The 47,418-nt window shown below is 71.6% G+C and carries 46 protein-coding genes and 1 tRNA gene (1 of these 47 only partly in view); 20 read left to right on the top strand and 27 right to left on the bottom strand.

Annotation, left to right across the window (positions count from 1 at the left end):
* The first annotated feature begins 65 nt into the window (after nt 1-65).
* Entirely contained in the window at nt 66-608 is a 543-nt protein-coding gene (locus tag ACLHRZ_RS27675; protein WP_490421258.1) for a methylated-DNA--[protein]-cysteine S-methyltransferase, read from the top strand.
* 57 nt (nt 609-665) lie between these two features.
* Complete coding sequence (locus tag ACLHRZ_RS27670) at nt 666-959, top strand: DUF6343 family protein (RefSeq protein WP_490421264.1); 294 nt, start codon at nt 666-668, stop codon at nt 957-959.
* A 22-nt stretch (nt 960-981) separates the two neighbouring features.
* On the opposite strand, the gene ACLHRZ_RS27665 is transcribed toward ACLHRZ_RS27670, so the two are convergent.
* The 4 genes from ACLHRZ_RS27665 to rpsA all read right to left on the bottom strand — a co-directional run bounded on the left by ACLHRZ_RS27665 (nt 982) and on the right by rpsA (nt 4,715).
* Nucleotides 982-1,347, bottom strand: coding sequence for a tetratricopeptide repeat protein (locus ACLHRZ_RS27665; RefSeq protein WP_490421257.1), 366 nt, complete (start codon nt 1,345-1,347; stop codon nt 982-984).
* A gap of 124 nt (nt 1,348-1,471) precedes the next feature.
* Nucleotides 1,472-2,095: a dephospho-CoA kinase gene (coaE, locus tag ACLHRZ_RS27660; RefSeq protein ID WP_490421256.1), complete on the bottom strand. Its 624-nt coding sequence runs from the start codon at nt 2,093-2,095 to the stop codon at nt 1,472-1,474.
* Nucleotides 2,096-2,120: 25 nt separating this feature from the next.
* Nucleotides 2,121-3,065, bottom strand: coding sequence for a PAC2 family protein (locus ACLHRZ_RS27655; protein ID WP_490421255.1), 945 nt, complete (start codon nt 3,063-3,065; stop codon nt 2,121-2,123).
* 159 nt (nt 3,066-3,224) lie between these two features.
* Nucleotides 3,225-4,715 carry a 30S ribosomal protein S1 gene (rpsA, locus tag ACLHRZ_RS27650; RefSeq protein ID WP_171080203.1) on the bottom strand — a complete coding sequence of 497 codons (1,491 nt, stop codon included), beginning with the start codon at nt 4,713-4,715 and terminating at the stop codon, nt 3,225-3,227.
* A 365-nt stretch (nt 4,716-5,080) separates the two neighbouring features.
* Here rpsA and ACLHRZ_RS27645 point away from each other — a divergent pair, with 365 nt between their 5' ends.
* Together ACLHRZ_RS27645 and hrpB are read left to right on the top strand one after the other, a co-directional pair.
* Nucleotides 5,081-5,968, top strand: a complete 888-nt coding sequence (locus ACLHRZ_RS27645) for a class I SAM-dependent methyltransferase (protein WP_490421254.1) — start codon at nt 5,081-5,083, stop codon at nt 5,966-5,968.
* Entirely contained in the window at nt 5,965-8,508 is a 2,544-nt protein-coding gene (gene hrpB / locus ACLHRZ_RS27640) for an ATP-dependent helicase HrpB (protein ID WP_490421253.1), read from the top strand. The genes ACLHRZ_RS27645 and hrpB overlap by 4 nt, the downstream gene beginning before the upstream one ends.
* A 37-nt stretch (nt 8,509-8,545) precedes the next feature.
* On the opposite strand, the gene ACLHRZ_RS27635 is transcribed toward hrpB, so the two are convergent.
* The 4 genes from ACLHRZ_RS27635 to polA all read right to left on the bottom strand — a co-directional run bounded on the left by ACLHRZ_RS27635 (nt 8,546) and on the right by polA (nt 12,761).
* Nucleotides 8,546-8,737, bottom strand: coding sequence for a hypothetical protein (locus ACLHRZ_RS27635; protein WP_490421252.1), 192 nt, complete (start codon nt 8,735-8,737; stop codon nt 8,546-8,548).
* 16 nt (nt 8,738-8,753) lie between these two features.
* The gene (pgfA, locus tag ACLHRZ_RS27630; protein WP_490421251.1) at nt 8,754-9,758 is read right to left on the bottom strand and encodes a cell envelope lipid trafficking protein PgfA; all 1,005 of its coding nucleotides are present in this window, start codon (nt 9,756-9,758) and stop codon (nt 8,754-8,756) included.
* A 6-nt stretch (nt 9,759-9,764) separates the two neighbouring features.
* Complete coding sequence (locus tag ACLHRZ_RS27625) at nt 9,765-9,899, bottom strand: SPW_0924 family protein (RefSeq protein ID WP_490421250.1); 135 nt, start codon at nt 9,897-9,899, stop codon at nt 9,765-9,767.
* 147 nt (nt 9,900-10,046) lie between these two features.
* Nucleotides 10,047-12,761, bottom strand: a complete 2,715-nt coding sequence (polA, locus tag ACLHRZ_RS27620) for a DNA polymerase I (protein ID WP_490421249.1) — start codon at nt 12,759-12,761, stop codon at nt 10,047-10,049.
* Between the two features lie 161 nt (nt 12,762-12,922).
* Here polA and ACLHRZ_RS27615 point away from each other — a divergent pair, with 161 nt between their 5' ends.
* The 7 genes from ACLHRZ_RS27615 to ACLHRZ_RS27585 all read left to right on the top strand — a co-directional run bounded on the left by ACLHRZ_RS27615 (nt 12,923) and on the right by ACLHRZ_RS27585 (nt 21,868).
* On the top strand, nt 12,923-15,235 hold the full coding sequence (locus ACLHRZ_RS27615; RefSeq protein WP_490421248.1) for an FdhF/YdeP family oxidoreductase: 2,313 nt from the start codon (nt 12,923-12,925) through the stop codon (nt 15,233-15,235).
* Nucleotides 15,236-15,307: 72 nt separating this feature from the next.
* Nucleotides 15,308-15,781, top strand: a complete 474-nt coding sequence (locus tag ACLHRZ_RS27610; RefSeq protein WP_490421247.1) for a PaaI family thioesterase — start codon at nt 15,308-15,310, stop codon at nt 15,779-15,781.
* Nucleotides 15,782-16,217: 436 nt separating this feature from the next.
* The gene (locus ACLHRZ_RS27605) at nt 16,218-17,453 is read left to right on the top strand and encodes a branched-chain amino acid ABC transporter substrate-binding protein (protein ID WP_490421246.1); all 1,236 of its coding nucleotides are present in this window, start codon (nt 16,218-16,220) and stop codon (nt 17,451-17,453) included.
* 119 nt (nt 17,454-17,572) lie between these two features.
* Complete coding sequence (locus tag ACLHRZ_RS27600; RefSeq protein WP_490421245.1) at nt 17,573-18,499, top strand: branched-chain amino acid ABC transporter permease; 927 nt, start codon at nt 17,573-17,575, stop codon at nt 18,497-18,499.
* 5 nt (nt 18,500-18,504) lie between these two features.
* Nucleotides 18,505-20,298 (top strand): branched-chain amino acid ABC transporter permease, encoded by a 1,794-nt coding sequence (locus ACLHRZ_RS27595; RefSeq protein WP_490421263.1) that lies wholly within the window; start codon nt 18,505-18,507, stop codon nt 20,296-20,298.
* On the top strand, nt 20,295-21,152 hold the full coding sequence (locus tag ACLHRZ_RS27590) for an ABC transporter ATP-binding protein (protein ID WP_490421244.1): 858 nt from the start codon (nt 20,295-20,297) through the stop codon (nt 21,150-21,152). Before ACLHRZ_RS27595 ends, ACLHRZ_RS27590 begins: the two co-directional genes overlap by 4 nt.
* Entirely contained in the window at nt 21,149-21,868 is a 720-nt protein-coding gene (locus ACLHRZ_RS27585) for an ABC transporter ATP-binding protein (RefSeq protein WP_490421243.1), read from the top strand. The genes ACLHRZ_RS27590 and ACLHRZ_RS27585 overlap by 4 nt, the downstream gene beginning before the upstream one ends.
* Nucleotides 21,869-21,955: 87 nt before the next feature.
* Here ACLHRZ_RS27585 and ACLHRZ_RS27580 read toward each other — a convergent pair whose 3' ends face one another.
* Entirely contained in the window at nt 21,956-22,606 is a 651-nt protein-coding gene (locus tag ACLHRZ_RS27580) for an ANTAR domain-containing response regulator (RefSeq protein WP_490421242.1), read from the bottom strand.
* A 90-nt stretch (nt 22,607-22,696) separates the two neighbouring features.
* On the opposite strand from ACLHRZ_RS27580, the gene ACLHRZ_RS27575 reads away from it, so the two are divergent.
* Both ACLHRZ_RS27575 and ACLHRZ_RS27570 read left to right on the top strand, forming a co-directional pair.
* A tRNA-Leu gene (locus tag ACLHRZ_RS27575) sits at nt 22,697-22,779 on the top strand.
* Between the two features lie 33 nt (nt 22,780-22,812).
* On the top strand, nt 22,813-23,154 hold the full coding sequence (locus tag ACLHRZ_RS27570) for a DUF190 domain-containing protein (RefSeq protein ID WP_490421241.1): 342 nt from the start codon (nt 22,813-22,815) through the stop codon (nt 23,152-23,154).
* A gap of 106 nt (nt 23,155-23,260) precedes the next feature.
* On the opposite strand, the gene ACLHRZ_RS27565 is transcribed toward ACLHRZ_RS27570, so the two are convergent.
* The gene (locus ACLHRZ_RS27565) at nt 23,261-23,740 is read right to left on the bottom strand and encodes a YbaK/EbsC family protein (RefSeq protein WP_490421262.1); all 480 of its coding nucleotides are present in this window, start codon (nt 23,738-23,740) and stop codon (nt 23,261-23,263) included.
* A gap of 187 nt (nt 23,741-23,927) precedes the next feature.
* On the bottom strand, nt 23,928-24,824 hold the full coding sequence (gene mtnP, locus ACLHRZ_RS27560) for an S-methyl-5'-thioadenosine phosphorylase (protein WP_490421240.1): 897 nt from the start codon (nt 24,822-24,824) through the stop codon (nt 23,928-23,930).
* Between the two features lie 201 nt (nt 24,825-25,025).
* Here mtnP and ACLHRZ_RS27555 point away from each other — a divergent pair, with 201 nt between their 5' ends.
* Nucleotides 25,026-25,925 carry an adenosyl-fluoride synthase gene (locus ACLHRZ_RS27555; protein ID WP_490421239.1) on the top strand — a complete coding sequence of 300 codons (900 nt, stop codon included), beginning with the start codon at nt 25,026-25,028 and terminating at the stop codon, nt 25,923-25,925.
* A gap of 6 nt (nt 25,926-25,931) precedes the next feature.
* Complete coding sequence (locus ACLHRZ_RS27550; protein WP_490421261.1) at nt 25,932-26,240, top strand: cupin domain-containing protein; 309 nt, start codon at nt 25,932-25,934, stop codon at nt 26,238-26,240.
* Here ACLHRZ_RS27550 and ACLHRZ_RS27545 read toward each other — a convergent pair.
* Together ACLHRZ_RS27545 and ACLHRZ_RS27540 are read right to left on the bottom strand one after the other, a co-directional pair.
* A complete protein-coding gene (locus ACLHRZ_RS27545) occupies nt 26,222-26,941 on the bottom strand; it encodes a LuxR C-terminal-related transcriptional regulator (protein WP_490421238.1) in 720 nt (239 codons plus the stop codon). The two genes, ACLHRZ_RS27550 and ACLHRZ_RS27545, sit on opposite strands and share 19 nt — an antisense overlap.
* Nucleotides 26,938-28,287 (bottom strand): cation:proton antiporter, encoded by a 1,350-nt coding sequence (locus tag ACLHRZ_RS27540; RefSeq protein ID WP_490421237.1) that lies wholly within the window; start codon nt 28,285-28,287, stop codon nt 26,938-26,940. Before ACLHRZ_RS27540 ends, ACLHRZ_RS27545 begins: the two co-directional genes overlap by 4 nt.
* Before the next feature lie 294 nt (nt 28,288-28,581).
* Here ACLHRZ_RS27540 and ahcY point away from each other — a divergent pair, with 294 nt between their 5' ends.
* Nucleotides 28,582-30,015, top strand: a complete 1,434-nt coding sequence (gene ahcY, locus ACLHRZ_RS27535) for an adenosylhomocysteinase (RefSeq protein ID WP_490421260.1) — start codon at nt 28,582-28,584, stop codon at nt 30,013-30,015.
* A 70-nt stretch (nt 30,016-30,085) separates the two neighbouring features.
* On the top strand, nt 30,086-30,385 hold the full coding sequence (locus ACLHRZ_RS27530; protein WP_490421236.1) for a DUF190 domain-containing protein: 300 nt from the start codon (nt 30,086-30,088) through the stop codon (nt 30,383-30,385).
* A gap of 11 nt (nt 30,386-30,396) precedes the next feature.
* Here ACLHRZ_RS27530 and ACLHRZ_RS27525 read toward each other — a convergent pair whose 3' ends face one another.
* The 3 genes from ACLHRZ_RS27525 to ACLHRZ_RS27515 form a co-directional block, all read right to left on the bottom strand.
* On the bottom strand, nt 30,397-31,071 hold the full coding sequence (locus ACLHRZ_RS27525; protein WP_490421235.1) for a LuxR C-terminal-related transcriptional regulator: 675 nt from the start codon (nt 31,069-31,071) through the stop codon (nt 30,397-30,399).
* 321 nt (nt 31,072-31,392) lie between these two features.
* Complete coding sequence (pyk, locus tag ACLHRZ_RS27520; protein WP_490421234.1) at nt 31,393-32,847, bottom strand: pyruvate kinase; 1,455 nt, start codon at nt 32,845-32,847, stop codon at nt 31,393-31,395.
* 133 nt (nt 32,848-32,980) lie between these two features.
* Entirely contained in the window at nt 32,981-33,700 is a 720-nt protein-coding gene (locus tag ACLHRZ_RS27515) for an SIMPL domain-containing protein (protein ID WP_490421233.1), read from the bottom strand.
* Nucleotides 33,701-33,824: 124 nt separating this feature from the next.
* Between ACLHRZ_RS27515 and ACLHRZ_RS27510 the strand changes: the two genes are divergently transcribed.
* Nucleotides 33,825-35,636, top strand: a complete 1,812-nt coding sequence (locus tag ACLHRZ_RS27510) for a bifunctional metallophosphatase/5'-nucleotidase (RefSeq protein ID WP_490421232.1) — start codon at nt 33,825-33,827, stop codon at nt 35,634-35,636.
* On the opposite strand, the gene ACLHRZ_RS27505 is transcribed toward ACLHRZ_RS27510, so the two are convergent.
* Complete coding sequence (locus ACLHRZ_RS27505) at nt 35,592-37,022, bottom strand: lysine N(6)-hydroxylase/L-ornithine N(5)-oxygenase family protein (RefSeq protein ID WP_490421231.1); 1,431 nt, start codon at nt 37,020-37,022, stop codon at nt 35,592-35,594. The two genes, ACLHRZ_RS27510 and ACLHRZ_RS27505, sit on opposite strands and share 45 nt — an antisense overlap.
* Nucleotides 37,019-38,434: a pyridoxal phosphate-dependent decarboxylase family protein gene (locus ACLHRZ_RS27500; RefSeq protein ID WP_490421230.1), complete on the bottom strand. Its 1,416-nt coding sequence runs from the start codon at nt 38,432-38,434 to the stop codon at nt 37,019-37,021. The genes ACLHRZ_RS27505 and ACLHRZ_RS27500 overlap by 4 nt, the downstream gene beginning before the upstream one ends.
* A 186-nt stretch (nt 38,435-38,620) precedes the next feature.
* On the opposite strand from ACLHRZ_RS27500, the gene ACLHRZ_RS27495 reads away from it, so the two are divergent.
* On the top strand, nt 38,621-39,166 hold the full coding sequence (locus tag ACLHRZ_RS27495) for a F0F1 ATP synthase subunit B (protein WP_490421229.1): 546 nt from the start codon (nt 38,621-38,623) through the stop codon (nt 39,164-39,166).
* Between the two features lie 161 nt (nt 39,167-39,327).
* On the opposite strand, the gene pepN is transcribed toward ACLHRZ_RS27495, so the two are convergent.
* From pepN to ACLHRZ_RS27465, 6 genes are all read right to left on the bottom strand, one after another.
* Nucleotides 39,328-41,802, bottom strand: coding sequence for an aminopeptidase N (gene pepN / locus ACLHRZ_RS27490; protein ID WP_490421228.1), 2,475 nt, complete (start codon nt 41,800-41,802; stop codon nt 39,328-39,330).
* Between the two features lie 166 nt (nt 41,803-41,968).
* Complete coding sequence (locus ACLHRZ_RS27485) at nt 41,969-42,289, bottom strand: chorismate mutase (RefSeq protein WP_490421227.1); 321 nt, start codon at nt 42,287-42,289, stop codon at nt 41,969-41,971.
* An 11-nt stretch (nt 42,290-42,300) separates the two neighbouring features.
* On the bottom strand, nt 42,301-43,146 hold the full coding sequence (locus ACLHRZ_RS27480) for an AraC family transcriptional regulator (RefSeq protein ID WP_490421226.1): 846 nt from the start codon (nt 43,144-43,146) through the stop codon (nt 42,301-42,303).
* A gap of 192 nt (nt 43,147-43,338) precedes the next feature.
* Complete coding sequence (locus ACLHRZ_RS27475; RefSeq protein WP_490421225.1) at nt 43,339-44,265, bottom strand: sporulation-delaying protein SdpB family protein; 927 nt, start codon at nt 44,263-44,265, stop codon at nt 43,339-43,341.
* The gene (locus ACLHRZ_RS27470) at nt 44,265-44,843 is read right to left on the bottom strand and encodes an SdpA family antimicrobial peptide system protein (RefSeq protein ID WP_490421224.1); all 579 of its coding nucleotides are present in this window, start codon (nt 44,841-44,843) and stop codon (nt 44,265-44,267) included. Before ACLHRZ_RS27470 ends, ACLHRZ_RS27475 begins: the two co-directional genes overlap by 1 nt.
* Before the next feature lie 122 nt (nt 44,844-44,965).
* Nucleotides 44,966-45,535 carry a sporulation delaying protein family toxin gene (locus tag ACLHRZ_RS27465; protein WP_490421223.1) on the bottom strand — a complete coding sequence of 190 codons (570 nt, stop codon included), beginning with the start codon at nt 45,533-45,535 and terminating at the stop codon, nt 44,966-44,968.
* Between the two features lie 178 nt (nt 45,536-45,713).
* Here ACLHRZ_RS27465 and ACLHRZ_RS27460 point away from each other — a divergent pair, with 178 nt between their 5' ends.
* Nucleotides 45,714-46,142 carry a transposase gene (locus ACLHRZ_RS27460; protein WP_490421222.1) on the top strand — a complete coding sequence of 143 codons (429 nt, stop codon included), beginning with the start codon at nt 45,714-45,716 and terminating at the stop codon, nt 46,140-46,142.
* A gap of 106 nt (nt 46,143-46,248) precedes the next feature.
* Here the strand turns inward: ACLHRZ_RS27460 and ACLHRZ_RS27455 are convergent, their stop codons facing one another.
* The 3 genes in view from ACLHRZ_RS27455 to ACLHRZ_RS27445 are tightly spaced (at most 40 nt apart) and all read right to left on the bottom strand, a layout consistent with a single transcriptional unit that may run on beyond the window.
* Complete coding sequence (locus tag ACLHRZ_RS27455) at nt 46,249-46,446, bottom strand: hypothetical protein (RefSeq protein WP_490421221.1); 198 nt, start codon at nt 46,444-46,446, stop codon at nt 46,249-46,251.
* A 40-nt stretch (nt 46,447-46,486) separates the two neighbouring features.
* Nucleotides 46,487-47,281 carry a hypothetical protein gene (locus ACLHRZ_RS27450; protein ID WP_490421220.1) on the bottom strand — a complete coding sequence of 265 codons (795 nt, stop codon included), beginning with the start codon at nt 47,279-47,281 and terminating at the stop codon, nt 46,487-46,489.
* Nucleotides 47,278-47,418, bottom strand: the final stretch of a protein-coding gene (locus ACLHRZ_RS27445; protein WP_490421219.1) for an ABC transporter ATP-binding protein. 738 nt of this gene lie beyond the right edge of the window; 141 of the gene's 879 nt are visible here — the last part of the coding sequence; the start codon falls outside the window, past its right edge; its stop codon occupies nt 47,278-47,280. The genes ACLHRZ_RS27450 and ACLHRZ_RS27445 overlap by 4 nt, the downstream gene beginning before the upstream one ends.

Below are 47,418 nucleotides of genomic sequence, written 5' to 3'. Positions count from 1 at the left end.
GAGGTAGCTGGGGGAGCGTCGCGGGGCCCGCACTGACCCATCGGACACGCCCTAGGCTGGGCCCCGTGACGCATGCACCCGAACGGCCCTGGTCCTGGACGACGCTCGGCACGCCCATAGGCCGCCTCGGCCTCGCCGCAACGCCGGAGGGCCTGGTCAGTGTCGTCTTCGGCGCCGATGCGGAGGTCGCAGCGGGCGCCGTCGAGCGCCTCGCCGGCCGGCTGGGCTCCGCGCCCGAGGCCCCGGGTGCCCTGCTCGCCGAGGCCTCCGCCCAGTTGGAGGCCTACTTCGCGGGCCGGCTGCGGTCCTTCTCCCTTCCCCTGGACTGGTCCCTGACCTCGGGCTTCAACCGCCGCGCCCTGCGCGAGCTGCACTCCGGCGTCCCTTACGGCACGGTCGTCGCCTACCAGGACCTCGCCGACCGCCTCGGCGAGCCCGGCGCCGCCCGGGCCGTGGGCATGGCCATGGGCAGCAACCCGATCCCGGTCGTCGTGCCGTGCCACCGCGTGGTCGAGGCCGGCGGCGGGCTGGGCGGCTTCGGCGGCGGGACGGACACCAAGCGGGCGCTGCTGGCCCTGGAGGGGGTCCTGCCGGAACCGTTGTTCTGAGCCCTGTTCCCGAGCGCGCCGCGGAGGGATCCTGGCAGCAGGAGATGGTGCGCCATGATGCGTACGGGCAACGAACCCGTCACCGCCCGCAGTCCGCTGCGCCTCCGGTGCGGCCTCGCCGCCTGGGGAGCGCTCGTCACCGCGGCCGGCACCGCCGCCTTCGCCCTCGCGGGACGGCCCGGCTGGGCCGTGGCCTGCGGAGTGCTGATGCTGGTGACCCTGGTGGACCTCACCATGATCATCCGGCACATCCGGCAGGGGCCGCACTACCAGCCGGGACGGGACATACCTCCGTACGAACCCGTCGACGAACGCCGCACGGGCCCCCGGGACCCTCACCCGGGAGGATGAACCCCGAGAACGCCCCAGGCCCTCACTTCTCCCCGAAGCGCGCCGCCTCCACGAAGTCCGGACGCGGGTCGAGGGCCGCCGCGAGGCGGAAGTGCCGGAGGGCCTCGGTGTGCCGGGAAGCCCGCTGGAGCGTGCGGCCCAGGGCGAAGTGGGCGAACGCGTTGTCGGGCTCGCGCTCGATGACGAGCTGGAATTCGAGCTCGGCGGGCCGGAGTTGGGCGGCGTCGAAGAACGCGCGGGCCCGCAGCAGCCGGGCCGCGGTGTTCTCCGGATGGGCGGAGATGACCGAGTCGAGGAGCTTGATCGCACCCCTCGGGTCCTTCACGGCCAGCAGTTGCTCGGCCGCCCGGAAGTCGATCACGTGGGTCTCGGGCGCCTGCTCGGACACGTCCGCGTTCCTTCCCTCGGTACAACACGTACACGGCAGATGCGCACACACCCTGACATGCACAGACATGCACTGCGCATGCGCGTGCGTACGACACCGCCTCGGAACGTCGCAGGGCGACGTCCTATTCCTGCCCGTCCTCCCCCGCACCATGTGCGGCCCGGCGGCGCAGTTCCGCCCAGACCTCGCGCACCTGCGGCTCCAGCGCGTCGAGGGGGCCGTCGTTGTCGATGACCAGGTCGGCCACGGCCAGCCGTTCCTCGCGGGTCGCCTGGGCGGCCATCCGGGCGCGGGCCTCGTCGGCGGTCATGCCGCGCAGGCGGACGAGCCGGTCGAGCCGGGTCGCATCCGCCGCGTCCACGACGACGACCAGGTCGTACAGCGGGGCCAGGCCGTTCTCGGCCAGCAGGGGCACGTCGTTGACGACGACCGCCTCGGGGCCCGCGGCCGCCTCCAGTTCGGCGGAGCGGGCGCGGACGAGCGGGTGCACGATGGCGTTGAGGACGGCCAGGCGCTTCTCGTCGGCGAAGACGATCGCGCCGAGCCGCGGCCGGTCCAGGGCGCCGTCCGGGGCGAGGATCTCCGGCCCGAACTCCGCGACGACCGCGGCCAGTCCGGGAGTGCCGGGTTCGACCACTTCGCGCGCGATCCGGTCCGCGTCGACGATCACCGCCCCGTAGGAGGCGAGCAGCCGCGACACCTCGCTCTTGCCCGCGCCGATTCCGCCTGTGAGGCCCACTGTCAGCATGGGCCCCACGCTATCCGCCGGGCGGTCAGCGGCCTCCGTCGCCCTCCCGGTCGGCGAGGAACCGCTCGAATTCGGCGCCCAGCTCGTCGGCGGAGGGCAGGTCGACGGGCTCGGCGACCAGATTGCCGCGGGTCTCGGCGCCGGCCACCGCGTCGTACTGGTGCTCAAGGCCCCGTACGAGGGCGACGAGTTCCTCGTCGCCCTCGGCGACCTGGCGCTCGATCTGCTCCTGCGTGCGCAGCGCCGCGGTCCGCAGACCGTGCGCGGTGTCCGGCAGGACGAGCCCGGTGGCGGCGGTGACCGCCTCCAGGGCGATCAGCGCGGCGTCGGGGTAGGCGGAACGGGCCAGGTAGTGCGGGACGTGGGCGGCGACGCCCAGGACGTCGTGGCCCGCCTCGGCCAGCCGGAACTCGACGAGGGCCTCCGCGCTGCCGGGCACCTGGGCCTCGTCGAAGTAGCGGCGGTGACCGGGCATGAGGTCGACGCGGTTGCCGTGCGGCGTGATGCCGACGGGGCGGGTGTGGGGGACGCCCATGGGGATGCCGTGGAAGTTGACCGACAGCCGCACCCCGAGCCGCTCCACCAACTGCCGTACGGCCGCGGCGAAGAGCTCCCACTCCACGTCCGGCTCGGGGCCGGCGAGCAGCAGGAAGGGGGCGCCGGTGGCGTCCTGCACCACGTGCAGCTCGATCGCCGGGGGTTCGTAGCCGCTCCAGTGGTCGCGCCGGAAGGTCAGCAGGGGCCGGCGGGCCCGGTAGTCGACGAGCCGGTCGTGGTCGAAGCGGGCGACCACCTGGTGCGGCAGCCCGTCCAGGAGCCGCTCGACGACCTGCGCTCCGGTCTCGCCGGCGTCGATGTAGCCGTCGAAGTGGTAGAGCATGACCAGACCGGCCGTGTCCTGGGCGAGAGCCAGGTCGGCCACGGCGAGCCCCTGGGGCTCCCATTCGTACAAACCCTGCGGATCCAACACGGTGACCGTTCCTCCTCATGTTCCGTACAGGAGAACGCCCTTGACGGGCGCGGCCATTCCCGCGGAGGAGGGAAACAAGCAGAAGGGCCCGTTCCCCTTTCGGGGAACGGGCCCTTCCTCGGTCAGCTGTCAGCAGCTGCGGTCCCGAAGGACCACGGCTCACTGGCCGCCGGCGAGCTTCTCGCGCAGGGCGGCGAGAGCCTCGTCCGACGCCAGGGCGCCGGAGTTGTCGGCCGACTCCGAGGAGTACGAGCCACCGGAGACCGGGGCCTGCGCAGCGGCCTGGTCGCCGGCGGCGGCAGCCTCGGCGTCCGCCTCGCGGGACTTGATGACCTGCTGCTGGTGCTGCTCGAAGCGGGCCTGCGCCTCGGCGTACTGGCGCTCCCACTCCTCGCGCTGCTTCTCGTAGCCCGGCAGCCAGTCGTTGGCCTCGGGGTCGAAGCCCTCGGGGTAGATGTAGTTGCCCTGGTCGTCGTAGGACGCGGCCATGCCGTACAGGGTCGGGTCGAACTCGACCACGGACGGGTCGGCACCGAAGGACTCGTTGGCCTGCTTCAGCGAGAGGCTGATGCGGCGGCGCTCGAGGTCGATGTCGATGACCTTGACGAAGATCTCGTCGTTGACCTGGACGACCTGCTCCGGGATCTCCACGTGGCGCTCGGCCAGCTCGGAGATGTGGACCAGGCCCTCGATGCCCTCGTCGACGCGGACGAACGCACCGAACGGAACGAGCTTGGTGACCTTACCCGGGACGACCTGACCGATCTGGTGGGTCCGGGCGAACTGCTGCCACGGGTCTTCCTGCGTCGCCTTGAGCGACAGGGAGACGCGCTCGCGGTCCATGTCGACGTCCAGGACCTCGACCGTGACCTCCTGGCCGACCTCGACGACCTCGGACGGGTGGTCGATGTGCTTCCAGGACAGCTCGGAGACGTGGACGAGACCGTCGACGCCGCCCAGGTCCACGAAGGCACCGAAGTTGACGATGGAGGAGACGACGCCGGAGCGCACCTGACCCTTCTGCAGGGTGGTGAGGAAGGTCTGGCGGACCTCGCTCTGGGTCTGCTCCAGCCAGGCACGGCGGGACAGGACCACGTTGTTGCGGTTCTTGTCCAGCTCGATGATCTTGGCCTCGAGCTCCTTGCCCACGTAGGGCTGCAGGTCGCGGACGCGGCGCATCTCGACCAGGGAGGCCGGGAGGAAGCCACGGAGGCCGATGTCGAGGATGAGACCACCCTTGACGACCTCGATGACGGTACCGGTGACGATCCCGTCCTCTTCCTTGATCTTCTCGATGGTGCCCCAGGCGCGCTCGTACTGGGCACGCTTCTTCGAGAGGATCAGGCGGCCTTCCTTGTCCTCCTTCTGGAGAACCAGGGCCTCGATCTCGTCGCCGACCTTGACGACCTCGTTCGGGTCGACGTCGTGCTTGATCGAGAGCTCGCGGGAGGGGATGACACCCTCGGTCTTGTAACCGATGTCGAGCAGGACCTCGTCCCGGTCGACCTTCACGATGACGCCGTCGACGATGTCGCCGTCGTTGAAGTACTTGATCGTCTCGTCGATCGCGGCGAGGAAGGCTTCCTCGTTACCGATGTCGTTGACCGCAACCTGCGGGGTGGTGGCGGTGGTCTCGGTGCTGCTCGTCATGTGGGAAAGGGCTCCGGTACGGACATTGAAGTCGTAGGTACTGCTACGCCGAGAGCCCGTATCGCACCGCCGAAGCCGGACAGCCTTGGAAGCGCACTTTCCGGGAGCCGGGGGCCGCCGGGAGCGCCTCTAAACCGAGGGGACATACAACAAGTGCGAGCGCGGCCTGCTCCGTCTGAGGCGCGCAGGCCCGCAGCGCAACTTGTAGCATACGGGGGCAGCCGGAGACGGTCAATGCGCGAAGGCGCACACCCGGCATGAATCGCCACATATCCGGCACAACTCGGGTTGTGCGAGGCCACGGGGGCCACGGTGGCACACACCCGCGGGGCGCTCCGGGGGCGGACGCGAGCGAAGATTACGCCATGATCCATGAATTCGAGTCCGGTCCGGAGCCGGAGGCCACCCGGCGGGACAGCGGCGTCACCGAGAGCAGCCGGGCCAGCCGCGGCTGGTGGGACCGCAACGCCGACGAGTACCAGCGGGAGCACGGCGGCTTCCTGGGCGACGACCGCTTCGTCTGGGGTCCCGAGGGTCTCGACGAGGCCGAGGCCGGGCTGCTCGGCCCGGCGGCCGGGCTCGCGGGGCTGCGCGTCCTGGAGATCGGCGCCGGCGCGGCCCAGTGCTCGCGCTGGCTGGCGGCCCAGGGGGCGCGCCCGGTCGCCCTGGACCTCTCCCACCGGCAGCTGCAGCACGCGCTGCGGATCGGCGCGGACTTCCCGCTGGTGGAGGCCGACGCGGGCGCCCTGCCCTTCGCCGACGGCTCCTTCGACCTGGCCTGCTCGGCGTACGGGGCCATGCCCTTCGTCGCCGACCCCGTGCGGGTGATGCGCGAGGTGCACCGGGTGCTGCGGCCCGGCGGGCGCTGGGTCTTCTCGGTCACCCACCCGCTGCGCTGGGCGTTCCCCGACGAGCCGGGCCCCGAGGGCCTGTCCGTCGCCGCCTCCTACTTCGACCGCACGCCCTATGTGGAACAGGACGAGACGGGCCGGGCCGTCTACGTGGAGCACCACCGCACCGTCGGCGACCGGGTGCGCGACGTGGTGGCGGGCGGCTTCCGGCTGCTCGACCTGGTCGAGCCGGAGTGGCCCGACTGGAACCGGCAGGAGTGGGGCGGCTGGTCCCCGCTGCGGGGGCACCTGATCCCGGGGACGGCCGTCTTCGTGTGCGAGCGCCCCGAAGAGGCGCGGGGAACTGCGCGACCGGCCACAGACGGCCCGCAGCCGACGGACTCGGTGGGACCGGGGCGGTGATCCGCACCGAAGCCTTGCAGCAGCTGCCCGTCCGCACCGCGCTCCCCTCTCTCGGGGAGGCGCTGGACGAGCGCGGCGTGGCGGTGCTCAGCGCGCCGCCCGGCACGGGCAAGACGACCCTGGTGCCGCTCGCCCTCGCCGGGCTCGTCCCGGGGTGCGGCGACGGGGCCGCCCGGCGGGTGCTGGTGGCCGAGCCCCGGCGGATGGCCGCGCGGGCGGCGGCGCGGCGCATGGCGTGGCTGCTCGGCGAGGAGCCGGGCGGCCGGGTGGGCTTCACGGTGCGCGGCGAGCGGCGGGCGGGCGCGGGCACGCTCGTCGAGGTGGTGACCACGGGCGTCCTCCTGCAGCGGATCCAGCGGGACCCGGAGCTCACCGGCGTCGACGTGGTGCTGATGGACGAGTGCCACGAGCGGCACCTGGACGCCGACACCGCGCTGGCCTTCCTCGTGGACGTCCGCGCCACCCTGCGGCCGGACCTGCGGCTGATCGCGGCCTCCGCGACCTCGGACACCGCGGCGTGGTCGCAGCTGCTGACCGTGCTGGACGGTACGGGCCCGGCACCGGTGGTCCACGGCGGGGGCGGGGGGCACACGGTCCGCGTCCTCTACTCCGCACCGCCTCCGGGCATCCGGCCGCCGCACGGCACCCGGGTGGATCCGGCGCAGCTGGCCCACGTGGCGGCCACGGTGCGGCGCGCGCTGACCGTGCGGGACGGGGACGTGCTGTGCTTCCTGCCCGGCGTGGGCGAGATCGGCCGGGTGGCCGGGCTGCTCGCGGACGTGGACGCGGAGGTGCTCCAGCTGCACGGGCGGGCACCGGCCGCCGTGCAGGACGCGGTGCTGCGCGGTCCCGGCGGGCGGCGGCGGGTGATCCTCGCGACCTCCGTGGCGGAGTCCAGCCTGACGGTGCCCGGGGTGCGCATCGTCGTGGACTCGGGGCTGTCCCGCGAGCCGCGCATGGACCACGCCCGGGGGCTCGGTTCGCTGACGACCGTGCGGGTCTCCGAGGCGACCGCCACGCAACGGCTCGGCCGGGCGGGCCGCGAGGCCCCGGGGCTCGTCCTGCGCTGCTGGGCCGAGGCGGAGGACGGCGGGCGGCCGCGGTTCCCGGCGCCGGAGGTCGCCGTCGCGGACCTGGCGGCGTTCGCCCTGCAGGCCGCCTGCTGGGGCGATCCGGACGCGTCCGGGCTGGCCCTGCTCGACCCGCCGCCCGCGGGTGCCCTGGCGGCGGCCCGGGAGGTGCTGGCGGCGACGGGTGCCGTGGACGAGTCGGGGCGCCCGACGGAGCGCGGCCGGGCGATGGCGCGTCTGGGCGTGCATCCGCGCCTGGCGCGTGCCCTGCTGGACGGCGCGCGCGAGGTCGGTGCGCGCCGGGCGGCCGGGATCGTGGCCCTGCTGAGCGAGGAGCCGCCGCGCGAGTACGGCGACGACCTGGCGGCGGCCTGGCGTGCCGCCCGGCGCGGCAACGACGCGTACGGGGCACGGTGGCGTACGGAGGCGCGCAGGCTGGAGAACGCGCTGCAGGGCGAGGGCCACGGCGGCAACGGCTCCCGCGGACCGACCGATGATGCCGCGGCCGGCCTCGTCGCCGCCCTCGCCTTCCCCGAGCGGGTGGCGCGGGCGCGGGGCGAGGGCTCGTACCTGATGGTGTCGGGCACGCGGGCCGAGCTCGGGGCCGGCACACAGCTGCACGGCGCACCGTGGGTGGCCGTGGCCGTGGCGGACCGCCCCGTGGCGTCCGCGTCGGCGCGGGTGCGGCTCGGCGCCGTGATCGACGAGGACACCGCCCGCGCGGCCGCCGGGGCCCTGCTGGCGCAGGGCGAGGAGGTGCACTGGTCCGAGGAGCGGCGCGACGTGGTGGCCCGGCGCGTGGAGCGGCTGGGCGCGGTGGAGCTGGGCTCCGGCACCCTGGCCGCCCCGGCCCCGGACCTGGTGCGGGCCGCGCTGCTGGAGGGGCTGCGGCGCGAGGGGCTCGGGCTGCTGCGCTGGCCGGCGGAGGCCGCCGGACTGCGGCAGCGGATGGCGTTCCTGCACCGCGAGCTGGGCGGGCCGTGGCCGGACGTGTCGGACGCGGCGCTGCTGGACGGGGCGGAGGACTGGCTCGGCTGGGAGCTCGGGCAGGCCCGCAGGCGCGCCGACCTGGAGCGGCTGAACGCGGGCAGGGCGCTGGAGCGGCTGCTGCCGTGGGCGTCCGGGGACGCCGCGCGCCTGGACGAGCTGGCCCCCGAGCGGATCGAGGTCCCGAGCGGCTCGCGGATCCGTGTGGAGTACGGGGACGGGCAGCCCGTACTGGCCGTGAAACTGCAGGAGTTGTTCGGGTTGCGGGAGACGCCCCGGGTGGCGGGGGGCCGGGTGGCGGTGCTCGTCCACCTGCTGTCGCCGGCCGGGCGGCCGGCTGCCGTGACGGCCGACCTGGAGTCCTTCTGGCGGGACGGGTACCGGGCGGTCCGGGCCGAACTGCGGGGGCGGTATCCGCGGCATCCGTGGCCGGAGGATCCGGCTGCCGCCGTTGCCACGCGGCGGACCAACACCAGGCGGTAGGAGCCTCCGCACCCCTGCCCACAACGGGGCGGTGGCCCTACGGCAGGTACCGCTCCAGTGCCGCCGCGCCCTTTTCCTCGATGTGTCGCCTGGCCAGTTCGACCCTTTCCGGGGTCACGTCATGGCCCGATGCCATGACCAGGTCCTCCGGGTCGAACGGGCGCTCGCTGCCGGTGTAGAGCCGGCTCGGCCCGGACGCGGCGGTCTTGTCCTCCGGTGTCTCCTTCACGGCGCGCCTCCTCTGCTCAGCGGCCCTCCGGGGCCGGCCGTGCGGATGTCCCTCCATCGTGTGACAGGTCACCCGGAATTGCACCCCGGTCCCGGCCGCGGATCTCCAGCACCAGGGCGAGGGCGAGCAGCGCGGCGCCGAGGGCCGGCAGACCCCACGGGAGGTAGCTCGTGAGCAGCAGGACGAGCTGCCGCTGCGACTTCACGAGAGCGACGGTGGAGTCGACGTAGTCCGGCCGCATCGCCACGTGCCCGGCGAAGGCGGTGATCGGCTGTTTCTCCGGGTGCCCGGTCCAGCGCAGCTCCTCGCGGTGGTCCTCCTCGCCGTTGACGGGGGCCCCGGTGACGGGGTCGACCCAGAACATGCGGGTGGTGGTGTACCAGCGCTCCAGGCCCAGCTGCCGGACGGTGTCGGGGGTGACGCCCAGCGGCAGCGTCCTGGGGACGGGGACCTCGGTCCAGGGGATCGTCTGCTCGAAGTAGTAGACACCCAGGCCGTGGAAGGTGCGGGTGCCCCGGTAGTGGATGGGGGCGGAGGTGCGGGTCTGCATGTCGAAGTAGCGGTAGTCGTGCTTGCGGACCAGGAAGGGCCACTTGTACTCGATGCCGTCGCGGCGCACGGGCGTGCCGTCGACGCTCTCGCCGCCCGCGTGCAGGGGCTGCTGGGTGTGGGCGTCGAAGACGTAGCGCTCGGGGATGCGGGAGACCATGGCGCCGTCGGGTCCGGCGACGTAGGTGAGGGTGTCCCAGACGACGGCGTCCCGCCCGGTCTCGGCGCTGACCCTTGCGGCCTGTTCGGTGTTGCCCTTGAGGGTCTCGATCATGGTGAGTCTGGGCACCCGCCGGGGCTGCAGGGTGCCGTAGTCGACGAGGGTGGCGTCCTTGGCCTCCAGCACGACCGTCTGGTAGCGCCCGGCGGGGACCTCCGCCAGCCGGGGGAAGGCGTACCAGCGCAGCAGCGGCGACAGGGCGGTGCAGAACACGGCGAGGGCGAGGAGGACCAGGCTGGCTCGGCGGCGCACGGCGGCCTACGGGTGTGCGGGCGGCGAGGTCAGCAGGGGTTGGGGCGAGGTGTGGCCGCGGGGTGGGCCGATGGCGGTGACGGTGAAGACGAGGGCGAGGGCGGCGGCCAGTCCGATGGCCGCGGCGGCCAGTGCGCGCATTGCTCGGCCTCCCTTGCTCCGGCAGCAAGTTGACGAAGCGTCAGAAAAACGGGAGGGGCACGCTAGCAACACGCGGCGAAGAGGGGAACAGGCAGTGCGCTTCCGCCCGCCCTGCGCCGGCGGGCAGGGCGGGCGGAAGCGCCGGCGTCAGTGCGCCGCGGACTCCCAGTCGGCGCCGACGCCGACGGAGACGTCCAGCGGGGCGCGCAGCTCCGCGGCTCCGGCCATCTCGCGGCGGACCAGCCGCTCGACCTGCTCCCGCTCGCCCGGGGCGATCTCCAGCACGATTTCGTCGTGCACCTGGAGCAGCATCCGCGAGGAGAGGCCCTCCGCCGTGATCGCCTCGGCCACGCGCAGCATGGCGATCTTGACGATGTCGGCGGCGGTGCCCTGGATCGGCGCGTTGAGCGCCATGCGCTCGGCCATCTCGCGGCGCTGGCGGTTGTCGCTGTTGAGGTCGGGCAGGTAGCGGCGGCGGCCGAGGATGGTCTCCGTGTAGCCGGTGGCCCGGGCCTCCTCGACGACGCGCTGCAGGTAGTCGCGCACGCCGCCGAAGCGCTCGAAGAAGGTGTCCATCAGCCTGCGGGCCTCGTCCGGCGCGATGTTCAGCTGCTGGGACAGGCCGAAGGCCGACAGCCCGTAGGCCAGGCCGTAGGACATGGCCTTGATCTTGCGGCGCATCTCCGGGTCGACCTCGGACTTGGCGACGCCGAAGACCTGCGAGGCGACGGTGGTGTGCAGGTCCTCGCCGGAGGCGAAGGCCTCGATCAGGCCCTCGTCCTCGGAGAGGTGGGCCATCACGCGCAGCTCGATCTGGCTGTAGTCGGCCGTCATGAGGGACTCGTAGCCCTCGCCGACGACGAAGCCGCGGCGGATGGCGCGGCCCTCGTCCGTGCGCACCGGGATGTTCTGCAGGTTGGGGTCGGTGGACGACAGCCGGCCGGTGGCCGCCACCGTCTGGTTGAAGGTGGTGTGGATGCGGCCGTCGGGGGCGATGGCCTTGATCAGGCCCTCGACCGTGGAGCGCAGCTTGGACTGCTCGCGGTGGCGCAGCATGACGACCGGCAGCTCGTTCTCCGTCTGGGAGGCGAGCCAGGCCAGGGCGTCGGCGTCGGTGGTGTAACCGGTCTTGGTCTTCTTCGTCTTCGGCAGGCCCAGCTCGCCGAAGAGCACCTCCTGCAGCTGCTTGGGCGAGCCCAGGTTGAACTCGCGGCCCGCGGCGGCGTGCGCCTCCTGCACGGCCTGCTGCACGGCGGCGGCGAACTGCTGCTCCATGCGCTCCAGCCAGCCGCGGTCGGCGGCGATGCCGGCCCGCTCCAGGCCGGCCAGCATGGCGCTGGTGGGCAGCTCGACGTCGGTCAGCAGACCGGCGGCGCCCACGTCCTTCAGGCGGGCGGCGAAGGCCTCGCCGAGGTCCAGGACGGTGCGGGCGCGGCCCATCAGGGCGTCGGCCTCGGCCTGTTCGTCGGCGCCGAAGGCCAGCTGGCCGTCGCCCGCGGCGGCGGTGGCCAGTTCGCGGCCGAGGTACTCCACGGACAAGGCGTCGAGCGCGAAGGAGCGGCGGCCCGGCTTGACCAGGTAGGCGGCGAGGGCCGTGTCCATGGTGACGCCGTCGACGCGCCAGCCGTGGTCGGCGAAGACGCGCATGGCGGCCTTGGCGTCGTGCAGCACCTTGGGGCGGGCGGCGTCCGAGCTCCAGGCGGCGAACGCCTGCTCGTCGGCCTCGTCCAGCTCGGCCGGGTCGAACCAGGCCGCCGGGCCCTCCGCCGACGCCAGGGCGATCTCGGCGACCCGGCCGCTGCCCTGCGACCAGCTGTCGACGACGGCCACGCCCAGGGCGCCCGCGCCGTGCTCCGCGAGCCAGGGGGCCAGCTCGCCCGTGCCCAGCGCCGTGCCGTCCACCTCGGCGCCGGCGGCCGGGGCGGGCTCCTCGGCGTCCTCGGCACCGGGGTCGACGGCGAGCAGCCGGTCGCGCAGGCCCTGGTTGCGGATCTCCAGCTTCTCCAGGAGCGCCACCAGCGCCTGCCGGTCGTAGGCGGCGCGGGCCAGGCCCTCGGGGCCGGCGGGCAGCTCCACGTCGCGCACCATCTCGGTGAGGCGGCGGTTGAGCTTGACCGCCTCCAGGTGGTCGCGCAGATTCTGCCCGGCCTTGCCCTTGACCTCCTCGACGCGCTCGACCAACTCGGCGAACGAACCGAACTGGTTGATCCACTTCGCGGCCGTCTTCTCGCCGACGCCGGGGATGCCCGGGAGGTTGTCCGAGGGGTCGCCGCGCAGGGCGGCGAAGTCCGGGTACTGCTGCGGGGACAGGCCGTACTTCTCCTGGACCATCGTAGGGGTGAAGCGCGTGAGCTCCGAGACGCCCTTGGTCGGGTAGAGCACGGTGACGGCGTCCGAGACGAGCTGGAAGGAGTCGCGGTCGCCGGTGACGATCGCGACCTCGAAGCCCTCGGCCTCGGCCTGGGTGGCCAGCGTGGCGATCACGTCGTCGGCCTCGAAGCCGTCGACGGCGAAGCGCTGGACGCCCATCGCGTCGAGCATCTCGCCGATCAGCGCGACCTGGCCCTTGAACTCGTCGGGCGTCTTCGAACGCGTCGCCTTGTACTCCGGGAACTCCTCCGAGCGCCACGTCTTGCGCGAGACGTCGAAGGCCACCGCGAAGTGCGTGGGCGCCTCGTCACGCAGGGTGTTGGCCAGCATCGAGGCGAAGCCGTACACCGCGTTCGTCGTCTGGCCGTCGGAGGTGGTGAAGTTCTCCGCGGGCAGCGCGAAGAATGCCCGATACGCCATGGAATGCCCGTCCATCAGGAGCAGGCGCGGACGGCCCTCCCCCGCTGCTTCGCTGCCGGTCGGTTCATTCATTGCGGTCCCGGATGTCGATGCCTTTGCTGCCACGTCCCCGATCCTGCCACGCCCCACCGACAATCACGGCCACCCTGCCTCGGCTCCCCCGTTGTCGGTGCCCCGTGACAGGATCGGCACCGTACGACACCGTGCACCACCGACCGCTCAGGGAGAGCGAGATGGCAGGCAAGCCGCCCACGGGCGATCCCGTGCAGGACGCACCCGACGTCACCGCCCCGCAGCACGCCGCCGCCGGGCTGCCCGCCGTCGCCCACTCCCTGCGCCACGCCCAGCGGCAGATGGGCGTCCGCCGCACCGCGCTCACCCTCCTCAAGGTCAACCAGAAGGACGGCTTCGACTGCCCCGGCTGCGCCTGGCCCGAGCCCGACAAGCGCCACGCCGCCGAGTTCTGCGAGAACGGCGCCAAGGCCGTCGCCGAGGAGGCCACGCTGCGCCGGGTCACCCCGGCCTTCTTCGCCGAGCACTCCGTCGCCTCCCTCGCGCAGCGCAGCGGCTACTGGCTGGGTCAGCAGGGCCGGCTGACCCAGCCCATGTACCTGGCGGACGGCGCCGAGCACTACGAGCCGGTCGGCTGGGAGCGGGCGTTCGACATCATCGGCGAGGAACTGGCCGCGCTGGACAGCCCCGACGAGGCCGTCTTCTACACCTCGGGCCGCACCAGCAACGAGGCCGCCTTCCTCTACCAGCTGTTCGCCCGCGAGTTCGGCACCAACAACCTGCCGGACTGCTCCAACATGTGCCACGAGTCCTCCGGCTCGGCCCTGACCGAGACGATCGGCATCGGCAAGGGCAGCGTCCTGCTCGAGGATCTCTACCAGGCCGACCTGATCATCGTCGCCGGGCAGAACCCCGGGACGAACCACCCCCGCATGCTCAGCGCCCTGGAGAAGGCCAAGGCCGGCGGGGCGGCGATCATCACGGTCAACCCGCTGCCCGAGGCCGGCCTGGAGCGATTCAGGAACCCGCAGAACGCCAAGGGCCTGGCCGGCGGCGGCACTCCGCTCACCGACCTCTTCCTGCAGATCCGCCTCGGCGGCGACCAGGCGCTCTTCCGCCTGCTCAACCGCCTGGTGCTGGAGACCGAGGGCGCCGTCGACGAGGCCTTCGTCCGCGAGCACACCCACGGCTTCGAGGAGTTCGCCCGCGCCGCCCGCGCCGCCGACTGGGACGAGACCCTGCGCGCCACCGGTCTGCACCGCGAGGAGATCGACAGCGCCCTGCGCATGGTCCTCGCCTCCCGCCGCACCGTCGTCTGCTGGGCCATGGGCCTCACCCAGCACAAGCACGCCGTCCCCACCATCAGGGAAGTCGTCAACTTCCTCCTCCTGCGCGGCAACATCGGCCGCCCCGGTGCCGGCGTCTGCCCCGTCCGCGGGCACAGCAACGTCCAGGGCGACCGCACCATGGGCATCTTCGAGCGCCCCGCCCCGGCCTTCCTCGACGCCCTGGAGCAGGAGTTCGGCTTCGCGCCGCCCCGCCACCACGGCCTCGACGTCGTCCGCGCCATCCGGGCCCTGCGCGACGGACAGGCCAAGGTCTTCCTCGCCATGGGCGGCAACTTCGTCTCCGCCACTCCCGACACGGACGTCACCGAGGCCGCGATCCGCCGCGCCCGGCTCACCGTGCACGTCTCCACCAAGCTCAACCGCTCCCACGTGGTCACCGGCGCCCGCGCCCTGATCCTGCCCACCCTCGGCCGCACCGAGCGCGACCGCCAGGCGGGCGGCGAGCAGTTCGTCACCGTCGAGGACTCCATGGGCATGGTCCACGCCTCCCGCGGCCGTCTCGCCCCCGCGAGCGGGCAGCTGCTCTCCGAGCCCGCCATCGTGTGCCGCCTGGCCCAGCGCGTCCTGGGCGGGAAGAGCACCGTCCCGTGGGAGGAGTTCGAGAAGGACTACGGCACCGTCCGCGACCGCATCGCCCGCGTGATCCCCGGCTTCGAGGACTTCAACGCCCGCGTCTCGAAGCCCGGAGGCTTCACCCTCCCGCACGCTCCGCGCGACAGCCGCACCTTCCCCACCGCCACCGGCAAGGCCAACTTCACCGCCGCGCCCGTCGAGTTCCCCCGCGCCCCCGAAGGCCGTCTGCTGCTGCAGACCCTGCGCTCGCACGATCAGTACAACACCACCATCTACGGCCTCGACGACCGCTACCGCGGCATCAAGAACGGCCGCCGCGTCGTCCTGGTCCACCCCGACGACGCCCGCGAACGCGGCCTCGCCGACGGCTCGTACGCCGATCTCGTCAGCGAGTGGACGGACGGCACCGAGCGCCGCGCCCCCGGCTTCCGCGTCGTCCACTACCCCACCGCACGCGGCTGTGCCGCCGCCTACTACCCGGAGACCAACGTCCTGGTCCCCCTCGACCACACCGCCGACACCAGCAACACCCCCGCGAGCAAGTCCCTCGTCATCAGGCTGGAGAGCGCAGCACGGCCCGACCCGGCGGAAGAGGGCGCCGCCGCCACCTGATAGGACGGTCCGGCGCGGGAGGGTTCACCCCCGTGCGACCTGTACGGCCAACGACGATCGGAGCCGCGACACATGGGCGAGCACAGCACCACCCGCTTTCCGCAGGAGATCCTGGACCAGTGGGCGGACAGCGGGCTGGACCTTCCCGCCCTGTTCTCCGCGGGACACCTCGGCGAGCGCATGAGCGTCCGCGTCACCGAGGCCTCGCCCGAGCGCGTCGTCGGCACCATGCCCGTCGAGGGCAACACCCAGCCCTACGGACTGCTGCACGGCGGCGCCTCCGCGGTGCTCGCCGAGACCCTCGGCTCGGTCGGCGCCATGCTGCACGGCGGCCCCTCCCGGTTCGCCGTCGGGGTCGACCTCAACTGCACCCACCACCGCGGGGTGCGCTCCGGCCTGGTCACCGGCGTCGCCACGCCGGTCCACCGCGGGCGCACCAGCGCCACCTACGAGATCGTCATCACCGACGAGCGGGGCAAGCGGGTCTGCTCCGCGCGCCTCACCTGCGTGGTGCGCGAGGCCGAGGCGGCCGAAAAGGCCGTCTGACAGCGGCGGGAGAGATCTCTCCCGCGCCTCTTCTCCTGTCCGGCACGTGCGCCGTAACGTTTCGCCATGCTGGCCGGGCCCCCGCGGACTCCGTCTCCGCCACCGCTTCGACGAGTACAGCCGCCGGCTCCTGCGGATACGGCGGCTCCTCTTCCGCCCGTTCCGCCCGCCGTGTCCGCGCACCCCTGCCGACGGCATTCCCGGGCCATTCCCAAGAGCCCCGCCCTGCACGGATATCCGGAACGTGATCTGCGTCATAACAAGACAGTCACAGCATGGCCTGCACTACTGCCCGCCACCGCCGGGCCCCCCTAAAGTCACGGCCCATCACACCTCGCCGGGCGGTCAACACCCCTGCACCCTCTCTTCCCTGCCGCATCCGGCCGGCGAAACGGCACCTCGGCACGAAGCCGCCGCGCGAGGGAAAGGAATCACCGTGCAACGCCGTTCCGTGCTCATCCTCACCACCGCACTCACCACCGGCGCCCTCACCCTGACCGCCTGCGGGTCACGCGACAGCAAGAGCGACAGCGGCGGCGACGCCGGCAAGCAGATCACGGTCGTCATCGGCGTCGACGGCCCCATGACCGGATCGCTCTCCCCCGTGGGCCAGGGGATCAAGGACAGTGTCGATCTCGCCGTCCGCACCGCCGACAAGAACAAGGAGGTCAAAGGCGTCACATTCAAGATCGAGGCCCTCGACGACCAGGCCGTTCCCGGCACCGGCCAGCAGAACGCGGCCAAACTCGTCGCCGACCGGTCCGTCCTGGGCGTCGTCGGGCCCCTCAACTCCGGGGTGTCGCAGTCCATGCAGGGCGTCTTCGCGAAAGCCGGACTCGCCCAGATCTCGCCCGCGAACACCAACCCGGGACTCAGCCAGGGCGACAACTGGGCCAAGGGCGAGAAGAAACGCCCCTTCGCCACCTACTTCCGCACCGCCACCACCGACATCATCCAGGGCCGCTTCGCCGCCCAGTATCTGTTCAAGGACGCCCACAAGAAAAAGGTCTTCGTCGTCGACGACAAACTGGCCTACGGCGCAGGGCTCGCCACCATCTTCACCGAGGAGTTCCGGAAACAGGGCGGCGAGATCGCCGGAACGGACCATCTCACGGACAAGGAGACCGACTTCTCCAGCACCGCCGAGAAGATCAAGAATTCGGGCGCCGACGCCGTCTACTACGGCGGCCAGTTCCCCGAGGCCGGACTCCTCTCCGGCCAGGTCAAGAAGGCGGGCGCCCACATTCCGCTCATGGGCGGCGACGCCATCTACGACCCGGGCTTCATCAACGCCTCCGGCGAGAACAAGGACGGCGATCTGGCCACCTCCGTCGGCTACCCCGTCGAACAGCTCGCCTCCGCCAAGACCTTCGTCAAGGACTACAAGGCGGCGGGATACAAGGACCCCTACGCCGCCTACGGCGGCTATGCCTACGACGCCGCCTGGGCCATCGTCCAGGCCGTCAAGCAGACCGTCGGCGACAACGGCGGAAAGCTTCCCTCCGACGCCCGCAACAAGATCGTCGAAGCCCTGTCCAAGGTCTCCTTCGACGGCGTCACCGGGCACGTCTCCTTCGACCAGTACGGGGACACCACCAACAAGCAGCTGACGGTCTATCAGGTCACCAACGGCGCCTGGAAGCCGCTCAAGAGCGCCACCTTCCAGGACTGACGGCCGGCAGACGGCCTCCCGGACCACAACCGCACACGGACCACCGCACTCCACCGCGCGAGGACGCCGGCAACGCCCTCGCGCGGCGCCACATCCGACACTCCCATCGGAGGCCAGCGGTGCACGAGCTGCCGCAAACACTGGTCAACGGACTCGCCCTCGGTGCCCTCTACGGCCTCGTCGCCATCGGGTACACCATGGTCTACGGCATCGTCCAGCTCATCAACTTCGCCCACGGCGAGATCGTCATGACGGGTGCCTTCGGCGCCCTCACCGTCCACCTCTGGCTCCCCGGCCTCCCGCTCGCCGCAGCCCTCCCGCTGATGCTCCTCGGCGGCGCCCTCGTCTCCGTCACCGTCGCCGTCTCCGCCGAGCGCTTCGCCTACCGGCCCCTGCGCGACGCGCCCCGCCTCGCTCCCCTCATCACCGCGATCGGCCTGTCCATCGCCCTCCAGCAGATCGTCTGGGCCTTCTACCCCAACGCCAAGAAGCCCCGCCCCTTCCCCCAGTTCGGCGACTCCTTCCAGCTCACCGGCAACCTCCGCATCCAGCGCGACGACCTCTTCGTCCTGATCGCCGCGCCGCTGTGCATGCTCGCCCTCGGCTGGTTCGTCGCCAGGAGCCGCACCGGACGCGCCATGCAGGCCACCGCCCAGGACCCCGACACCGCACGGCTCATGGGCATCAACACCGACCGCATCATCGCCGTGGCCTTCGCCATCGGCGGGGTCTTCGCCGGGGTCGCCGCCGTCGCGCAGGGGCTGCGCACCGGGACGATCACCTTCGAAATGGGCTTCGTCCTGGGCCTCAAGGCCTTCACCGCCGCCGTCCTCGGCGGCATCGGCAACATCTACGGCGCCATGCTCGGCGGAGTCGTCCTCGGCATCGCCGAAGCCGCCGCCATCACCTACATCCAGAACATCCCCGGCATGAGCCAACTCGGCGGCGGAGGCTGGAAGGACGTCTGGGCCTTCGTCCTCCTCATCGTCGTCCTCCTCGTCAGGCCGCAGGGCCTGCTCGGCGAACGCGTCGCGGATCGGGCGTGAGACCCATGACCTCGCAGCAGACCACCCGGCAGCACGGCAGCACTGTCGAAACCACCCCCGTCATCCCGCTCCCCCTCAGCACCGCCCGCATCCTCACCGCCACCGGCGCCGTGCTCACCGTCCTCTCCACGTTCCTCTCCTGGACCTGGACCGAGGCCTTCCCCGGCAACCTCACCGTCACCGGCTACCCCGGCGGCCTCCAACTCCTCACCCTCACCGGCGCTCTGCTCACCCTCGTCCACCTCCTGGCCGCCTGGGGCACCAGGGGCCTCCGCCTGCTCGACCCTGCGGGCGGCCACGGCGCCACCGCCTGGACCGCGGCCGGCACCTTCGCCACGACCTGGTACACCCTCATCGCCATCGCCGTGCAGCTCGGCGGCCTCGCCAACCTCGAACCCGGCGGCTGGGTGGCGGGCGCCGCGGCCCTGCTCACCCTCACCGGCGCGCTCGCCCTGCCCCTCGACCGCCGCACCGCCGACTCCTACCCGGCCCGCGGCCTGCTCCGCCTCGCCGCCGTCCGCGGCATCGTGCGCACCCTGCGCCCCGGCCGCACCGGCCGTCCCCTGCCCCCCGCACGACAGCTCCCCGACTGGGCCGAAATCCTGCTCATCGCCGCCGCGTTCGGCATTTCCCTCGCCGTCCTCACCTACGGCATCGGCACCGGTTACGGCGAGCTCTTCACCGGGTTCCTGCTCCTCACCGGCTTCTGCGCCGCCGCCCTCCACCAGGCCGGCCTCACCGCACGGCTCGCCGGCCTCACCGCACGGCACCGCAACGTCACCGTGGCCGCCGCCTTCGTCTCCGCCGCGCTCTTCCCGCTCACCCAGGCCACCGACGAATACACCCTCATCATCGTCAACATCCTGATCTTCGCCACCGTCGCACTCGGCCTCAACGTCGTCGTCGGCCTCGCCGGGCTGCTGGACCTCGGCTACGTCGCCTTCCTCGGCGTCGGCGCCTACACCGCCGCCCTCGTCTCCGGCTCCACCGCCTCCACCCTGCACGTCCGCTTCCCGTTCTGGGCGGCCGTGCTCACCGGCGCCGCCGCCTCCCTCGTCTTCGGCGTCGTCATCGGCGCCCCCACGCTCCGGCTGCGCGGCGACTACCTGGCCATCGTCACCCTCGGATTCGGCGAGATCTTCCGCCTCGCCGTCGGCAACCTCGACGGCCAGTCCGGCCCCTCGGTCACCAACGGCCCCAACGGCATCCCCAACATCCCCGACCTGGAGCTCTTCGGCTACAACTTCGGCGACAAACACTCCCTCGGCGCCATCACCCTCAGCCCCTTCGCCAACTACTACCTCCTGATGCTGCTGTTCACCGTCATCGTCGTCCTCGTCTTCAGCCGCGCCGGCAACTCCCGTATCGGGCGCGCCTGGGTCGCCATCCGCGAGGACGAGACGGCGGCCACCGCCATGGGCATCAACGCCTTCCGCCTCAAGCTCCTGGCCTTCGCCCTCGGCGCCACCCTCGCCGGGCTCGCCGGCACCGTGCAGGCCCACGTCGCGCACACCGTCGTGCCCGAGCAGTACGTCTTCGCCGGGCCCGTGCCGCCCAACTCCGCCTTCCTCCTCGCCGCCGTCATCCTCGGCGGCATGGGCACCATCACCGGCCCCCTCCTCGGCGCGGCCCTGCTCTACCTCATCCCGGCCAAGCTCCAGTTCCTCCAGGACTACCAGCTCCTGGCCTTCGGAGCCGCCCTCATCCTCCTCATGCGCTTCCGTCCCGAAGGGATCATCCCCAACCGGCGGCAGCAGCTCGAATTCCACGAGGACACCGCAGCCCAGGCGGAGGCATGACCACCATGACCGGCACCCCGCTGCTCGCCGCCACCGGCGTCACCATGCGCTTCGGCGGGCTCACCGCCGTGCGCTCCGTCGACCTCACGGTCCGGCCCGGCCAGATCGTCGGACTCATCGGCCCCAACGGAGCCGGAAAGACCACCCTCTTCAACTGCCTCACCGGCCTCTACACCCCCACCGAAGGCACCGTGACCTACCGGGGACGCACCCTGCCGCCCAAGCCCCACCTCGTCGCCCGGGCCGGAGTCGCCCGCACCTTCCAGAACATCCGTCTCTTCGCCAACATGACCGTCCTCGAAAACGTCCTCGTCGGCCGTCACACCCGCACCAAGGAGGGCCTCTTCTCCGCCCTCGTCCGCGGACCGGCCTTCCACCGTGCCGAAGCCGCCTCCGCCCAACGCGCCACCGAACTCCTGGCGTTCACCGGCCTCGCCGCCAAGTCCGGCCACCTCGCCCGCAATCTCCCCTACGGCGAACAGCGCCGTCTGGAGATCGCCCGGGCCCTCGCCGGCGAACCCGGCCTGCTCCTGCTCGACGAGCCCACCGCCGGCATGAACCCCCAGGAGACCCGCGCCGCCGAGGAACTCGTCCTCGCCATCCGCGACCGGGGCACGGCCGTGCTCGTCATCGAGCACGACATGCGCTTCATCTTCAACCTCTGCGACCGCGTCACGGTCCTCGTGCAGGGCGAGAAGCTCGTCGAGGGGACGACGGAGGCGGTGCAGCGGGACGAACGCGTCGTGGCGGCCTATCTGGGCACGCCCTTCGAAGGGGCACCGGGACAGGAGGAGGTCGCCGAAGTGGAGGCGGCGGAGGAGGCCGCGGCCGAATCGGAGGGACAGGGACGATGACCGCACCCCTGCTGGAGGTGACCGACCTCCGTGTCGCCTACGGAAAGATCGAAGCCGTCAAGGGCATCGGCTTCACCGTCGAAGAGGGCCGGATCGTCACCCTCATCGGCACCAACGGCGCGGGCAAGACGACGACCCTGCGCACCCTCTCCGGCCTGCTCACGCCCCGCGGCGGCAGCATCCGCTTCGCCGGCCGCCCGCTGGCCGGCGTCCCGGCCCACGACATCGTCGCCCTCGGCCTCGCCCACTCCCCCGAGGGCCGCCACGTCTTCCCCCGGCTCACCATCGCCGAGAACCTCCGGCTGGGGGCGTTCCTCAGGAAGGACAAGGACGGGATCGCCCAGGACGTCCAGCACGTCTACGAGCTCTTCCCCATCCTCGGGGAGCGCGCCGGGCAGGCCGCCGGCACCCTCTCCGGCGGGGAGCAGCAGATGCTCGCCATGGGCAGGGCCCTGATGTCCCGCCCCAGGCTGCTGATGCTCGACGAGCCCTCGATGGGCCTCTCGCCGATCATGATGCAGAAGATCATGGAGACCATCGCCCGGCTCAGGGCCGGCGGCACCACCATCCTGCTGGTCGAGCAGAACGCCCAGGCCGCCCTGTCCCTGGCCGACCACGGCCACGTGATGGAGACGGGCAGGATCGTCCTGTCGGGGACGGGGGCGGAGCTGCTGCACAACGAAAAGGTCCGCAAGGCGTACCTGGGCGAGGACTGAAACCCGCGCCCCGTAAGGGGCGCGGGGCTCTGCTGGATGTGCGGCTCCGCCGCGTGGGCGCGAGCAACCCGAACCGGCCCGCAGCCGCTACTGCTCCTTGGCGGCCTTCTTCTCCGCCGCGTCCTGAATAACCGCTTCGGCGACCTGCTGCATCGACAGCCGCCGGTCCATCGACGTCTTCTGGATCCACCGGAACGCGGCCGGCTCCGTCAGCCCGTACTGCGTCTGCAGCACGCTCTTCGCACGGTCCACGAGCTTGCGCGTCTCCAGCCGCTGGGCGAGGTCGGCGACCTCCTGCTCCAGCGCCTTGAGCTCCGTGAAGCGGGAGACGGCCATCTCGATGGCCGGGACCACGTCGCTCTTGCTGAATGGCTTGACCAGGTACGCCATGGCGCCCGCGTCGCGGGCCCGCTCGACCAGGTCGCGCTGCGAGAAGGCGGTCAGCATGAGGACCGGCGCGATGGACTCGGCCGCGATCCGCTCCGCGGCGGAGATCCCGTCGAGCACGGGCATCTTGACGTCCATGATCACCAGGTCGGGCCGGTGCTCCCGGGCCAGCTCCACGGCGGCCTCGCCGTCGCCGGCCTCACCGACGACGGAATAACCCTCCTCCTCGAGCATCTCCTTCAGGTCGAGCCGGATGAGGGCCTCGTCCTCGGCGATGACGACCCGGGTCGTGTGGGGAGGGGTGTGCTGCGGCTCGTCGTCGACGGGCGGCTGGGGCTCGGCGGCGCTCACGGGACTCCTCGTCAGTACAGGTGATGCCGTATGAGCCTACCTGCGCGACGCCGCAGACCCCCACAAGGTAAGCTGTCCGGGCTGCACCCGGCCGGGTTGGTGGAATGGCATACACGGATGTCTCAAACACATCTGCCCGAGAGGGCTTGCGGGTTCGAATCCCGCACCCGGCACACAAGGCCGCATCGAGCAGCCGGAGCCGCGCGATGAGTCTGAACGGTCCGGCGATCCGGGCGACCGTCTTCCTCTCGGAGGGGGACACCTGGCAGGGCCGGCCGCTGCACGACGAGATCATCCGCAGGGCCCAGCAGCGCGGACTCGCCGGAGCGACGCTCTCACGGGGCACCGAGGGCTTCGGAAGACCGTCCGCCCTGCACACCGACCGGCTGTTGTCGTTCAGCGACGGTCTGCCGCTGGTGATCACGATGATCGACGTCGAGGACCGCCTCCGCTCCTTCCTGGCCGGTGCCGAACACATGCTGGCCGACTGCCTGGTCGTCCTGGACGAGGTGGACGCCTTCCGCATCGGCGGCGCCGGGGACGGCTGATCAGGCGGCCGTCCCGCTCACGGCGTCCAGCAGAGTGACAGGAGCGTCGATATCGAACACCATGGGCAGCAGTAGGACGTCCGGCGACCGCCGCCGGACAGGCGCCTCAGTTCGCCGGAGCCGCGATGCGCTCCAGCCGCGGGGACGTGATGGCGACGTAGTCCTTGACGCGGAGGGCCATGGACCGGTCGAGGCGCGCGGCATTGAAGAAGATCTCCTCCTTCTCCACCAGCGACGGATCGACGATCAGCTCCAGGTCCGGGTGGAAGGTGAAGGGCAGGATCGTCCCCGCCACGCTGCCCGCCAGACGCTCCGCGGCCTCGGTGTTCGCGAACGACACGTACGTGCCGCCGAGCAGCTGCTTGATGCCGTCGAGGTCGACGCGCGCATCGCCGGGCACCACGGCCAGCACGTACTTGGTGACCTTCTTGCCCAACTTGACCATGACGACGATGCACTTGGCGGCGTCGGCGACGTCGTTCCCCCGCATGGGGCTGACGATCTCGGTACGGCCCTCCGGCTCGTGGTCGATCAGGCGGTACTCGGCACCGTGCCGGTCCAGCAGCTCCACCAGCTTCTCGTACATGCTCTCCGTGACTTCCGTACTCTCCGTGGTTTCCACCGGACACCTCTCAGCCGCCCGACGCGGCGCAGGGAACAGGGCGGGGAGGGTGCCGAGTTGACACTCCCGCCGGGAACGGCCCGTCGGCGACGACCGGCCCGCGGAGCACCATACCGTCCGCGCCCGCGGCTCCGGCGGGACACGGGCGGGCTCACAGCACCGGCGCGATCCGGTCGCGCAGGAGCGTGGGCACCGTGCTCGCCGGGCCTCCCCGGATGATCTGACTGTCGGTCATGATGGCTTTGTCCAGGGCCCGGTGACACACGCAGGCGGCGGGCCGGGACGTCTCGGCGAACCGCATCACGACCCGCTGCGCCGCGGCCACGTTGGCCTCCATGATCTCCGCGACCCCCTGGGCGTCCACCGACGCGTGGCCCGGGTGCCAGCAGTCGTAATCCGTCACGAGTGCGAGCCCCGTGTAACAGAGTTCGGCCTCACGGGCGAGCTTCGCCTCCGGCAGCGCCGTCATGCCGATGACGTCCATCCCCCACGAGCGGTACACCTCGGACTCGGCGCGGGTGGAGAACTGGGGCCCCTCGATGCAGCAGTACGTCCCGGACCCGTGGACCGTGGGGTGCTCCTCGGCGGCCACCCGTTCGAGGAAGGGGCGCAGCCGGCCGCAGTACGGGTCCGCCATGGACACGTGGGCCACCATCCCGTCCCCGAAGAACGAGGCGGGCCGCAGCCCCGAGGTCCGGTCGAAGAGCTGGTCGAGGACGACCATGTCGCCCGGGGCGAAGTCGCCGCGCAGGCTGCCCACGGCGCTGACGCTGATCACTTCACGGACGCCGAGGGACTTCAGCGCGTAGATGTTGGCCCGCGCCGGAACCTGCGACGGGGCGATGCGGTGGCCGCGCCCGTGGCGCGGCAGGAATGCGATGCGGCGGTTCCCGGCCGCGCCCAGGACCAGCGGCCCGCTGGGGTCGCCGTAGGGAGTCCTGAGTTCGGCTTCCGTCACGTCCTGCAGGCCGTCGAAGGCGTAGAGCCCGCTGCCCCCGATGATGCCGAGGTCGGCCGAGTGGAAAGCCGCGCCGCCCGATTCTCGCATGACAGAACCCTCCAGCTGGCATGGTGTGGGCCCGCAACTTAGCAGCGCCCGCGTCCGGTTGCATGACGCAAAGGGGGGCGGGTTCCCCTACAGCTTTGGATGCAGAGAGATATAGAACCTAAGTTCCCTTCAGATCGCTGCGCTTCCTGCCTAGCTTCGTTGTCACAGCAATCCGGGTGATCACAGGCAGAAGGAGTTCGCGTGGCTGCAAACGGCTCTCAGCGCCCCATCATCGCCTTCATGAGCGACCTCGGCACCACGGACGACTCGGTGGCCCAGTGCAAGGGCCTCATGCACAGCATCTGCCCCGGCGTCACGGTGGTGGACGTCTGCCACTCCATGACTCCGTGGGACGTCGAGGAAGGCGCGCGCTACATCGTCGACCTCCCCCGCTTCTTCCCCGAGGGCACGGTGTTCGCCACCACCACCTATCCCGCGACCGGCACCACGACCCGCTCCGTGGCCGTGCGGATCCGGCAGGCCGCCAAGGGCGGCGCCCGCGGCCAGTGGGCCGGCTCCGGCACCGGATTCGAGCGGGCCGAGGGCTCGTACATCTACATCGCGCCCAACAACGGCCTGCTGACCACGGTGCTCGAGGAGCACGGCTACGTCGAGGCGTACGAGGTCACGTCCACCAAGGTCATCCCCGCGAACCCGGAACCGACCTTCTACAGCCGCGAGATGGTGGCCATCCCCTCCGCCCACCTCGCCGCCGGCTTCCCGCTGGCGGAGGTGGGCCGCCGCCTCGACGACAGCGAGATCGTCCGCTTCCACCGGCCCGCGGTCGAGATCTCCGGCGAGACGCTCACCGGCGTCGTCACCGCGATCGACCACCCCTTCGGCAACATCTGGACCAACATCCACCGCGTGGACCTGGAGAAGGCCGGCATCGGCCACGGGAAGCACCTGAAGATCATCCTCGACGACGTCCTGCCGTTCGAGGCCCCCCTCACCCCGACCTTCGCGGACGCCGGGGCGGTCGGCAACATCGCCTTCTACCTCAACAGCCGCGGGTACCTGTCCCTCGCCCGCAACGCCGCCAGCCTCGCCTACCCCTACAACCTGAAGGCCGGCCTGAAGGTCCGCGTGGAAACGCGCTGACGGCCGCTGCGCCGGGCCTGCCGCCGATCCGTATCCGGTCGGCGGCCGGCCCGGCGTCGTATTTCCGCCCGCGCCTGGCCCGCAGAGCCGTGCGCCGACGCCGGCCGGCGCATCGACAGCCCCGCCCACGGCAAGGGGACCGTCGAGCGCATCGTCGTGCTGCGCGGGGCGCTCCGGGTGCGCCCGGTGGAGGCCCCGGTGGAGCTGGACGAGGGCGACTTCGTGACGTTCCCGGCGGACGTGGAGCACTTCTACGAGGCCCTGCGCCCCGGGGTGGACGCGGTGCTTTTCATGACCTATCCGGCGGCCTCGTAGCCGTCGGGCGGGGTCATGACGGACACCACCGGCGGGATCATGCCGCGTTCCACCGCCTTGCGGACCGCCTCGGTGCGGCAGGCGGCGTCCAGCTTCGCGTAGGCGTTGGAGAGGTGGCGCTTGACCGTGCCCTCGGTGATGACCAGGTGGCGGGCGATCTGGGAGTTGCGCATCCCCCGGGCGACGAGGGCCACGATCTCCCGCTCCCGCGCGGTGAGTTGAGGCTCACTCTGCCCCCGCAGGCAGGCCAGGGTGCTCCGGGCCACCGACAGGACGATGCGGTCGGCGCCTTGGACGATGCCCCGAATCGTTCCTGCAAGTTCCTGCGGGGACGCCTGCCGCGGGATGGCCGCCTGGACCCCGGCCGCGAGCAGGCGTCTGACGGCGAGGGGGTCCTCCTGGGCCAGGAGGACGACCACGCGCGCCAGCGGTGCGGCCGCGCGCAGCGTCGTCAGGTCCCCGGGGACGCCGGCCGTCACGCGGTCGACGCCCACGAGCACCACCTCGGGCTGCAGCACCTCGACGGCGCCCGCAGCCTCCTGCGCCGTCGCCGCCTGCGTCACCACGGTGAACGCGTCCTCCGCGGACAGGAAGTGCACGAGCCCCGCCCGGAAAATGACGTTCTCGTCCACGATGGCGATGCCGACGTCCGCCGTTTTCACGAGCGTTGCCGCGGTTCCGCGCGCCGGGCCCCGTGTCATGCGTTCGCAGCCTCCTGCCGGTCGTCGCTTCCGTCGCCCGCCCGCGCGGGCTCGTCCGGGAACCGGTCCAGCAGCGGGCCGCCCCGGCGCACCGCCCTGGCGAGCCAGACCCCCGCCATCTGGGACGTGACGATGGACAGGACCACGAGCGCGCTGAAGAAGCCCTCGCTGATGATGCCGGCGCCGAAGGTGGTGGAGGCGAGCACGATGCCGGGCCCGCCCCGGGCGTTCATCGCCGCGGCGATGTCGGTCGACGTGGTGCGGTCCTGCCCGGCCAGCCTGGCCCCGAACCACACGCTGGTGAACTTGACCACGCAGGCGAGGCCGAGGAACCACAGGAAGAACACGACGTCGAAATGGTGGATCAGGTCCAGCTTCAGCCCGACGATCGCGAAATACACGGGGACGAAGAAGGCGAGTGAGATGGTGCGGAGCGTCTCCCGAGCCTGGTCCCCGCGGTCCGCACCCGCCTCGCACATCCCGGCCGTGAGGGCACCGAATATCGGATCGATACCCAGACCGCTGCAGGCCAGGCAGAGCGCGAACACGAAAATCATCAGGAAAGCCGTGGGACTGCGCTGCGCGAGCAGGTTCCAGCGCATTCCGGCGAGGCCCGCGAAGAGCCTCCGGCCGTAACGGACGAGAAGCAGGAGAAACACGACGGGCGCCACGGTGAAGTAGCACGCCTGCCAGCCGAGCGATTCATCCTTCAGCAAGGTGCCGATTCCGTACGTGTCACCGGACGAGGCGCCCGCTATTCCCATCACGAGGGCGAGCACGACGTACAGGACGACGTCCTCCATCACGGCCACGGTCAGGATGATGCGCGCGAACCTCGTCCGCAGCATGCCGAGGTCCAGCATGATCCGGGAGATCACCGGGATGCTGGTGAGGGCGATGGCGAGCCCGAACACCAGCACCAGCGTGGTCCGGGACCCGTGCGGCCCCGACAGCGTCCCGACGCCGAACGACCGGGCGACCACGAGCCCCACGGTGAACGGCACCAGCAGGCCGGAGAGCGCGACGGACGTGATCGTCCGGCGCTCCTCCCGGGTGGCCCGGCCGTGCAGTTCCGTACCGGTCAGATAGACGAGGAGCAGCAGCCCCGGCTCGTACACGACCCCCAGCGCCGAGGCGGCCGGCCCCTTGGACGGAATCAGGTCCTCCTGAAGTCCCGGCCAGAAGTACCCGAGCACGGTCGGCCCGAGCAGCAGTCCTCCGACGATCTCGCCGATGACCGGCGGCTGTTTCAGCGCCTTGAATGCGTACGCGGTGCTGTGCGCCACGATCACCAGCAGGATCAGCGCAATCAGCACCTGGGCAACTTGGCCTACACTCAGAGACATTCGTACATCCACCCCCGTGACGGCCTGCCGGACACCGATAACTTGATACCGCCGAAAGCGGTGAACCGTCCATGCGGCCAACGGATTTCAACCACCGAGCTCCGCTCCTCAACCCTGCGGTCTCATTCGGAAGTCGGAACCGGCCGGAAACTCCCCCTCCGGGGGGAGCCGGGAATTCAGCAATCAGGCGGATGATGCCGCAACCGAATACGGCGACACTTCCTCCGGAATCCCTGTGACGCAGCCCGACGATGGGAGTGTGCGGTGGGCGCAGTTTCCCCGGAACCGACGCCGGTGGTGTCCGACTTCAAGGTGGCCGACCTGTCGCTGGCGGAGTTCGGCCGCCGTGAGATCGGCTTGGCGGAGCACGAGATGCCGGGCCTGATGGCCCTGCGGGAGGAGTACGCCGCCGCCGGACCGCTGCAGGGCGCCCGGATCACCGGCTCCCTGCACATGACCGTGCAGACCGCGGTACTGATCGAGACGCTCGTGGCGCTCGGCGCGCAGGTGCGGTGGGCGAGCTGCAACATCTTCTCCACGCAGGACCACGCGGCCGCCGCGGTCGCCGTCGGGCCGCACGGCACCCCCGAAGAGCCGCGCGGCGTACCGGTGTTCGCCTGGAAGGGAGAGTCCCTGGAGGACTACTGGCGGTGCACCGAGCGCGCGCTGATCTGGCCGGAGGGCGGCCCCGACCTGATCGTGGACGACGGCGGCGACGCCACGCTGCTGGTGCACAAGGGCGTGGAGTACGAGAAGGCGGGCACGGTCCCGCAGGCGTCCTCCGCCGCCTCGCGGGAGGAGGCCGTGATCCTCGATCTCCTGCGGCGCAGCCTGGCCGAGGACCCGCGGCGCTGGACCACCGTCGCCCAGGGCGTCCGGGGCGTGTCCGAGGAGACCACGACGGGCGTGCTGCGGCTGTACGACATGCACCGCGCGGGGCGTCTGCTCTTCCCCGCGATCAACGTCAACGACTCCGTGACCAAGTCGAAGTTCGACAACCGCTACGGCTGCCGGCACTCGCTCATCGACGGCATCAAGCGCGGCACGGACGTGCTGATCGGCGGGAAGACCGTCGTGGTGTGCGGCTACGGGGACGTGGGCAAGGGATGTGCGGAAGCACTGCGCGGCCAGGGGGCGAAGGTGACCGTGACCGAGGTCGACCCCATCTGTGCGCTCCAGGCCGCCATGGACGGCTACTCCGTGGCCACCCTGGAGGAGATGCTCCCCACGGCCGACATCGTCGTGACGGCCACGGGCAACCGGGACATCGTCAAGGCCGGGCACATGGCCCGCATGAAGCACCAGACCGTCGTGGGCAACATCGGGCACTTCGACAACGAGATCGACATGGCGGGCCTGGAGACCTTCCCGGGGATCCGGCGGGTGACCGTGAAGCCCCAGGTGGACCTGTGGGAGTTCCCCGACGGCCACGCCGTGATCGTGCTGAGCGAGGGGCGGCTGCTCAACCTCGGCAACGCCACCGGGCATCCCAGCTTCGTCATGTCGACGAGCTTCGCCAACCAGGTCATCGCCCAGCTCGAACTCTTCGTCCGCGCCCAGGAGTACCCCGTGGGCGTGCACCGGCTGCCCAAGCACCTCGACGAGAAGGTCGCCCGGCTGCATCTGGAGGCGCTCAACGTGCACCTGACCCGGCTCACGCAGCAACAGGCCGACTACATCGGCGTGTCGCCCGACGGTCCGTTCAAGCCCGACCACTACCGCTACTGAGGCGATGATCCGGCCGGGACGGCGGAAACACGCGCCCGAGCGGTCGGACGACCTTCCGCAGGGGGCCACCATGCATCGTCTGACGGTGTTCGTCAGGACCACCGACACCGCCGGGCACTCCCCGCTGTACGTCGAGATCGTCCGGCACGCACGGCAGCACGGTCTGCGCGGCGCGACCGTGCTGCCCTGCGTCGCGGGCTTCGGCGAGTCCCGGAACCTGCGCCGGCGGCGGGGGCTCGGGCTCGCCCACGACCGTCCGCTGATGCTGCTCTTCGTCGACACCGCCGACCGCATCGCGCTGTTCCGGATGTCCCTGCGGGAGATCGCGCCGGGCAGCCTCGCCGTGCTGGACACCGTGACGACCGCCTGACCGGCGGGACGCTACTGGGCGGCGCGGGCGGGGACGCCCATCAGGCCCGTGCCGTACGCCCGGGCCACCGCCTGGGAGCGGTTGCGCAGGCCCAGCTTGGAGAGCAGCCGCGACACGTGCGACTTCACGGTGGCCTCGCCGAGCGACAGGAACCCGGCGATCTCGCCGTTGGACATCCCGGTGGCCATCAGCCGGAGCACTTCCAGCTCCCGGTCCGTCAGCAGGCCGAAGACGTCGGACGACGCCGGCGCCGTGAAGGCCGTCGAGAGCATCGCCCAGGGCTCCAGCGCGGCGGTGACGGCCGACGGCAGCACGGTGTACCCGCCCGCCACCGCATGGACGGCGGCCACCAGTTGGCGGGGCGTGTCGCTCTTCGCCAGGAACGCCCGGGCCCCGGCGAGCAGACCCCGCAGCGCGGTGGTCGAGTCGAAGGACTGCGCGATGAACACCACTCCGGCCGGGTGGTCCCCGGTGCCGGTCAGCATGCGTCCGATCCGCAGGCCTTCGCCGTGGGGCATGTCCAACTCGACGAACACCACGTCCGGTTGGTACCGGCGCGCGAGCTCGACGGCCTCGTCGACGGTCCCCGCCTCCGCTGCCACGTGAATGTACGCGTCGTCCTCCAGGACCTTCCGCAGGCCCGTGCGGATCAGCAGATTGTGCGCGCACAACAGGACCGTGACCAAGAGACCCCTCCTGAACCGATCAGCACGCGTGGATCCCAGAGCCGGGCCAGGGGATGCCGTCGGAGGCGGTGCCTCGAACGCGTATATACCAGTGTGCACCCGTCCGGAGGGAGAAAAAGCGTGAACTCCGGCCATCATGAGGGGCGTTCACCGGGCACACGGCGGGGGGAGCAAGCGCCGGTGCGTGCACTGTCACGCGCCCTTGCGCAGCGCCTATGCGCCCCACCCCCTCCGGACACCGGGCAGGGGTGAGGCCCTTGGGACCGGCAGGACATGGCTGAAACCTGCAGGTTCCAACGACCAAAACTTGACGTGACGCCGTCAGACCCCACCGGACCCTGCCGCCGCAGGCGCATCGTCCTCCCCGATGTGGTGCACCCGCACCAGGTTGGTGGTCCCGGCCATGCCCGGCGGGGAGCCCGCCGTGATGATGACCATGTCGCCCCTGCGGCAGCGGCCGATCCGCAGCAGGTACTCGTCCACCTGCTCGACCATCTCGTCCGTCGTCTGCACCATCGGGCCCAGGAAGGTCTCGACGCCCCACGTCAGGTTCAGCTGCGAGCGCGTCGCCGGCTCCGGCGTGAACGCCAGCAGCGGGATCGGGGAGCGGTAGCGCGAGAGCCGGCGCACCGTATCACCGGATTGAGTGAAGGCGACCAGGAACTTGGCGCCGAGGAAGTCGCCCATCTCGGCGGCCGCGCGGGCCACCGCGCCGCCCTGGGTGCGGGGTTTGCTGCGCTCGGTCAGCGGGGGGAGCCCCTTCGCCAGGACGTCCTCCTCGGCCGCGCGCACGATGCGGCCCATCGTCTTCACCGTCTCGACGGGGTACTTCCCCACGCTCGTTTCACCCGAGAGCATGACGGCGTCCGTGCCGTCGATCACCGCGTTGGCGACGTCCGAGGCCTCCGCCCGCGTCGGACGCGAGGAGTCGATCATCGAGTCGAGCATCTGCGTCGCGACGATCACCGGCTTGGCGTTCCGCTTCGCCAGCTTGACGGCCCGCTTCTGCACGATCGGGACCGATTCCAGCGGCATTTCGACACCCAGGTCACCGCGGGCGACCATCAGGCCGTCGAAGGCGGCGACGATGCTCTCCAGGTTGTGCACCGCCTGCGGCTTCTCGATCTTGGCGATGACGAAGGCGCGGCGGCCCTCCTCGTCCATGACGCGGTGCACGTGGTCGATGTCGTGGGCGGTGCGCACGAAGGACAGGGCGATGATGTCGATGCCGCTGCGCAGGGCCCAGCGGAGGTCCTCGACGTCCTTCTCCGACAGGGCGGGGACGGAGACGGCGACGCCGGGGAGGTTGAGGCCCTTGTGGTCCGAGACCATGCCGCCCTCGATGACCATGGTCTTCACCCGGGGCCCGTCGACCTCGGTGACCTCCAGGGTGACGCGGCCGTCGTCGACGAGGATGCGCTCGCCCTTGGCGACGTCCCCGGCGAGACCCTCGTAGGTGGTGCCGCACCGGTGCCGGTCGCCCTCGATCTCCTCGACGGTGATGGTGAATTCATCACCGCGTTCAAGGAGTACCGGGCCTTCGCGGAAGCGGCCGAGGCGGATCTTCGGGCCTTGAAGGTCGGCGAGGATGCCGACGTTGCGGCCGGTTTCCTCGGCCGCCTTGCGTACTCGTTGGTACCGCGCCTCGTGCTCGGCGTAGGTGCCGTGGCTGAGGTTGAAGCGGGCGACGTCCATGCCGGCTTCGACGAGGGCCTTGATCTGCTCGTACGAGTCGGTGGCAGGCCCCAGGGTGCAGACGATTTTCGCTCGGCGCATGGCACGACCTTAGGGCCTACCAGTCGGTAGAGAATTGGCGCACCGCAACTCCCCAACGTCCGTTGCGTAAAGGCTTGTTGACAACTTGTGAAACGTGCGGGGGGTCGCTCTGATGAGCACTCGATACGCGGACTCAGAGAACCGGTCGGGTCATCGTAAAGCGCGCGTTGACGTGGGCGTAAACGGTCTGGCGCTGCGGTTCGAGGTCGAGAGCGGGGGCGGGCGCGGGAGCGGCTCCGCCGTAGGCGGCGCGCATCACTCCACCGGGGGCCGGGGGCAACCCGGGCTGGACGCTGTTCTCGGCACCCGTGTCGGCGATTTCGACGACGGCGGCGAGTTCCGCGCCGAGGGCCGCGGCGTATTCGCGGGCGCGCTGGACGGCTTCGCGGACCGCCTGCTGCCGGGCCTCGCGATACGCGGGCGAGTGGGGGCGCAATGCCCACCAGGGCCCGTCGACACGGGTGAGGTCGAGGTCGGCGAGGCGCGTGGTGAGTTCACCCAGGGCGGTGAAGTCGTTGAGCGTCGCGGTGAGGTGGACGGTGCCGTGATAGGCGCGGACGCGCTCGTGGCGGCCGCGCTCGGTGAGCTGCGGGGTGATGGAGAAGGAGCCGGTCTCGAGCTCCTCGACCTCGCTGCCGTAGCTGCGGATCAGGTCGATGACGTACTGGTTGCGGCGGGTCAGGTCGTCGAGGGCGGAGCGGCGGTCGGTGCCGCGGGCGTTGACGGAGATGCCGATGCGGGCGATCTCGGGGTCGACCTCCAGCCGGGCCTCGCCGCGGACGGCGATGCGGGGGACGTCCGGGGTACCGTACGGGAGGTGGGCCTGGCCTGCGGGGATCGTGTGTTCGGTCATGCGGGCCAGGGTGTGCCGGGGAGTCACCGGATTGCAACCTGGCGAGGGTGGTGCAGGACAGGTTGCCCGGTCACAATCTACGCGCGTTGTAGGCATGGTGAGCTGATACGGATGGGGAGAACGTATGCCGATCGACCGCAGGGACTTTCTGGGGCGTACCGCTGCAACCGGGGCGGGGGTGGCGCTCGCGGGAGGGCTGGGGGCTCCTGCGGCCGTGGCCGCGGAGGCCGGGCCGGACCGCTCCGGGGACAGGAAGAAGCGCTTTGCGCTGACCGTGATGGGCACCACGGACCTGCACGGCAATGTCTTCGACTGGGACTACTTCACCGACGCCCGGTTCGAGGACAAGGCGCACAACGACGTGGGCCTGGCCAAGATTTCGACACTGGTGAACCGGGTCCGCGAGGAGAAGGGGCGCCGCAACACCCTGCTCATCGACGCGGGCGACACGATTCAGGGCACCCAGCTGTCGTACTACTACGCACGGGTGGAGCCGATCACGAAGGCGCACGGTCCGGTGCACCCGATGGCGGCGGCGATGAATGCGATCGGCTACGACGCCGCGGCCGTCGGCAATCACGAGTTCAATTACGGCATTCCGGTGCTGCGGAAGTTCGAGGAGCAGTGCCGTTTTCCCCTGCTGGCGGCGAATGCGCTCGATGCGAAGACGATGAAGCCCGCGTTCCGGCCGTACGTGATCAAGCGGGTGCACACGCCGCACGGCCGTGACGTGCGGGTGGCGATTCTGGGTCTGACGAATCCGGGGATCGCGATCTGGGACAAGGCCAATGTGCAGGGCAGGATGCTTTTCCCGGGCCTGGAGGAGCAGGCGGCGAAGTGGGTGCCGAAGCTGCGGTCGATGGGCGCGGACGTGGTGATCGTGGCCGCGCACGCGGGGGCGAGCGGCACCTCGTCGTACGGTGACCAGCTGCCGTACATCGAGAACTCGGCGGCCCTGGTCGCCGAGAAGGTGCCGGGCATCGACGCGGTGCTGGTGGGCCACGCACACGTCGAGATTCCCGAACTCCGGGTGACGAACAAGGCGACGGGCAAGCAGGTCGTGCTGTCCGAGCCGCTCAAGTGGGGCCAGCGGCTGACGGTGTTCGACTTCGCCCTCGTGTGGGAGCGGGGCCGGTGGCACGTGGAGTCGGCGTCGGCGAAGGTGCTGAACTCCAACACGGTGCCCGAGGACAAGAAGATCACCGGTCTCCTCACCGGGCAGCACCGCAAGGTGGTGGCCTATGTGAACCAGGTGATCGGCACGTCCTCGGCGGCGATGAGCGCGGCGGAGGCCCCGTACAAGGACACGCCCATCATCAAGCTCATCAACCACGTGCAGGCCGAGACGGTGAAGGCGGCGCTGGCGGGGACGCAGTACGCCGCGCTGCCGGTGCTGTCGCAGGCGTCGTGCTTCTCCCGGTCGGCCGCCGTACCGGCGGGGAAGGTGACGATCCGGGAGGCGGCCGGGCTGTACCCGTTCGAGAACACGCTGGAGGCACGCCTGATGACGGGCGCGCAGCTGCGCGCGTACCTGGAGTTCTCGGCGCACTACTACGCACGGACCGCGGCCGGCGCGCCCGTCGACCCGGCGAAGCTGACGAACGCCGAATCGATTCCGGACTTCAATTACGACGTCGTCAGCGGCCTCTCGTACGAGATCGACATCGCGAAGGCTCCGGGCGAGCGGATCGCGAAGCTGTCGTTCGACGGCAAGCCGCTGGACGATGCGGCGCAGTTCGTGCTGGCGGTGAACAACTACCGGGCCGGCGGCGGCGGGAACTTCCCGCATGTGGCCAAGGCCAAGCAGCTGTGGGCGAATTCGGAGGAGATCCGTAACACGATCATCAACTGGACGAAGGCGCAGGGGGCGGTCGACGTGAGCCGGTTCGCCTCAGTGGACTGGAAGCTGACGCGGGATGGCGTTCCGGTTTTCTGACGCGGGGTGCTGGGGCCGCGACACGAGCCGCGGCTCCAGGCCGAAGGTGGTGAAGGCGGTGCGGTCCGGGAGGGGGTAGGCGGGCTTCCCCGTGACGGCGTTGAGGATGGTGGCGCTGCGCCAGGCGGCGAGGCCGAGGTCGGGGGCGCCGACGCCATGGGTGTGGAGCTCGGCGTTCTGCACGTGGACGGCGCCCTTGACGAGGGGGTCGAGGACGAGGCGGTGGTGCTCGTCGATGCGGGGGCGGCCGCTGGAGTCGCGGCGGATGTACGGGTCCAGCGCGGCGAGCAGGGTCTCGACGCGGCGCTCGCGGTAGCCGGTGGCGAGGACGACGGCGTCGGTGGTGAGACGTGAGCGGGCGTTCTGCTGGGTGTGTTCGAGGTGGAGCTCGACGCGGGTGGTGCCGACGCGCCCCGCGGTGCGGACGAAGACTCCCGGGGTGAGGGTGGCGTCGGGCCAGCCGCCGTGCAGGCTGCGGCGGTAGAGCTCGTCGTGGATGGCCGTGATCGTGTCGGGGGCGATGCCCTTGTGGAGCTGCCACTGCTGGGGCAGGAGCTGGTCGCGTACGCCCTCGGGGAGCGCGCGGAAGTAGTGCGTGTAGTCGGGCGTGAAGTGTTCGAGCCCGAGCTTGCTGTACTCCATGGGCGCGAAGGCGGCGGTACGGGCGAGCCAGTGGAGCTTCTCGCGCCCGGCCGGCCGCTGCCGCAGCAGGTCGAGGAAGATCTCGGCGCCGGACTGGCCCGAGCCGATGACGGTGATGTGCTCGGCGGCGAGCAGCCGTTCGCGGTGGGCGAGGTAGTCGGCGGAGTGGATGACGGGGACGGCGGGCGCCTCGGCCAGGGGGCGCAGCGGCTCGGGGACGTAGGGGGCGGTGCCGACGCCGAGGACGAGGCTGCGGGTGTAGGCGCGGCCGAGGGCCTCGGCCTCGCCCTCGCGGTCGAGCTGGGTGTAGTCGATCTCGAAGAGGACGCGCTCGGGGTTCCAGCGGACGGCGTCGATCTGGTGGTCGAAGTGCAGGGTGTCGAGGTTCTCGCTGACCCAGCGGCAGTAGGCGTCGTACTCGGCGCGCTGGATGTGCTGGCGCTCGGCGAAGTAGAAGGGGTAGAGGCGCTCGCGGGTCCTCAGGTAGTTGAGGAAGCTCCAGGGGCTGGTGGGGTCGGCGAGGGTGACGAGGTCGGCGAGGAAGGGGACCTGCACGGTCGTGCCCTCGATGAGCAGGCCGGGGTGCCACTGGAAGGCGGTGTTCTGGTCGTAGAAGGCCGCGCGGAGGTCCGGCAGGGGGTGGGCGAGGGCCGCGAGCGAGAGGTTGAACGGGCCGATGCCGATGCCGGCCAGATCCAGGGGCTGGTCGGCGGCCGACGGGGCGGGCTGCTGGGGGGTGGTCATCCGGTGGTGTGGCCTTCCACGAGTTCCAGGAGGTTGCGGAGGTCGTCGGTGCGGGTGTGGGGGTTGAGCAGGGTGGCCTTGAGCCAGAGGCCTTCGGGGGTGGTGGCGCGGCCGAGGACGGCGTGGCCGTGGTGGAGCAGGCGGCGGCGGAGGCTGCCGGTGGAGCGGTCGTCGGAGTTCGCGGGGCGGAAGAGGACGGTGCTGAGGGTGGGGCGGGAGTGGAGGTCGAAGGAGGGGTGGGCGTCGACGAGGTCGGCGAGGCGGTGGGCCAGGGTGCAGACGCGCTCGATGAGTTCGCCGAGCCCCGTGCGGCCGAGGGCGCGGAGGGTGACGGCGATCTTGAGGATGTCGGGGCGGCGGGTGGTGCGCAGGGAACGGTGGAGCAGGTCGGGGTGGCCCGCGGCGATGTCGTCGTGGGCGTTGAGGTAGTCGGCCCGGTGGCCGAGGGGGGCCAGGACCTCGCTGCCGGGGACGGCGAGGAGGCCCGCGGCGATCGGCTGCCAGCCGAGCTTGTGCAGGTCGAGGGTGATGCTGTCGGCGCGGTCGAGGCCGGCGAGGGCGGGGCGGAGGGTGTCGCTGAAGAGGAGCGGCCCGCCGTAGGAGGCGTCGATGTGGAGGGGGACGCCGCGGGCGGCGCAGACGTCGGCGATGCCGGGCAGCGGATCGATGAGGCCGGCGTCGGTGGTGCCCGCGGTGGCGACGACGAGCCGGGGGGCATCGGTGTGGTGCTCGCCGAGGGCCTTGTCGAGGTCGGTGGGGTCGATGGTGCCGGTGGGGGTGGGGAGGATGTGGGGGACGGGGAGGCCGAGGAGCCAGGCGGCGCGGGAGATGCTGTGGTGGGCGTTGGCCCCGCAGACGACGTGCAGCGGCCGGTGGGCGCAGGTGCGGGCGTTCTCCCGGGCGAGCAGCAGGGCGAGCTGGTTGGACTCGGTGCCGCCGGTGGTGACGAGGGCGTCGGGGGCGGGGCGCCGGGGGTAGGCGAGGGCGGCGAGCGCGCGGGTGGTGAGGGCCTCCAGGGCGGTCGCGGAGGGGGCCTGGTCCCAGGAGTCGAGCGAGGGGTTGAGCGCGCAGGCGGCGAGGTCGGCCGCGGCGGCGACGGCGAGGGCGGGGCCGTGCAGATGGGCGGCGCAGTGCGGGTCGGCGGGATCGGCCGCCCCCTCGGCGAGCGCCTGGACGAGGGTGCGCAGGGCTTCGTGCGGCCCGGTGCCGTGCTCGGGGAGGACGGGCGTGGCGGCGGCGGTGATGCGGGCGTCGACCGCCGGGGGTCCGCCGGCCGGGAGCGGGCCGCCGCGGGCGGTGGCCCCGCGGGCGAGGGCGTGCAGGGCGGTGTCGACGAGGGGGCGCAGGGCGCGAGTTCCCTGGGCGCCGCCCGCGAGCGCTGCGGGGGAATGGTCGGCGGCGGGCGCAGGCATGGTGGACTTGCCCCTTTTTGGGTTGACTTATGGCGGGCAGGCCCGGGCATCGGCCCGGGCCTGCACGAACGGCCACAAGCTACCGAGCGCGCACGGCCGGTAACCCCCTGGTGGAAGGTGGTTCGCCCGATGGTGGTACTTCCCCCTTGGTGGGGTACGGCGTGCGACTTCGACTAATCTGCTCCCATGGCCATGAACTTTGCTCTCGACGTCGGACCCCTCAAGCCCGAGCCCGCACCGCTCGTCCTCGGGCTGGTGTGCTTCTTCCTCGTCTTCGCCCTGATGGCGAAGGTGATCCTGCCCCGGATCAACAAGGTCCTCGCCGAGCGCGAGCAGGCCACCGACGGCCGCTTCGAGGAGGCGGAGGAGACCCGCGCCGAGGCCGCGCGGGTGCACGAGGAGTACCAGGCGCTGCTGGCCGAGGCCCGGCACGAGGCCGCCCGGCTGCGCCAGGAGTCCCTCGAGCAGGGCAACGCGATCATCGCGGAGCTGCGGGCCGAGGGCCAGCGCCAGCGCGAGGAGATCATCGCTGCGGGCCACGCGGTGATCGACGCGGAGCGCGCGGTCGCCGAGGCGGAGCTGCGCGAGCAGGTGGGTGTGCTGGCGGCGCAGCTGGCGGGCAAGGTCGTCGGCGAGCCGGTCGAGGACTTCGCGCGCGAGAGCGGGGTCGTGGACCGGTTCATGGAGGAGCTGCGCACCGCGAAGGCGGCCGATGCGGAGGCGCGCGACTGACGTCGCGCACTGGGCAAGGCTTCATTGCGGGAGGCCCCGCACCCCTTTGTTCGGGGGTGCGGGGCCTCTCCCGTTGTCTGCGGGCCGTCGGTGGCTGATCGCGCCCACGCGGCGGAGCCGCATGATGTAACAGCCCCGCGCCCCTTCGGGGCGCGGCCCGCCTAGCCGGCCCGGCGGATCCGCAGTGCCCTCCTCAAGTCGTCCAGTTGGTCGATCAGCTTCCGGCGCAGCGCCGGCGCGGGGTCCGCGTCCCGCAGGCACTGCTCTCCCAGGCGTACCGTCTCCTCCTCGACCAGCGTCAGCGGGAACGCGTGGCGTCCCGCCGCCTCCGCGAGGGCCGCGCCGCGGCGGGTGGCGAGGGACACCGCTGCCGGGTAGTAGCGGGCCCTGAACGGGCGTACGAGGTCGAGCTGTTCGGGCTGCCAGAAGCCCTGGGCGGTGGCCGCGAACAGATAGTTGGACAGGTCGTCCGTGGCGAACATGGCCTGCCAGGCCGCCTCCTTGGCGGCCTGGTCCGGCAACGCCGCCCGGCAGCGCGCAGCGCCCTCGTGGCCGGTGGCGCTGGGGTCGCGGGCGAGTTCGGCGTCGATCCCGGCCGGGGTGAGGTCGCCGAGCACGGCGAGGCGGGTGAGGATGCGCCAGCGCAGCTCGGGGTCGAGAACGGGGCCGCCGGGCACGGTGTCCGCGGCGAGCCACTCGCGCAGGGCGTCGGGGCGCAGCGCGCCGGCGATCAGGGTGCGGACGGCCGTCAGCCGCACGCCGGCATGGGTGGTGCGCTCCAGCAGGTCGCGGCTGAGGGCGCGCAACCCGGCGAGCGCGTCCGGGCGTTCGTCCGCGGGGAGGTACAGATCCGCGATCTGGGTGCGGGCGAAGGCGAGGACGCCCTGGACGATCGCGTTGTCGTGCTCGCGCGGCAGATGGGCGCGGGCGGCGCGGAGGTAGGCCGCGGGGGCGAGTTCGCCGTCGCGGACCATGTCGCGGGCCGCGTTCCAGACGACGGCGCGGCTGAGGGCGCCGGGCAGCCCGGACAGGGCCTCCAGGGCGGTGTCCCAGGAGCCGGGGTCGAGCCGGACCTTGGCGTAGGTGAGGTCGCCGTCGTTGAGCAGGAGCAGGTCGGGCCTGCGGCCGGGGTGGGTGACGGTCTCGCCGGGCAGGTCGGCCTCGACGGGCGTGCGGGGCACGAGCCGCCCGGGGTCGGCGGGGTCGTGGTCGTAGAGGCCGACGGTGATGCGGTGCGGGCGGCCGCCGTCGTGGCGGACGGCGAGGCGCCAGTGGCCGTCCTCCTCGGTGACGTCGGGCGTGAGGGTGTCGACGCCCGTGGTGCGCAGCCAGCTGCGGGCCCAGCCGTGGACGTCGCGGTCGGTGGCGCGGGCGAGGGAGTCGAGGAAGTCGGCGAGGGTGGCGTTGCCGAAGCGGTGCCGCGTGAAGTGGTCGTTGATGCCGGCGAGGAACTCCTTCTCACCCAGCCAGGCGGCGAGTTGGCGCAGCGCGCTGGCGCCCTTGGCGTAGGAGATGCCGTCGAAGTTGGTGAGCGCGGAGGCCGTGTCGGGGACGGCGTCGGGGTCCGGGGCGACGGGGTGGGTGGAGGGGCGCTGGTCGGCGTCGTAGCCCCAGCCCTTGCGGGAGATGCCGAATTCGGTCCAGGTGTCCGGGAAGTCGCCGGTCTCGACGAGGGTCTGGTAGCCCATGTACTCGGCGAAGGACTCGTTGAGCCAGATGTCGTCCCACCACTTCAGCGTGACGAGGTCGCCGAACCACATGTGGGCCATTTCGTGGGCGATGACCATCGCGCGGGTCTGGCGCTCGGTGTCGGTGACGGCGGAGCGGAAGACGAACTCGTCGCGGAAGGTGACCAGTCCGGGGTTCTCCATGGCCCCGGCGTTGAACTCGGGGACGAAGGCCTGGTCGTAGGAGTCGAAGGGGTACGGCTCGGTGAACTTCTCGTGGTAACGGTCGTAGCAGTGGCGGGTGATGCCGAGGATCTCCTCGGCATCGGCGTCCAGGTGGGCGGCGAGGGAGCGGCGGCAGTGGATGCCGAAGGGCAGTCCGGCGTGCTCGGTGCGGACGGAGTGCCAGGGGCCTGCGGCGACGGCGACGAGGTAGGTGCTGACGGGCGGGGTGGGGGCGAGCTCCCAGCGGCCGTCGCCGGCCGGGCGGGCGATGCCGTTGCCGAGGACGGTCCAGTGCGGCGGGGCCGTCACGGCGAGTTCGAAGACGGCCTTGAGGTCGGGCTGGTCGAAGGCGGCGAAGACGCGCTGCACGTCCTCCATGAACAGCTGGGTGTAGGCGTAGGTCTCGCCGTCGGCCGGGTCGGTGAAGCGGTGCATGCCCTCGCCCGTGCGGGAGTAGCGCATGTCCGCTTCGACGCGGAGTTCGTGCTCGCCCGCGGTGAGGGTGAGCGGGAGGCGGTTGTCGTCGAGGGCGGCGGGGTCGAGGGCCTGCCCGTCGAGGGTGGCGCGGTGCAGGGCGGCGGGCTTGAGTTCGACGAAGGTGGTGCCGGCGGTGCGGGCGGTGAAGCGGATGACGGTGGTGGAGCCGAAGGTCTCACCGGGGGTGAGGTCCAAGTCGATGCGGTAGTGGTGAACGTCGAGGAGGGCGGCTCGGGTCTGCGCTTCGTCGCGCGTCAGTACGGGCATGTGGCTCAGCTTGCCGCATGGTTCCCGCGCCCCGTAAGGAGCGCGGGAACCTGCGCGACCGGCCGGAGACGGCCCGCAGCCGACGCACCGCCCTGGGGTCCGGGGCTTCCTCTGCGGGCGCATCGTGGCCGATCGCGCAGTTCCCCGTGCCCCTTACGGGCGTGGCCTACGCCCGCGCGATGTGCTCGTGGTGCCGAATCACCTCGGCGATGATGAAGTTGAGGAACTTCTCCGCGAAAGCGGGATCCAGCTTGGCGTTCTCCGCGAGCTCGCGCAGCCGCGCGATCTGCCGGGCCTCGCGGGCGGGATCGGCGGGCGGCATCCTGTGGGCGGCCTTCAGGTGACCGACCTGCTGGGTGGCTTTGAAGCGCTCGGCGAGCATGTGGATCACTGCGGCGTCGATGTTGTCGATGCTGTCGCGCAGACGGTTCAGCTCGGCGCGGACGGACGCGTCCAGGGCGGGGGCGTTGGCGGCACTGTCGTTCATACGACCCCAGCCTAGGCGGAACGCGATGATCCGGCCGCACTCTCCCGGGCGCGGAAGCGGACGGGAGCGGTGCCGACACGGCGCGTGAAGAGGCGGCTGAAGTAGGCGGGGTCGTCGTAGCCGACGCGCCGGGCGACGGCGGCGACGGGCAGTTCGGTGGCGGCGAGCAGTTCCTTGGCGCGGCCCAGGCGGATGCCCAGGAGGTAGTCCTTGGGGCCGCACCCGGCGCCGCGGCGGACGGCGGAGCGCAGTTCGGCGGGGGTCATGCCGTGCCGGGCGGCGTGCTGGGCGACGGACAGCGGCAGGAAGGCGTCGCGGGCCAGGGCCTGCAGCACGGGGTCGTCCGCGGTGTCGCCGGCGTCCGCGTCGGCGCGGGCGCGGCGCAGGGCCACCAGGAGCTCGTGGACGCCCGCGGAGGTCTCGATCTCCAGCAGGGGGTTGCCTCGGCGGGCGGCGCGGGCGATGCGGGCGACGGCGGCGCGCGGGCCGACGGCGTCGGCGAGGGGCACGACGGGGCGGTCGGGCTCGATGCAGCCGAGTTCGGTGTAGGCGGCGACGGCGGGGCCGGTGAAGCCGACGAAGGCCTCGTCCCATCCGCCGCCGGGCGCGGCGCCGTAGTGGTGCGGCACGCCGGGGACGAGCCACAGGAGGGCGGGGGCGGCGACGGGGTGGGTACGGCCGTCGGGGGTGCGGCACCAGCCGGTCCCGGCGCCGATGACGACGGCCACGTGGTGGCCGAGGGTGCGGGGGCCGACGGCGGGCAGGGCGCCGTGCTGCAGGCCGACGCCGAGACAGACCAGGCCGAGCCGGTGATGGACCGGTCCGGGGGTGAGGTACCGCATCCATGTGTGATGCACGCGCCAGATCTTCGTACACGGGTTCCCTCCCCCGCCAGAGGGCGGCGGAGCGGGGGAGGCGGCGGGTGCGCGACGGGACCTCGTCCCGCTGGCCACCGGCCGATGACGGTGACCAACGGGACGGGTTCCTGGACGGATCCCTGTGCAGATGTCTTGCCCGAATCGATGCACGGTGAAGCCAACGGGGGTGAACTACACGGCGGCCGGCGCCGGTTCGCGCTCCGGGAGCGGGGCGGCCTCGTCCTCCGCGGTCCCCGGTTCCGGTCCGGGCAGCCGGTCCGGCAGGGCCGCGATGGCGGCGGAGCCCATCATGACGAGGGCGAAGCTCCACAGGCCCATGGTGACGATGATGCTCACGTGCAGGGCGACGTCCAGGACGAAGGCCGTGCGCCGCCAGCGGGTCGAGCTGAGCAGGAAGACCGCGATGACGATCTCGATGATGATCGCGCCCCAGGTCATCCCGGCCTCGATGAGGGAGTTGTCCGACATCCACAGCAGCAGGGGCTTGAGCGGGCCGGCCACGCCGAAGAGCGGGCTGCGCAGGACGTAGAACTCGGCGGAGCCGTTGAGCCAGTCCGGGACGCCCCACTTGCTCACGCCACTCTGCATGTAGAGGATCGCGAGCTGCAGCCGCACGGCGAGGAACGCCGCGAAGGCGATGCCGCGGGCGGTCGGGCCGATCGGGGTGGCGGGCCGGGACCAGTGCCAGGTGCGGTCGTCGGCGAGGCCGAGCGGGACGATCAGCAGGCAGACGATGCGGGCGATGGACTCGCCGCCGTCGGGGAGCGAGATGCTCACGCCGATGGAGAAGGTGATCCAGGCGTGCGGGATCACGGTCCAGCGGGGCCGCCAGCCGGAGGCGACGAGCAGCAGCAGGGCCACCATGATCCAGCGACGCCACTCCTGGCCGACGTCGTGGCCGCCGAGGCAGTAGGCGGAGACGGCGCGGATGCTGCCGCACTGGGGGGCGCGGACCTGGTCGATGACCGGCGGCATCAGGTAGGCGGGCGGGGTGAGGGCGAGGGTGACGGCGTGGGCGAGGGCGATGAGGGTGCGTCCCCAGCCGAACCAGACGCTGCGCGGGTCGAAGGTGCGGGCCAGCCGCTCGAGGGTCTTCATCACCTGCCCTCCTTGCCGCAACCGACCTTCACGTGGACCGAGTCCAGGATCCGGCTGGTGTCGGAGGTGAAGTGCCGGTAGGCCCAGGGGGTCGGCTTCTCCTGTGCGAGGAGGAGGTCACCGCAGAGGGTCGGCGTGGGCGAGTCGTTGTGGATGGCCTTCACGGGCTGCCGGAATCCGCTCCGGAGGCACACCTGGAGGTCGACGGCCTTGCACGGGTGCCAGGCGGTCACCTGGGCGGCGAGGGCGGCCATTTCGGGGCCCTGGGCGCGCTGTTTGCGCGTGAGGCCGAACAGGTTGGAGGGCTTCACCTGGGGCGTGTCGAGGACGTCGGTGTAGTCGCCCTCGTGGGCGCGGTAGGCGTAGACGTCGACGCTCTGCGGGCTCTTGGTGAAGAAGGCCCAGCCCTGGGGAGCGGTGATGGTGAAGACGTTCTTCACCCCGCCCATCCACGACCGGGTCAGGACGTTGCCCGGCATGGACAGGAAGACGGTCAGCAAGATGAAGGCGGCGAGGACGGCGGTCGCCGCCCTGAAAGCCCGTCGGCAGGCGAGGGCGTCGGTGTCTGGGGCGCTCATCCGGTTTCCTCCGCGGCGTCGGGCGCTCGTTCACAGGTGTGCGCTGGGGCCGGAGTCCCGGGACTCCGGCCCCAGCGCGTTCATCGGGTCAAGCCGTGATCAGCTGAGCAAGTGCGCCCGGATCAGAAGGACTTGGCCACGGAGGCGGCAACGGCCTCCTGGGAGAAGGCGGACGTGTCGCCGTGGTGCGCGTAGGCGACGACGGCCACCACACCGACCTCGGCGACGGCGGCGACCGTGGTGGCCACCGTGCCGGTCTGGACGATGGCCTGCTGGGTCCAGACCCACCAGGAGCCGTTCGGGCTCATCTTGGCGTTGTTGCTCTTGGCGAGGGTCTGGACGTCCTCCGAGTAGGCGGACAGCGCAGCCTGCACCTTGTAGGGGTTGTGGCTCTGCAGGCCCTCGGTCACCACGGCGTGGTAGTCGGGGTCGATCCTGTTGAGGGCGGTGGTCAGCTCGGCCGTGGTCTTCGCGTCGGCCGGCTGGCTCTTCTCACCGAGGTTCTTGACGGTCTCGGGGTGCTCGGCAGCGATCTTGCCCGAGCCGAAGGCGAGCAGAGCGGTGACGTCGGTGTCGCTGTAGGCCGCCGCGTGGTGCGCGGGGGAGGCCGCCAGAGCGGGACCGACGCCGGCGCCCAGGCCGAGCACGGCCACCGCGCCCGCGGCTACTGCATAACGCAGGGAAGTGCGCATGATAAAGCCCCTTCAGGGTTCTCAGTGATAGCGGAAAGACGGGCGCGGACATACTCGATAAGCCCCCGTCAAGAACGGACGCTGCAGTCGTTCGGCGCCGTTCGACAGAAGAGACACTAGGAACCCGGAAACCCTTTGCACAGGGGCTCGATCTTGTCTCGGGTGGTAGACACAGCACATGACCCGTGAGTATGTGACGACGATGAGCAGACGCTACTCATGGCTGGCTCCGGCCAGCCTCTGGAATCTTGCCGCGCCCTTGATACCGGCGCCCGCCCGAAGGCCCCAGGGCGGCGGCACGGCTCGCATCGACGACGAGTCCGTCTTCGCCGCCATCGCCTATGTGACGGTGACGGATTCGCCCTGGAGAGAGCTCCCGCCGGTCTTCGGCGTCTCCTGGCAGACCGCGCACCGAAGATTCAGACAGTGGGCGGAGGCCGGGCTGTGGAGAGAGCTCCACGAGCTGGCCGCCGCCCACGGCACGGACGCGGCGGAGCAAATATGGGCGGAAAAGCTGCGAAGCGCCTCGGAAAACACCCGGAACTCGGAATTAAGAATTCCGGGTCCCCGTTCGACTGTCCACCACCGGAGACAAGAGAAAAATTAAAGCACAGGCAAAGCATCGGCCGCCGGAAAACGGGCCTGAACAGCACGACGGGGGAGCCGTCCGGGCATCACCCGGACGACTCCCCCGTTGTATTCTTTTGTCGCTGCTAACGCTCGTAGAGCTCGCGGCGCTGTTTGTCGTTCAGCTCGCGCTCGTCCGCCCGCTTGAGCATCGCGACATGGCCGCCGCTCTTGCACCAGCCGATGCGCCGCGGGCCGAGGCGGATGGTCGTCACGGAGGCGCCGGAGACCCAGTTGGCCCAGAAGACATGGCCCTTGCTGCACATGACAGGGGTGTCAGCCATTGCGTGTGTGTCCTTCTGTTCGGTGGATCCGGGGACGGCCCTACGAGTCGAGGAGCCGTTCGCTGTTGAAGAGGGCGGCCAGGGCTGCCACCAGGAGCAGGGCGGCGCAGAGGCATCCGCCGACGTACGACCAGGCGAAGACGCGGTAGGCGCCCGGCTTGACGGTCGTGAAGACCACGGCGACCAGGGCGGGCAGGACGCCCGCCAGCCGGACGGGCCCGCCGTTGAGCCCGGCCGTGACCTTCAGCCAGGAGGGGTGCACGAAGGCGACGAAGGCGATCAGCGCGGCCGCCCACAGCATCGACCCCAGCGGGATGAGCAGCACGGTCGCGACGTACTCGCCCGTCATGTGGACCACGCTCCCCCCGGCGGTGACGACCGCGGTCGCCAGCCCCAGGTAGACGCCGGCCAGCACGGCCCAGGCGAGGAGGGAGAACGCGAACGTCGCCGAGACGTAGCCGAAGAAGATCGTGCCGGGCCGCAGGGAGGTGGCCAGCAGCCCCTCGACCACTCCCCCGGAGACGTCCGGCCCCAGGATGGAGCGGCTGACGGACAGGCTGATCAACGCGGCGCCGATGGCGAGGAGTTCGGGCGCGGCGAGCAGGGCCGTGGCCATCGCCGCGTCGGCGGTGCTGCCGTGGCCGTCGCCGATGCGCACGGCCCCCGACGTCGGCAGGGGCACGGAACCGTGCACCGCACCGGGGAACACCCGGGGCAGCACGAGCAGCAGCAGGACGATCGCCACGGCCACGGCGGCCGGGACGGCGAGGGCCTGGCGGCCCTGCTGCGCCCAGGCGCGGGCGGCGAGAGCGCGGGTCAGGCGGCGGGAGTTCATCGGTGCTCCTCCAGGATTCCGCGCAGGACCGCGTCCGCGTCGACGGAGATCCGGTCGATGGCGAGGACGGTGACACCCGCCGCCACGGCCGCGGCGACGAGGGCGCCGATCGTCGTGCCCTCCGGGACGTCGATGCG

This window comes from Streptomyces sp. AM25 (assembly GCF_058146165.1).
The sequence above is the reverse complement of the archived record's forward strand: the minus strand, read 5'-3'. Positions and strand labels throughout refer to the sequence as shown.

Excerpts from the sequence above, each read along its gene's own strand:
- ACLHRZ_RS27670 (WP_490421264.1), top strand. The coding sequence starts at position 666 with ATGCGTACGGGCAACGAACCCGTCACCGCCCGCAGTCCGCTGCGCCTC.
- coaE (WP_490421256.1), bottom strand. The coding sequence starts at position 2,095 with ATGCTGACAGTGGGCCTCACAGGCGGAATCGGCGCGGGCAAGAGCGAG.
- rpsA (WP_171080203.1), bottom strand. The coding sequence starts at position 4,715 with ATGACGAGCAGCACCGAGACCACCGCCACCACCCCGCAGGTTGCGGTC.
- ACLHRZ_RS27645 (WP_490421254.1), top strand. The coding sequence starts at position 5,081 with ATGATCCATGAATTCGAGTCCGGTCCGGAGCCGGAGGCCACCCGGCGG.
- ACLHRZ_RS27625 (WP_490421250.1), bottom strand. The coding sequence starts at position 9,899 with ATGCGCGCACTGGCCGCCGCGGCCATCGGACTGGCCGCCGCCCTCGCC.
- polA (WP_490421249.1), bottom strand. The coding sequence starts at position 12,761 with ATGAATGAACCGACCGGCAGCGAAGCAGCGGGGGAGGGCCGTCCGCGC.
- ACLHRZ_RS27615 (WP_490421248.1), top strand. The coding sequence starts at position 12,923 with ATGGCAGGCAAGCCGCCCACGGGCGATCCCGTGCAGGACGCACCCGAC.
- ACLHRZ_RS27610 (WP_490421247.1), top strand. The coding sequence starts at position 15,308 with ATGGGCGAGCACAGCACCACCCGCTTTCCGCAGGAGATCCTGGACCAG.
- ACLHRZ_RS27595 (WP_490421263.1), top strand. The coding sequence starts at position 18,505 with ATGACCTCGCAGCAGACCACCCGGCAGCACGGCAGCACTGTCGAAACC.
- ACLHRZ_RS27590 (WP_490421244.1), top strand. The coding sequence starts at position 20,295 with ATGACCACCATGACCGGCACCCCGCTGCTCGCCGCCACCGGCGTCACC.
- ACLHRZ_RS27585 (WP_490421243.1), top strand. The coding sequence starts at position 21,149 with ATGACCGCACCCCTGCTGGAGGTGACCGACCTCCGTGTCGCCTACGGA.
- ACLHRZ_RS27570 (WP_490421241.1), top strand. The coding sequence starts at position 22,813 with ATGAGTCTGAACGGTCCGGCGATCCGGGCGACCGTCTTCCTCTCGGAG.
- ACLHRZ_RS27565 (WP_490421262.1), bottom strand. The coding sequence starts at position 23,740 with ATGTACGAGAAGCTGGTGGAGCTGCTGGACCGGCACGGTGCCGAGTAC.
- mtnP (WP_490421240.1), bottom strand. The coding sequence starts at position 24,824 with ATGCGAGAATCGGGCGGCGCGGCTTTCCACTCGGCCGACCTCGGCATC.
- ACLHRZ_RS27545 (WP_490421238.1), bottom strand. The coding sequence starts at position 26,941 with ATGACACGGGGCCCGGCGCGCGGAACCGCGGCAACGCTCGTGAAAACG.
- ACLHRZ_RS27540 (WP_490421237.1), bottom strand. The coding sequence starts at position 28,287 with ATGTCTCTGAGTGTAGGCCAAGTTGCCCAGGTGCTGATTGCGCTGATC.
- ACLHRZ_RS27530 (WP_490421236.1), top strand. The coding sequence starts at position 30,086 with ATGCATCGTCTGACGGTGTTCGTCAGGACCACCGACACCGCCGGGCAC.
- pyk (WP_490421234.1), bottom strand. The coding sequence starts at position 32,847 with ATGCGCCGAGCGAAAATCGTCTGCACCCTGGGGCCTGCCACCGACTCG.
- ACLHRZ_RS27515 (WP_490421233.1), bottom strand. The coding sequence starts at position 33,700 with ATGACCGAACACACGATCCCCGCAGGCCAGGCCCACCTCCCGTACGGT.
- ACLHRZ_RS27510 (WP_490421232.1), top strand. The coding sequence starts at position 33,825 with ATGCCGATCGACCGCAGGGACTTTCTGGGGCGTACCGCTGCAACCGGG.
- ACLHRZ_RS27505 (WP_490421231.1), bottom strand. The coding sequence starts at position 37,022 with ATGACCACCCCCCAGCAGCCCGCCCCGTCGGCCGCCGACCAGCCCCTG.
- ACLHRZ_RS27500 (WP_490421230.1), bottom strand. The coding sequence starts at position 38,434 with ATGCCTGCGCCCGCCGCCGACCATTCCCCCGCAGCGCTCGCGGGCGGC.
- ACLHRZ_RS27495 (WP_490421229.1), top strand. The coding sequence starts at position 38,621 with ATGGCCATGAACTTTGCTCTCGACGTCGGACCCCTCAAGCCCGAGCCC.
- pepN (WP_490421228.1), bottom strand. The coding sequence starts at position 41,802 with ATGCCCGTACTGACGCGCGACGAAGCGCAGACCCGAGCCGCCCTCCTC.
- ACLHRZ_RS27485 (WP_490421227.1), bottom strand. The coding sequence starts at position 42,289 with ATGAACGACAGTGCCGCCAACGCCCCCGCCCTGGACGCGTCCGTCCGC.
- ACLHRZ_RS27475 (WP_490421225.1), bottom strand. The coding sequence starts at position 44,265 with ATGAAGACCCTCGAGCGGCTGGCCCGCACCTTCGACCCGCGCAGCGTC.
- ACLHRZ_RS27470 (WP_490421224.1), bottom strand. The coding sequence starts at position 44,843 with ATGAGCGCCCCAGACACCGACGCCCTCGCCTGCCGACGGGCTTTCAGG.
- ACLHRZ_RS27465 (WP_490421223.1), bottom strand. The coding sequence starts at position 45,535 with ATGCGCACTTCCCTGCGTTATGCAGTAGCCGCGGGCGCGGTGGCCGTG.
- ACLHRZ_RS27460 (WP_490421222.1), top strand. The coding sequence starts at position 45,714 with ATGACCCGTGAGTATGTGACGACGATGAGCAGACGCTACTCATGGCTG.
- ACLHRZ_RS27455 (WP_490421221.1), bottom strand. The coding sequence starts at position 46,446 with ATGGCTGACACCCCTGTCATGTGCAGCAAGGGCCATGTCTTCTGGGCC.
- ACLHRZ_RS27450 (WP_490421220.1), bottom strand. The coding sequence starts at position 47,281 with ATGAACTCCCGCCGCCTGACCCGCGCTCTCGCCGCCCGCGCCTGGGCG.